The sequence below is a fragment of the Kitasatospora sp. NPDC001603 genome (assembly GCF_040298365.1).
GTDB lineage: Bacteria > Actinomycetota > Actinomycetes > Streptomycetales > Streptomycetaceae > Kitasatospora.
Genome location: NZ_JBEPAA010000037.1, coordinates 1 through 57,671 on the forward strand (window position 1 = coordinate 1; position 57,671 = coordinate 57,671).

The 57,671-nt window shown below is 73.6% G+C and carries 49 protein-coding genes and 1 pseudogene (1 of these 50 running past the window's edge); 39 read left to right on the top strand and 11 right to left on the bottom strand.

Going from position 1 to position 57,671, the window contains the following annotated elements; genetic code table 11:
- Positions 1-85: 85 nt before the first annotated feature.
- Entirely contained in the window at positions 86-670 is a 585-nt protein-coding gene (locus ABT263_RS22650; RefSeq protein WP_352292653.1) for a TetR/AcrR family transcriptional regulator, read from the bottom strand.
- 88 nt (positions 671-758) lie between these two features.
- Between ABT263_RS22650 and ABT263_RS22655 the strand changes: the two genes are divergently transcribed.
- Positions 759-1,970 carry an alpha/beta hydrolase family protein gene (locus ABT263_RS22655; RefSeq protein ID WP_352292655.1) on the top strand — a complete coding sequence of 404 codons (1,212 nt, stop codon included), beginning with the start codon at positions 759-761 and terminating at the stop codon, positions 1,968-1,970.
- A gap of 428 nt (positions 1,971-2,398) precedes the next feature.
- On the opposite strand, the gene ABT263_RS22660 is transcribed toward ABT263_RS22655, so the two are convergent.
- The gene (locus ABT263_RS22660) at positions 2,399-3,130 is read right to left on the bottom strand and encodes a DUF6215 domain-containing protein (RefSeq protein WP_352292787.1); all 732 of its coding nucleotides are present in this window, start codon (positions 3,128-3,130) and stop codon (positions 2,399-2,401) included.
- 161 nt (positions 3,131-3,291) lie between these two features.
- Positions 3,292-4,158, bottom strand: a complete 867-nt coding sequence (locus ABT263_RS22665; RefSeq protein WP_352292657.1) for a hypothetical protein — start codon at positions 4,156-4,158, stop codon at positions 3,292-3,294.
- Positions 4,159-4,869: 711 nt separating this feature from the next.
- Between ABT263_RS22665 and ABT263_RS22670 the strand changes: the two genes are divergently transcribed.
- The 6 genes from ABT263_RS22670 (at position 4,870) to ABT263_RS22695 (ending at position 9,069) form a co-directional block, all read left to right on the top strand.
- Positions 4,870-5,208, top strand: coding sequence for a DUF6247 family protein (locus ABT263_RS22670; RefSeq protein WP_352292659.1), 339 nt, complete (start codon positions 4,870-4,872; stop codon positions 5,206-5,208).
- Positions 5,205-5,465 carry a hypothetical protein gene (locus ABT263_RS22675; protein ID WP_352292661.1) on the top strand — a complete coding sequence of 87 codons (261 nt, stop codon included), beginning with the start codon at positions 5,205-5,207 and terminating at the stop codon, positions 5,463-5,465. The genes ABT263_RS22670 and ABT263_RS22675 overlap by 4 nt, the downstream gene beginning before the upstream one ends.
- A 404-nt stretch (positions 5,466-5,869) precedes the next feature.
- The gene (locus ABT263_RS22680; protein ID WP_352292663.1) at positions 5,870-6,367 is read left to right on the top strand and encodes a hypothetical protein; all 498 of its coding nucleotides are present in this window, start codon (positions 5,870-5,872) and stop codon (positions 6,365-6,367) included.
- Between the two features lie 491 nt (positions 6,368-6,858).
- Complete coding sequence (locus ABT263_RS22685) at positions 6,859-7,524, top strand: maleylpyruvate isomerase N-terminal domain-containing protein (RefSeq protein WP_352292665.1); 666 nt, start codon at positions 6,859-6,861, stop codon at positions 7,522-7,524.
- A gap of 137 nt (positions 7,525-7,661) precedes the next feature.
- Entirely contained in the window at positions 7,662-8,306 is a 645-nt protein-coding gene (locus tag ABT263_RS22690; RefSeq protein ID WP_329485314.1) for a dihydrofolate reductase family protein, read from the top strand.
- Positions 8,307-8,703: 397 nt separating this feature from the next.
- A complete protein-coding gene (locus tag ABT263_RS22695; RefSeq protein WP_352292667.1) occupies positions 8,704-9,069 on the top strand; it encodes a hypothetical protein in 366 nt (121 codons plus the stop codon).
- 157 nt (positions 9,070-9,226) lie between these two features.
- On the opposite strand, the gene ABT263_RS22700 is transcribed toward ABT263_RS22695, so the two are convergent.
- Positions 9,227-10,204, bottom strand: a complete 978-nt coding sequence (locus tag ABT263_RS22700) for a 2-hydroxyacid dehydrogenase (RefSeq protein WP_352292669.1) — start codon at positions 10,202-10,204, stop codon at positions 9,227-9,229.
- A 587-nt stretch (positions 10,205-10,791) separates the two neighbouring features.
- Entirely contained in the window at positions 10,792-13,203 is a 2,412-nt protein-coding gene (locus ABT263_RS22705; protein ID WP_352292671.1) for a glycoside hydrolase family 2 protein, read from the bottom strand.
- A 523-nt stretch (positions 13,204-13,726) separates the two neighbouring features.
- On the opposite strand from ABT263_RS22705, the gene ABT263_RS22710 reads away from it, so the two are divergent.
- The gene (locus ABT263_RS22710) at positions 13,727-14,782 is read left to right on the top strand and encodes a LacI family DNA-binding transcriptional regulator (RefSeq protein ID WP_502885850.1); all 1,056 of its coding nucleotides are present in this window, start codon (positions 13,727-13,729) and stop codon (positions 14,780-14,782) included.
- Between the two features lie 13 nt (positions 14,783-14,795).
- Here the strand turns inward: ABT263_RS22710 and ABT263_RS22715 are convergent, their stop codons facing one another.
- The gene (locus tag ABT263_RS22715; protein ID WP_502885847.1) at positions 14,796-15,824 is read right to left on the bottom strand and encodes a LacI family DNA-binding transcriptional regulator; all 1,029 of its coding nucleotides are present in this window, start codon (positions 15,822-15,824) and stop codon (positions 14,796-14,798) included.
- Positions 15,825-16,078: 254 nt separating this feature from the next.
- Positions 16,079-17,080 (bottom strand): ROK family protein, encoded by a 1,002-nt coding sequence (locus ABT263_RS22720; RefSeq protein WP_352292676.1) that lies wholly within the window; start codon positions 17,078-17,080, stop codon positions 16,079-16,081.
- 348 nt (positions 17,081-17,428) lie between these two features.
- On the opposite strand from ABT263_RS22720, the gene ABT263_RS22725 reads away from it, so the two are divergent.
- The 8 genes from ABT263_RS22725 (at position 17,429) to ABT263_RS22760 (ending at position 26,601) form a co-directional block, all read left to right on the top strand.
- Complete coding sequence (locus tag ABT263_RS22725) at positions 17,429-18,736, top strand: extracellular solute-binding protein (protein ID WP_352292678.1); 1,308 nt, start codon at positions 17,429-17,431, stop codon at positions 18,734-18,736.
- Positions 18,737-18,833: 97 nt separating this feature from the next.
- Positions 18,834-19,832, top strand: a complete 999-nt coding sequence (locus ABT263_RS22730; protein WP_352292680.1) for a carbohydrate ABC transporter permease — start codon at positions 18,834-18,836, stop codon at positions 19,830-19,832.
- A complete protein-coding gene (locus ABT263_RS22735) occupies positions 19,829-20,710 on the top strand; it encodes a carbohydrate ABC transporter permease (protein ID WP_502885848.1) in 882 nt (293 codons plus the stop codon). The genes ABT263_RS22730 and ABT263_RS22735 overlap by 4 nt, the downstream gene beginning before the upstream one ends.
- 97 nt (positions 20,711-20,807) lie before the next feature.
- A complete protein-coding gene (locus ABT263_RS22740) occupies positions 20,808-21,836 on the top strand; it encodes a LacI family DNA-binding transcriptional regulator (RefSeq protein ID WP_352292682.1) in 1,029 nt (342 codons plus the stop codon).
- A 94-nt stretch (positions 21,837-21,930) separates the two neighbouring features.
- The gene (gene manA, locus ABT263_RS22745; protein ID WP_352292684.1) at positions 21,931-23,124 is read left to right on the top strand and encodes a mannose-6-phosphate isomerase, class I; all 1,194 of its coding nucleotides are present in this window, start codon (positions 21,931-21,933) and stop codon (positions 23,122-23,124) included.
- Between the two features lie 58 nt (positions 23,125-23,182).
- Positions 23,183-24,490 (top strand): glycoside hydrolase 5 family protein, encoded by a 1,308-nt coding sequence (locus tag ABT263_RS22750; protein ID WP_352292686.1) that lies wholly within the window; start codon positions 23,183-23,185, stop codon positions 24,488-24,490.
- A 66-nt stretch (positions 24,491-24,556) separates the two neighbouring features.
- A complete protein-coding gene (locus ABT263_RS22755; protein WP_352292688.1) occupies positions 24,557-25,171 on the top strand; it encodes an SGNH/GDSL hydrolase family protein in 615 nt (204 codons plus the stop codon).
- A gap of 119 nt (positions 25,172-25,290) precedes the next feature.
- Positions 25,291-26,601: a cellulase family glycosylhydrolase gene (locus ABT263_RS22760; protein ID WP_352292690.1), complete on the top strand. Its 1,311-nt coding sequence runs from the start codon at positions 25,291-25,293 to the stop codon at positions 26,599-26,601.
- 99 nt (positions 26,602-26,700) lie between these two features.
- Here the strand turns inward: ABT263_RS22760 and ABT263_RS22765 are convergent, their stop codons facing one another.
- From ABT263_RS22765 to ABT263_RS22775, 3 genes are all read right to left on the bottom strand, one after another.
- Positions 26,701-27,099, bottom strand: a complete 399-nt coding sequence (locus ABT263_RS22765; protein ID WP_352292692.1) for a DUF2267 domain-containing protein — start codon at positions 27,097-27,099, stop codon at positions 26,701-26,703.
- 164 nt (positions 27,100-27,263) lie between these two features.
- Entirely contained in the window at positions 27,264-27,698 is a 435-nt protein-coding gene (locus ABT263_RS22770; protein WP_352292694.1) for an Hsp20/alpha crystallin family protein, read from the bottom strand.
- A 132-nt stretch (positions 27,699-27,830) separates the two neighbouring features.
- The gene (locus ABT263_RS22775; RefSeq protein ID WP_352292696.1) at positions 27,831-29,492 is read right to left on the bottom strand and encodes a glycoside hydrolase family 13 protein; all 1,662 of its coding nucleotides are present in this window, start codon (positions 29,490-29,492) and stop codon (positions 27,831-27,833) included.
- Between the two features lie 176 nt (positions 29,493-29,668).
- On the opposite strand from ABT263_RS22775, the gene ABT263_RS22780 reads away from it, so the two are divergent.
- The 19 genes and pseudogenes from ABT263_RS22780 to ABT263_RS22870 form a co-directional block, all read left to right on the top strand.
- Positions 29,669-30,889 carry a sedoheptulose 7-phosphate cyclase gene (locus ABT263_RS22780; RefSeq protein ID WP_352292698.1) on the top strand — a complete coding sequence of 407 codons (1,221 nt, stop codon included), beginning with the start codon at positions 29,669-29,671 and terminating at the stop codon, positions 30,887-30,889.
- 67 nt (positions 30,890-30,956) lie between these two features.
- Positions 30,957-31,364, top strand: a complete 408-nt coding sequence (locus tag ABT263_RS22785) for a cupin domain-containing protein (RefSeq protein ID WP_329485294.1) — start codon at positions 30,957-30,959, stop codon at positions 31,362-31,364.
- Positions 31,361-32,662 carry an aspartate aminotransferase family protein gene (locus ABT263_RS22790; protein ID WP_352292700.1) on the top strand — a complete coding sequence of 434 codons (1,302 nt, stop codon included), beginning with the start codon at positions 31,361-31,363 and terminating at the stop codon, positions 32,660-32,662. Before ABT263_RS22785 ends, ABT263_RS22790 begins: the two co-directional genes overlap by 4 nt.
- Positions 32,659-33,675 (top strand): ABC transporter ATP-binding protein, encoded by a 1,017-nt coding sequence (locus tag ABT263_RS22795; protein ID WP_352292702.1) that lies wholly within the window; start codon positions 32,659-32,661, stop codon positions 33,673-33,675. The genes ABT263_RS22790 and ABT263_RS22795 overlap by 4 nt, the downstream gene beginning before the upstream one ends.
- The gene (locus ABT263_RS22800; RefSeq protein ID WP_352292704.1) at positions 33,672-34,517 is read left to right on the top strand and encodes an ABC transporter permease; all 846 of its coding nucleotides are present in this window, start codon (positions 33,672-33,674) and stop codon (positions 34,515-34,517) included. The genes ABT263_RS22795 and ABT263_RS22800 overlap by 4 nt, the downstream gene beginning before the upstream one ends.
- Positions 34,514-35,320: an ABC transporter permease gene (locus ABT263_RS22805; RefSeq protein WP_352292706.1), complete on the top strand. Its 807-nt coding sequence runs from the start codon at positions 34,514-34,516 to the stop codon at positions 35,318-35,320. The genes ABT263_RS22800 and ABT263_RS22805 overlap by 4 nt, the downstream gene beginning before the upstream one ends.
- A 2-nt stretch (positions 35,321-35,322) precedes the next feature.
- On the top strand, positions 35,323-36,789 hold the full coding sequence (locus tag ABT263_RS22810; protein ID WP_352292708.1) for a hypothetical protein: 1,467 nt from the start codon (positions 35,323-35,325) through the stop codon (positions 36,787-36,789).
- A 5-nt stretch (positions 36,790-36,794) separates the two neighbouring features.
- On the top strand, positions 36,795-38,900 hold the full coding sequence (locus ABT263_RS22815; protein WP_329485288.1) for a glycosyltransferase: 2,106 nt from the start codon (positions 36,795-36,797) through the stop codon (positions 38,898-38,900).
- Positions 38,893-39,993: a sugar phosphate nucleotidyltransferase gene (locus tag ABT263_RS22820; RefSeq protein WP_352292710.1), complete on the top strand. Its 1,101-nt coding sequence runs from the start codon at positions 38,893-38,895 to the stop codon at positions 39,991-39,993. The genes ABT263_RS22815 and ABT263_RS22820 overlap by 8 nt, the downstream gene beginning before the upstream one ends.
- A complete protein-coding gene (locus tag ABT263_RS22825) occupies positions 39,986-41,014 on the top strand; it encodes an ROK family protein (protein ID WP_352292712.1) in 1,029 nt (342 codons plus the stop codon). Before ABT263_RS22820 ends, ABT263_RS22825 begins: the two co-directional genes overlap by 8 nt.
- Positions 41,011-41,898: a sugar nucleotide-binding protein gene (locus tag ABT263_RS22830; protein ID WP_352292714.1), complete on the top strand. Its 888-nt coding sequence runs from the start codon at positions 41,011-41,013 to the stop codon at positions 41,896-41,898. The genes ABT263_RS22825 and ABT263_RS22830 overlap by 4 nt, the downstream gene beginning before the upstream one ends.
- Positions 41,895-42,437: an NUDIX domain-containing protein gene (locus ABT263_RS22835; protein ID WP_352292716.1), complete on the top strand. Its 543-nt coding sequence runs from the start codon at positions 41,895-41,897 to the stop codon at positions 42,435-42,437. The genes ABT263_RS22830 and ABT263_RS22835 overlap by 4 nt, the downstream gene beginning before the upstream one ends.
- A gap of 38 nt (positions 42,438-42,475) precedes the next feature.
- Entirely contained in the window at positions 42,476-44,635 is a 2,160-nt protein-coding gene (locus ABT263_RS22840; protein WP_352292718.1) for a glycogen/starch synthase, read from the top strand.
- Positions 44,636-44,638: 3 nt separating this feature from the next.
- Positions 44,639-45,547 (top strand): HAD family hydrolase, encoded by a 909-nt coding sequence (locus ABT263_RS22845; protein WP_352292720.1) that lies wholly within the window; start codon positions 44,639-44,641, stop codon positions 45,545-45,547.
- Positions 45,531-47,639 carry a 4-alpha-glucanotransferase gene (gene malQ / locus ABT263_RS22850; protein ID WP_352292722.1) on the top strand — a complete coding sequence of 703 codons (2,109 nt, stop codon included), beginning with the start codon at positions 45,531-45,533 and terminating at the stop codon, positions 47,637-47,639. The genes ABT263_RS22845 and malQ overlap by 17 nt, the downstream gene beginning before the upstream one ends.
- Before the next feature lie 172 nt (positions 47,640-47,811).
- Complete coding sequence (locus ABT263_RS22855; RefSeq protein WP_352292724.1) at positions 47,812-48,738, top strand: adenosine kinase; 927 nt, start codon at positions 47,812-47,814, stop codon at positions 48,736-48,738.
- Positions 48,735-50,228: a GMC family oxidoreductase gene (locus ABT263_RS22860; protein WP_352292726.1), complete on the top strand. Its 1,494-nt coding sequence runs from the start codon at positions 48,735-48,737 to the stop codon at positions 50,226-50,228. The genes ABT263_RS22855 and ABT263_RS22860 overlap by 4 nt, the downstream gene beginning before the upstream one ends.
- Positions 50,225-51,160 (top strand): aldo/keto reductase, encoded by a 936-nt coding sequence (locus tag ABT263_RS22865; RefSeq protein WP_352292728.1) that lies wholly within the window; start codon positions 50,225-50,227, stop codon positions 51,158-51,160. Before ABT263_RS22860 ends, ABT263_RS22865 begins: the two co-directional genes overlap by 4 nt.
- A 188-nt stretch (positions 51,161-51,348) precedes the next feature.
- Positions 51,349-52,923, top strand: a pseudogene (locus ABT263_RS22870) (alpha-amylase family glycosyl hydrolase); the annotation flags it as partial.
- 295 nt (positions 52,924-53,218) lie between these two features.
- Here the strand turns inward: ABT263_RS22870 and ABT263_RS22875 are convergent.
- Complete coding sequence (locus ABT263_RS22875; RefSeq protein WP_352292730.1) at positions 53,219-53,692, bottom strand: hemerythrin domain-containing protein; 474 nt, start codon at positions 53,690-53,692, stop codon at positions 53,219-53,221.
- A 186-nt stretch (positions 53,693-53,878) separates the two neighbouring features.
- Here ABT263_RS22875 and ABT263_RS22880 point away from each other — a divergent pair, with 186 nt between their 5' ends.
- The 4 genes from ABT263_RS22880 to ABT263_RS22895 form a co-directional block, all read left to right on the top strand.
- A complete protein-coding gene (locus tag ABT263_RS22880) occupies positions 53,879-54,772 on the top strand; it encodes an SDR family oxidoreductase (protein ID WP_352292732.1) in 894 nt (297 codons plus the stop codon).
- Between the two features lie 276 nt (positions 54,773-55,048).
- Positions 55,049-55,405: an STAS domain-containing protein gene (locus tag ABT263_RS22885; RefSeq protein ID WP_352292734.1), complete on the top strand. Its 357-nt coding sequence runs from the start codon at positions 55,049-55,051 to the stop codon at positions 55,403-55,405.
- A 479-nt stretch (positions 55,406-55,884) separates the two neighbouring features.
- Positions 55,885-56,082 (top strand): LPXTG cell wall anchor domain-containing protein, encoded by a 198-nt coding sequence (locus tag ABT263_RS22890; protein WP_352292736.1) that lies wholly within the window; start codon positions 55,885-55,887, stop codon positions 56,080-56,082.
- A gap of 907 nt (positions 56,083-56,989) precedes the next feature.
- Positions 56,990-57,671 carry the 5' portion of an ATP-binding cassette domain-containing protein gene (locus tag ABT263_RS22895; RefSeq protein ID WP_352292738.1) on the top strand. It continues 98 nt past the right edge of the window, so the window shows 682 of its 780 coding nt (coding positions 1-682); the start codon lies at positions 56,990-56,992; its stop codon lies beyond the right edge, outside the window.

A 57,671-nucleotide genomic window follows, 5' to 3' on the forward strand; every position in this document is an offset into this window, starting at 1 on the left:
GGCCGGCCCGCCACCGCGCCGGGGGCCTTCTTCGCCGCCCCGGCCGGGGCCTTCTTCGCCGCCCCAGCCCCGGCCGCCGGTCGCGTCAGTCCGTCGCCGCCGCCGCCAGCGTCCTGACGACCAGGGAGTCCAGGTACGCCTCGTCGATCCCCCCGATCCGGAAGAGGACCCGCAGGTAGAGCGGTGCGACGATCCCGTCCAGGACGTCCAGCAGGTGCAGCTGCGGCTCCCCGCGTGCCACGGCCCGGTCGAGCATGTCCTGCAGGTCCCTGCCGCGCGGTGCGAGCACGGTCCTGGGGTCGAGGCCGGGGTCGGCACTCCCGGCGGGCAGGGCGACGAGCGCCTGTAGCAGTGCCAGGCCGTCCGGTCCCTCGATCGACGCCGCCGCCCCGTGGGCGTAGGCGACGAGGTCCCCGCGCAGTGTCCCGGTGTCGGGGATCACGGACGTGGCGGAGAGGCGCTCCACCGCGAGCTCCAGCACGATCGCGTCGGTCGACCGCCAGCGCCGGTAGATCGACGTCTGGTGGACGCCGGAGCGTTCGGCGATCTGGGCGATGGAGATCCGTGCGTGGCCGTGCTCGGCGATCAGCTCGGCCGTCGCGCCGAGCACCGCCTCCCGTACGCGGGCGCTTCGGCCGCCGGTCCTGCGCCGTACCTGGTCTTCGTTCACAGCCACAGGCTAACGCAAGAGAACTTGCGTCTATGGCTTCGGCTCACTACCGTAATTAACGCAACCAATCTTGCATTAGGAGAACGCCATGAAGCCCCTGCTCTTCGAGAACGACCCGCAGTTCTGGTACGAGACCCTCCGGGCGATCGGCCACGCGGCCTACGGAGGCTCCGACTTCGGCGAGGTGATCGCCACGGCCCAGAGGATCACCGCCGGTGACTACGACGGCTGGTACGAGGAGTGGTCCGCCACCGCCGAGCGCACCGCCGCCGAGGCCGCCACCGCCCTGGCCGGCGGCCACCGGATCAGCGCCCGGGACGCCTACCTGCGGGCGAGCAACTACTTCCGCTCCGCCGAGTTCTTCCTGCACGGCAACCCGAAGGACCCCCGCATCGCGTCCTCCTACGAGCGCGCGGTGGACGCCTTCCGCTCGGCGGCCGCCCTCTTCGAGCCCCGCATCGAACCCGTCGAGATCCCCTTCGAGGGCACCGTGCTCCACGGCTACTTCTACCGGGCCCCCGGCGACGCCCCCGCGCCCACGATCGTCATGCACAACGGCTTCGACGGGTCCGCCGAGGAGATGCACTTCTTCGGGGGAGCGGCCGGCCAGGAGCGCGGCTACCACGTGCTCACCTTCGACGGCCCGGGCCAGCCGGCCGCCCGCTTCCGTGACGGGCTGCCCTTCCGCCCGAACTGGGAGAGCGTCGTCACGCCGGTGGTCGACTGGCTGATCGCCGAGCGCCCCGAGGTCGACCCCGAGCGCATTGCCCTGCTCGGCCTCAGCATGGGCGGCCTGCTCGCGCCCAGGGCGGCCGCCTTCGAACACCGACTGGCCGCCGTGATCGCCGTCGACGGCGTGTACGACCTCGGCGAAGTCAGCGTGAAGAACCTGCCGATGCCGCGCCCCGAGGCCGAGGCCCTGCTGCGCGCCGAGCACGCCCCCGAGATCGACGCCTCCATCGAGGCGCTGATGAAGACCAACCCGACCGTGCGCTGGGCCATCACGCACGGCTCCTACGTCATGGACGTGGCGACCCCGCGCGCGTTCCTCGCCTCCTACCTCGACTACACGCTCGCCGACGGCATCGCCGAGCGGATCACCTGCCCCACCCTCGTCTGCGACGCCGAGGAGGACCTCTTCTTCGACGGCCAGGCCCAGCAGCTCTACGACCGCCTCACCTGCCCCAAGACCCTCGCCCGCTTCACCGTCGCCGAGGGTGCGGGCGCCCACTGCCACACCGGCGCCCAGCGCCTCGCCATGGGCCGGATCCTCGACTGGCTCGACACCGTCCTGCGGTGACGGAGGCCGTGGCCCCCGGTCCGGTGCGGAGCCGGACCGGGGCCGGCCGCCGAACCGACGGTTCCGGGGTGGCGGCTTCGCCCCGCCCCGACCCACCCCGGGGAACAGCGGGCCGCGTCCCCGCGGACCTGCCGCGGTTCGGTCGGGAGCCCGCCCACCCGAGCCGGCCGAGCCGCCTCCGCGACGGGCGGCCGGCCCGCGCCGACGGGCCTCGTGGCGCTAGGCCACGACGGACCGCGCAGGCAGGTCCCTGCTACGGGGCGCGAGGGCCAGGCCGATCAGGCAGCCCGCCAGCAGTGGACCAGGATCCGCAGCCCCGCGCCGACCACCACCGCCGCGCTCGCGTACAACCCGCTCTCATGCGGCGACATCGCCGACATAGCGGCGGGTCGGCCGGACGACGGCTGTCGTGGTCGCCGGCGGCGCGGTCAGTGGCCGGACGGTTCCGAGGGCGCCGTGACCCAGCCGGGGAGGGTGGGCATGACGGCCTCGGCGACCCGGTACAGGAGTGCGTCGTCGACGGGACGGCCGTCGTGGCGGAAGACGGCGACCTCGAAGGCCCGCCCCGGGGCGCCGGGGTCCTGCGCGACGACGAGGTTCCGGACAGGGGAGCCGACGCCGGTGGTGGCCTTCCCGTCCGTGCCGAAGCCGAGGCTCATGGCGTCGGTGTAGTACGTCATGGCGGGATGGCCGAGGACGGTGGCGGGCCGGGGGAGGAACCGCGGCATGTCGGCGATGTCCTCGACCGTGGTGGAGCAGTCCGTCAGGGCGACGGCACTCACCCCCAGCCGGACCTCCACCATGGCGTCCTTGCCCAGGCCGAACGGCGCCGGACCGGCCGTGGAGACCCGGTCCTGCGGCGTGCCCAGCAGGGCCGGCAGGTCGGGGCGGTTGAGGGCGGCGCAGGGCGCGGCATAGCCGGCCGGGTCCGTCGGCCGGGGTGCGGCACACGCGGCCGGGGGTTCGGCCCGCTCGGTGCGGGGGGCGACCATCGCCCACGCGCCGCCGCCGATTCCGACGGCGCGAGTGCCACCGCCGTCACCGTGGCCGCGGTGTTCCTGCCGGGCTTGACCGTCGCCGCCGATCGGGCTCCTTCGTCGTCGACGCGGCCCGTCCGCCGTGTCTCGGGGACCCGATGAGCAGGGACGGTCATAGGACAGAGCGCTGCGCGGGTGTCGCGGCCGTCCCCTCGGGCCCGCCGCACCGGTCCCTGCGTCCCGATGCCCTTACCCCGTCGGCCGGGGCGGGCCCGTCGCGGCCGGCGGACGTCATCGACGGGGGCCTGCACCGGAGTCGACCGGTGCACGCCCCCGTCCGGCGGTCAGGCCTTCGCCCCGGCGACGGCCGTGTAGAGGCCGCGCTCGGGCCGCTGCGCGCGGCCGGCCTTCGCGAGACGCTCCAGCCTGGTGCGGATCGTGTTGATGTTGCCCTCGTGCGTTTCCAGGCCCAGCAGTTCGGTGACCTCGCGGGCGCGCAGCGGGCCCTCGGCCTTCGCGAGCACCGCCACCACGCTGTCCGCGTCCGCCACCTGGCGCCGGCGGTCCGTCGACGCGGTCTTGCCCTCGGCGGCGGCCGCCGGAGCGGCTGCCGCCTTCTTGGCCGGGGCCGCCGCCGGTGCGGCCTTCTTGGCGGTGGTCGCCGGAGCCGGGGCCGCCTTCTTGGCAGGGGCCGCCGCCGGAGTCGACGTGGCCTTCTTGGCAGGTGTCCGCTTCGCCGTGGGCTTGGGCCCGCTGTCCTTGGCCGCCGCCTTCGTCGCGGTCCGCTTCTTGCCGGGGGCCGACGACGGCGCCGCCTGCTCCGCTTCGGACGCGGCGCTCTTCGCCGCCACCGTCTTCTTGGCGGCTGCCGGCTTCCTGCTCCGCGCCTTCGCCGTCGGAGCGGTGGACGCCTCCGGAGCGGCAGGCGTGGCCGGGGCAGCGGGCGCCTCCGCCGCAGCCGGTGCCGCCGGGGGCGGCTCCGTCGCCGCGGCCGCCTCCTGCGGCGCCTCGGCCGAAACCGGCTGCGCCTCGGGGGCGCCCGACTCGCCCCCGTCACCGAGCGACACGCCGGCGAGCCCCCGCAGGCCCGCCAGCGCCTTGGCCACCGCCTCCTCCTCGGCCCTGGCGGCGGCGAGTTCCTGCTCCGCCCGGGCGAGCCGGTCCCGCACTGCGGGCAGTCTCCCCTCCAACAGCGAAATCGTCGATCCCACACCGCTGTCCGTACCGAAAGTGTTCCCGTTTCCCACAACCACTCCTACGCGTAGTCCGTCACCAGTCGTGCAGTGAATGTACGGCTAGCCGGGCGGGGTGTACGGGGATTGCGGAATGTTCCATCGCACGGGGTGCCGACAGTGCGTGGCCCGACCTCGGTGGAACCCGGTGGGGAAGCGAACGCGCTGACGGCGGGCGGGTGTTGGCGGACGGAGGCCGACCAGGGTTCCCGGCACCCGACGCGGTGTTTGAACGGCACCCGTGTCCGCGCCCCATCTCCCTTTGCCCGGAAGGGTGTTGCTCGACGGAACGGTCGAGTGGCGACCGCTGCCGGAGGCATCCGACACGGTGGAGGGGCGTATGCCGCCGAAGAGTCGCCGCACACCCCGACGGTGCGGTCCGCCGCCCCTGCGGCGGTCCGGGCGGTGGCGGGTCCGAGGGGTGAGATTCGTGAGCGGCGGCAGCGGCACGGGGGTTGTCGCGTCCGCGGCGGGCCCGCGGGCGGCGGGGCAGGGGCCGGACTCGCGACCCGTACGGCGCGGGGCAACTCGACGCGGCGGCGCCCCCTCCGGGGCACCGGGGTGGACGAGCACGCCCCGGACCGCCGGACCCGGGGCAGGCCGGACCGACGGCTCGGGACGCACGCGAATCGGCCAACCAGGAGGGAATCCGGTAGCGGCCCCGCCCTCGCGCCCACCGATTGCCGTACCGTGACCGACGACGAAGTGGAGGACCTCTTGAGCGCCCAGCCCGACCACCTGCCCGCCCCGCCGTCGGCCCCGGCGCCTCGCGCCGCCGCCCAACTGCTCGTCCGCATCCACGCCGAGCCGCCCGAGCGGTCGGTCCGGTGGCTGCCGGCCTTCGAGCGGGACTGGGCGAAGGCGCTGGAGGACTCCCGCCAGACCTACGACCTCTCCCCGTTGCACGAGGTGGTCCGCACCTGGCGGTTCCGCCTGGACAGCGCACCGGCGGTCGACGCGTTCCTCGCCGCCGGAATGGACGACGAGGACGGGATCGACCTCGCCGAACTCACCGGGACGAACCCGTGACCGACCGGGTCTGGCCGGCCCGCCTGTCCCCGCAGGCGGCCAAGACCTTCGTCGACCTGCCCCGACACGCCCAGCTGACGGTCCGCGACCTGCTCGACATCGCCTCCTGCACCCCCTGGGGATGGCCGCAGTGGGACGCCACCGACCTCGAAGGCGAGGACCTGCGCTGCGCCTCCGTCGGCCAGCTCAGCCTGGTCTACTCCGTCAACCGCCTGGCCGAGCGCCTGTACGTCCTCGACATCGTCTGGCTCGGCTGACCTCTGGCTCGGCCGACCTCCACCGCGCCCACCGCCTGAACGGGCCGCCGTCACCGCACTGTTGGACGTCCGCGCGGGCCTGCGTCGAACGCTCAGCCGGCGCCCCGCCACCTCTCCCGCTCCGCGAGCGACGAGAACCCGCGGAAACCGGTGCGGGAGTCCGCAAGGATCGGTCGGCAGCCGGGAGCACGGAGGTCGCCGAGTCGGCGTCACCACCGTTGCCGGGCATCGGTTTCACTGTGGCACGCGCCCACCGGCTGCGGGTCGACCCCTTGCGGTGGGCCCGCGTCGACGAGCCTCCCGTGTGGGGAACTGCTCGGCCGTTCGCTCCGGGTCGGGCGCGCCCGTCCGGGGCCGGTCAACCGGTTGGACAGCCATCGCCGCAGGTGGCAGGCTCCGCCGTCGTGGAGATACTCGATGTCCTGACCGGCCTGGCGCGGACCGGGCATCTGGGGCCGGTCGCGAACGGGGTGTCCCTGGCCTCGGTGACCGCCGAGTTCGGCGAACCGTGGGTGGGTGCCGTCGGGCACCGTGACGAGTGGCCCCGACTGGTCGGCTACGGGGACCTGGAGCTGGCGGTGTGCCGCTGCGGAGCCGTCGTTCTCGTCTGCCTCCAGACCTGGCGAGAAGTCATCGACCTCCCACCCGCACTGGCCGGCCGACCCGCCCTTCCCGGACAGCCGTCCTACACCGACGTCATCGCCGCCCTGGACCGGGCCGGTTGTCCTTGGCGGCCGTACCCGGCACTCACCTTCGAGGGTCAGCGCTCGGTCGAGGCCGAACCCTCCGGCGCCGTCCTCACCTTCGAGATCGTGGACGACGAGGAGCCGGCCCTGAACGTCGTGTGCCTGCCACCCCATCACCACGACTGTCCCACGACCGCCGCACCGCCGGGGAGTTGACGCGGGTGCCGGCCATCCACCGGGACCACCCGCTCTCCCCGCAGGGAGGCTGAACCGTCAGGCTCCAGGCTCACGGTCCTGGGAATGAACGGTCGCTGTCTCCGGCCGAGCGCCGACCAGTCGCGGCGCGACCAGTCGCGGCGCGCGGCGGCCGAGCCGGACTGGGCGCGGGCACGGGTCGCCGAGCTCCGCGGGGTCGACCCGGCGGAACTCGCCGCCGCTGTCGCGCTGCCCGCCGGCTGGACGGAGGACGCGCCGCAGCTCGCCTCCGGCCACTACCGGGACCCTCGCCGACTTCCTCCGGACGGCGGCCCGCTACCGGCAGGCCGTGCTCGTCCGGACCGAGTAGGGCACCGACCGAGGAGGGCACCGCCGCCGCATTCCGCGCCGAGAAGGCTTCGCCGCGGGTGCGGGCAGGCGGTCGGCCCGCTCCCGCTCCACCCGCTCGCCGGTTCCGGCGGCCCGGGCGGGGGCGGTGGTAGCTTGCGGACGTGGATCTCTTCGGACGGTCATGGGCGGCGCTGCGGGCCGCGGTGGACGGGCTCGCGGAGGAGGACTTCGCCGAGCCGTCGGGTTGTGCCGGGTGGCTGGTGCGGGACTTGGTGTGCCACCTGGTGATCGACGCCCAGGACGTACTGATCACCCTGGTCACCCCGTCCCCCGCGGAGCCGACCCGGGACGCGGCGTCGTACTGGCAGGTGTGCGCCGAACCGCCCGACGGCCAGGACCCGTTGGACGCGCTGACCGTCCGGCCGGCCGCCGCCTACGGGGACCCGGGGCTGCTCCGCTTCCACCTCGACGACGTCGGCTCCGCGGCGGGGCGCGCCGCCGAACTCGCCGATCCGCGGCTGCGGGTGGCCACCCAGGGGCAGGTGCTGACCGCCGGTGACTATCTGGACGCCTACGTGCTGGAGTGGACGCTGCACCACCTCGATCTGGTCGCTCACCTGCCGCACCTGCCGGGCCCGCCCGCCGAGGGGCTGGCCGGGGCGCGTCGGTTGCTGGAGCGGATCGCCGGAGGAGCGTTCCCGGCCTCGTTCGCGGACGCGGACGCGCTGCTGGTCGGCACCGGGCGGCGGGCCGCGACCCCGGCCGAGCGGACGGCACTCGGGGCGCACGGGGCACCGGGGGCGAAGGTGCCGCTGGTCCTCGGGTGAGCCGGGCGACAGGGCCTGCCGCCGACCGGTGCGGTTCGGCCCGATTGTCGGTGGCGCCTGCAAGACTGCCGCCGTGTCTGTCCCGCGCCCGGGAGCCGCACCGTCGTCGTCCGGCAGGAACCACTGGAGGAACACACATGACGCAACTGCTGAGGGTCCAGAACTTCGTCGTCTCGAGTGACGGCGTTGCGGCCGGCGAGGACCAGAGCTTCGAGCGCCCGTTCGGCTTCGACCACCCCGAGCGGCTGTTCTCCTGGGCCGGCGCGACGGCGAGCTGGCCGATGCGCACCGACCCCGGGGGCAGCCGGGGTCTCGACGACTACTTCACCCGCGACTACCCTCGCAACATCGGGGCCGAGATCATGGGCCGCAACAAGTTCGGGCCCCAGCGCGGGCCCTGGCAGGACCACGAGTGGCGCGGCTGGTGGGGTGACGAGCCGCCGTTCCGCACCCCGGTGTTCGTCATGACCCACCACACGCGGCCGTCGTTCACGCTCTCCGACACCACGTTCCACTTCGTCGACGGCGACCCGGCCACGGTCCTGGAGCAGGCGCGGGAGGCGGCGCAGGGCAAGGACGTCCGGCTCGGCGGGGGAGTCACCACCGTCCGGGAGTTCCTCGACGCCGACCTCGTCGACACCCTGCACGTGGCGGTCTCGCCGCTGAAGCTCGGGTCCGGCCTGCGGCTCTGGGAGTCGCCCGACGAGCTGCTCGACCGCTTCCACCTGGACGTCGTGCCCAGCTCCAGCGGCGTGACGCACCACCTGTTCTGGCGGAAGTGACCCAGCCCCGGGGCGGCCCCGACCGGCCGCGGTGCCTCCCCGGAGCCGTCCGCCGAGCACGGTGACCACGGCGGGCGGGCCCGCTCGGGCGTCCTGCACCGGTACGACGGCGCCTGCCGCGCCGGCCGTCCCGCCCGCCCCGCCGCCGTCCCCCGTGGGCGAGCCTGGACCAGGACGGCGTCGTCGGCCCGCGGACCGGTGACGTCATGGTCTCGGCCACCGAGGACATGGTCCACTGCTACGCCTCGCTGCCCACGCTGAGGTGCCCACCGTCGCGGCCGCCTACCGTTGTTGGAGGGGAGGGGGCCCGGAGGTCTTGGCACGGGCGGCAGGTGTAGTTGAAGATGCAATGAGCTCGACCGCACCGTAGGAAGACCTTTCGAGGAGGAGTCCCGCGATGACCGTCCACCTGAAGCGCCTCACCGCCGTCGCCGCCACCGCGGCCGCCCTGCTGCTGGGCGGAGCTCTCGCCCAGCCCGCCGCCGCCGTCGAACTCCCGCACGCCCCGGTGGCCTACTTCGCCACCGGAGCCGACCTGACGGGCACCAGGTTCCCGGTCGACACCGGCAGCACCGGCTGCCGCGCGCTGCCGTCCGCCGCACTGTCCGCGGTGGACTTCACCGAGGTGAACATCAGGGTCTACTTCACCGCCGACTGCCGGACCGGCCTGCCCGGCAAGCCGAGCGACCTGTCCTACGTGCTGGGCAGCCTGCACTGGGCCGACTTCCCGTTCCCGGCGCTGAGCTACGAGGTCGTTCGCTAGGGGCCGGGGAGGAGTCCGCCGCGGTCCGGGCGTCGCCGTGAGCCGGCGGCCCGGTCCGCGGCGGGCGAGGGTGGACCATCACCGGGGCCGTCGAAGGCATCCCGCGCCCAGGACCGGCCACCTGCCCGCCGCGTCCCCGTCCGCACGGCGCGGCGTGCTACCCGGCCGTGACGGGGTAGGGGGGTTGGTCGCCCCGGGCGACGGAGAGCAGGTTCTCCGCGGCCATGTCGGCCATGCGCCGGACGGCCTGGGTGCTGAGGTAGGCGCAGTGGGGTGTGACCAGCAGCCGGTCCGGGACGAACTCCAGCAGTCCGTACGGGTCCTCGGCCGGGTGCGGCGTCGGTTCGGTGTAGTAGCCGTCGAAGGCCGCGCCGGCGATCAGGTCCGTGGCGAGTGCGGTGCGCAGGGCGTCGGGGTCGACGAGGGCGGCGCGGGCGGTGTTGATCAGGAAGCCCTCGGGGCCCAGCGCCGTCAACTGCCGTGCGCCGATGACACCGTCGTTGACGCCCGGCTGGTGGGGGAAGTGCAGGGTCACGACCTCGGCGGCCTCGAACAGGTCGTCCAGGGAGGCGACCGCGGTGTAGGGCAGCCCGTCGAGCTCCGGGCGGTGCGTGCGGTTCCAGTACAGGACCTCCATGCCGAACGCGGCGTGCGCCATCCGGGCCACCTCGCGGCCGATGTGGCCCAGGCCGGCCACCCCGAGTCGGGCGCCGACCAGCGAGGGCGTCGCGTCCTCGCTCCACAGCCCGGCCCGCACGCCCGTCACCCGGCGGGTCACCCCGCGGACCAGGTCGAGCATCTGAGCGACGGTGAACTCCGCGACGGCCACCGCGTTGGCGTGCGGGGTGTAGCAGAACCGGGTCGGCGAAGCGCCCTCGGGTACTTCCATGAAGGAGCCGTAGCCGGTGCCCATGAAGCAGGCCACCGCGAGGTCCGGCAGCCGGTCCCACGCGCGCGCGGACATCACCTCCGACCCGCCCAGTACGTAGCCCCAGGCGCCGTGCAGCGCCTGGACCACCTTGTCCTCGTCCAGGTCGCCGGGGAGCGACTCGACGGTGAACCCGCCGGCCTCCAGCTTCCGTACCACCTGGTCCGGGAAGGTCGCCCCGGTCACGACCACCCTGCGCCTGTCCATGCTCGGCTCCTCGGTCGACTCTGTGCGCGGCACGCTCCGCCCCCCGGCGGCGCCGCGGGCCTCAGCCTACGGGCGGCGGACCGGATGTTTCCGCCGGTCCGGAGGAACTCGTCCACCCGTCGCCGCCCCTCGGGGGCGGTCCGAGGCCGTGTCCGTTGCTCCGCAGGCCCCGACGAGGGCGCTGACGGCGACAGGCCCTACCGGGCGAGGGCGAGTACACCGACGATCGCGGCCGCGGCCACGCAGCCGAGTCCGCCCCGCCGGCGGAAACCGCCCCCGCCCCAGCCCCGTACGGCCGCCGCCCGGCGTGCGCGGCAGCGCCGGCCCGCCGGCCGATCAAGGCCGGTGCCCCTCGGCAGGGTCGGGGAGCGGTCGCGGCCCGCGAGTACGGCGGCCCGCGACCGCGTCGGGGACGGCGCGGGCCGGCGGCACCCGGGCGTGTGTGGGGCAGGGGCAGGTGACGCCGCTGCTCTGCCAGGTGGTGGCGTCGACCATGGTGGTGGCGGCGAAGCTCTTGGGGGCTCGCTGCTGCCGGCGGTGGGAGCCCGGCAGCAGCGAGCCGTCAGCGGCGCGTCAGGTGGACCTGGTCACGCGGGTTCCACGCAGTACAGGGCGGCGCGGGCGGTGTCGGCGTCGACGCCGGGCGCTCCGGTGATCCGGATCCGGGCCCGCTCGCCCGCGAGCAGGGTCAGGAGGCCTCGGTCGGCGACCGCGTCGGGTGCCAGCCGGTCCGCCTGCAGCAGCAGGTCGCGGACGAGGGTGTGGGCGGTGACCACGATGTCGAGGGCCGTGTCGTGGCCGGCCACCGGCTCCACGGTCACGTCGAACTCGGGCCGCGCGTAGTCGAAGTGCTTGTCCGGTACCGGGAAGTGCACCGCACGCAGGTCGTCGGCGTCGGCGGCCAGGAACTCCTTGGTCGAGCCGGCCGTCGGCGCCAGCGCGTTCGGCACCGGCAGGCGCAGTACCGAGCGGGCTTCGACGGTCACCGGCAGTTCGGTTGTCGTGGTGGTGGTGCCGTCGGCGGAGACCCTGCGCAGGGTGACGACGGTGTGCCAGGGCTGGGCTGCCTGGTTGGCCAGGGCGAGGGTCGGGGCGGCGTCACCGGTGGTCGGCTGGATGGTGATGAGTCGGTCGGCGAAGACGCGGCGCAGCTCGTACCAGAGCGGCTTGAGGCGGCCGTCGCCGTCGATGGCGGCCCAGGAGGAGACCGGCCAGCAGTCGTTGAGCTGCCAGACGACGGTCCCCGCACAGCGGGGCCAGTGGGAGCGCCAGTGCTCGATGCCGGCGGCGACGGCGCGGGCCTGGACGACCTGGGTGAGGTAGTGCCAGCGGTCGAAGTCGGCGGGGAGGTCGAAGTGGCGCTCGACGCCGCGGTCGAGCTTGCCGTTGCCGTCCTCGGCCTTCTGGTGGTGGAGCATGCCGGGGGAGCCGGCGGCCAGTTCTTCGGTGGGCAGGGCGCGGCGCAGGGTGGCGTGGGCGGGCGGGGCTTGCCAGCCGAACTCGGCGACGAAGCGGGGGATGGTGGCCCGGTACTCGGCGTAGTCCTGGCGGTTCCACACCTCCCAGGAGTGGTGGGTGCCGTGGTCGACGTCGTTGGGGTGGTGGTCCCAGCTGCCGGACCAGGGGCTGCCGGCCGTGTAGGGGCGGGTGGGGTCGAGTTCGGCGACGATGCGGGGCAGCACGCCGAGGTAGTAGCCCTCGCCCCAGGAGGCCGAGGCGAGTTCGGTCTCCCAGCCCCAGTCGCGGAAGCCCCAGAGGTTCTCGTTGTTGCCGTTCCACAGCACGAGTGAGGGGTGCGGCATGAGGCGGACGACGTTCTCGCGGGCCTCGGCCTCGATCTCGCCGCGCAGCGGCTGCTCCTCCGGGTAGGCGGCGCAGGCGAAGAGGAAGTCCTGCCAGACCATCAGGCCGAGTTCGTCGCAGGTGTCGTAGAAGGCCTCGTCCTCGTAGATGCCGCCGCCCCAGACCCGCACGAGGTCGACGTTGGCCTCGGCGGCGCGGGTGAGGCGCTCCCGGTAGCGTTCGGGCGTGACCCGGCTGACCAGGGTGTCGTCGGAGATCCAGTTGACGCCCCGGACGAACAGGCGGACGCCGTTGACCGCCAGGGTGAAGCCGCTGCCGTGTTCGTCGTCGGAGGTGTCGAGCTCGATGGTGCGGAAGCCGACGCGGCGGTGCCAGCTGTCGAGCGGCCCCTGTGCGTCGGCGAGCGTCACGTCGAGGTCGTACAGGGCCTGGTCGCCGTAGCCGCGCGGCCACCAGAGCGCGGGGTCGGGGACGTCCAGGACGATGACGGCGGTGTCCTGGCCGCCCGGGAGGGCGACCGTGGCGGTGTGGTCGCCGATGGTGGCGGTGGCCGTGAGCTCGCGGGCCGCGCCGGTGGTGGTGCGCTCCAGGTCGAGGTGGAGTTCGACGGTGCCGGTGGTGCCGTTGACGGTGGTGTGCGGGCGCACCCGGGCCAGTCGGGCGGTGGACCAGCGCTCGATCCGGGCCGGTCGCCAGATGCCGGCGCCGGGCAGGGTCGGGCCCCAGTCCCAACCGAAGCTCGCGGCCATCTTGCGGATGTACTGGAACGGCTCCGGATAGACGTTGGGGCGGTCGCCGACCAGGCCGCGCACCCGCTCGGCCTCCCGGTAGGCGCTGGTGAAGCGCACCGCCAACTCGCCGGTCAGGCCGGTGGCGTCGAAGCGGTAGCCGCGGTGCATGTTGCGGGTGGAGCCGAGTTCCGTGCCGCCGAGGGTGATGGTGGCGGCGGTGTCGAGCCCTTCGAAGACCAGGTCGGTGCGCTCGTGCCGGGTGCCGTGGTCCGGCAGCTCCAGGGTGTAGGTCCAGTCCTGGCGGCTGACCCAGGCGACGTCGGTCTCGTTGGCCTCCAGGAACGGGTCCGGGATCAGACCGGCGGCCAGCAGATCGGTGTGGACGCAGCCGGGCACGGCGGCGGGGAGCCGACTCCCCGCGTGGTGCAGGGCCCAGCCCTGGTCGAGCTGGGTGACGTCCTTCATCGTGCGGCTCCATTCGCTGTGGGGGTGGTTCCGAAGGCGGGTGGGAGCAACCGTAGCCCCTCCTACTGAACCTGTCCATAAACCGGTTAGGTGAGGTTTCTGGGCCCAGTCGAGCGATGAAGTCCCTGCTGGGGATAGCCATCGTGCCTACGAGGGCTCGCTGATCGTTGACGGTGAGCGTCGAGTTAAGTGCCGTTCCTTTACCGGTTCGCCAGCTGCGGTCGATCACTGGTGTGCGGCAGGCCGCCTGCTGAGCCGCACCGGTGCGCCACCTCCGACCGCGGGGGCGCGACCGGAGTCGGTGGCGGTCGCGCCGAGGCGGCCGCCGGCGCGTCCGGCTACGGCGCTCGTCGAGTTAACCGCTTCACTCTAAGGGCGCCATTGTTGGCACCTGCTCGCTGTCAACCGCTGGTTAACCGGTTGCCCCGAGCATCCCGGGGCGGCTTCTGCGGACGGCCGGGCCCGTAGTAGCTTGGGGGCGAAAGGTCTGCCCCAGCCGTTCAGAAGGGTCCTCGTGGATCAGGTGTCCCCGCAGCAGCGTCCGGCCGGGCGACGGCCGACGATCGCCGACATCGCCAAGATCGTCGGCGTGTCGAAGGTCTCCGTCTCGAACGCGCTCAACGGCCAGCCGGGCGTCTCGGAGGCGACCCGGGCCCGGATCGCGGAGGTCGCCGAGGAGATCGGGTTCGTGCGCAACAGCGCCGCCCGGGCGCTGAGCGGGGCGAAGTCATCGGCGGTGGGTCTGGCGCTGGCGCGGCCGGCCCGGATGCTGGGGACCGAGCCGTTCTTCATGGAGCTGATCGGTGGGATCGAGAACGTCCTGTCCGACGCCTCCTATTCGCTGGCGCTCCAGGTGGTCTCCGACCACGAACGCGGACTGGAGGCGTACCGGCGCTGGTGGGGCGAGCGGCAGATCGACGGTGCGATCCTGGTGGACCTGCGGGAGGACGACGCGCGGGTGCCGGCCCTGGAGGAGCTCGGCCTGCCGACGGTCGTCATCGGTCACCCGTCCGGCTCGGGTGGCCTGACCCCGGTGTGGTCCGACGACGCCGCGGCGATCCGCGAGACGCTGGAGTACCTCGCGGCGCTGGGTCATCACCGGGTCGGCCGGGTCGCCGGGCTCACCGGCCTGGTGCACACCTCACTGCGTGACGTGGCCTTCACCACCGTGTGCCAGGACTTGGGGCTGGAGGCCGCGCCGGTCGTCCACACCGACTACACCGGCGTGGAGGGTGCGCGGGCGACGCGGCGTCTGCTGCTCACCCCCGACCGGCCCACCGCGATCCTGTACGACAACGACATCATGGCCGTGGCCGGCCTGTCGGTCGCGCAGGAGATCGGACTCCAGGTGCCCGGGGACCTGTCGATCGTCGCCTGGGACGACTCCCCACTCGTCCAGGTGGTACGGCCCGCGCTGACCGCGTTGACCCGGGACATCCACGCCTACGGCGCGCACGCCGCCCGGACCCTGCTGGCGCTGATCTCGGGGCAGACGAGCGGCGGTTACGAAGACACCGCCCCGCAACTGACACCCCGCGGAAGCACTGCCGCACCACCGGTCCGAGCGGCCCGGCCCTGAGCACAGGCAGGGCTCACGACCAGCGCGGCGGCGGGCCGGTGGTACCGCGCGGGACCAGGACGGGCGTACCGGAAATGCGGGAACCGGCCCGTCCGGTGTCCAGCAGTTCGAGCAGGCACCGCGCGATCTCGGAGCCGAACGCGAACGGATCGTGGCTGAGGGCGGACAGTCCGGGTCTGGTGATCTGGCACAGGTCGGAGTCGTCCCAGGCGACGAGCGACACGTCCTCGGGGACCCGCAGGCCCAACTCGGCGGCGACCGACAGGCCGGCCACGGCCATGATGTCGTTGTCGTAGACGATCGCGGTCGGCGGCCGATCGGAGGCGAGCAGTTCCCGGGTGGCTCTGGCGCCCTGGTGCGCGGACAGGTCGGTGGGGACGTGGCGGTAGTCCTGGAGAGACAGTTCGACGGCGACGTCCTCGAACGCCCGCGAGCGGACCAGCGCGCTGCCGAGCCTGGCCGGGCCCGTGATGTGCGCGATCCGGCGGTGCCCCAGGATGGCGAGGTAGCGCACGGCCTCCGTGATCGCCGCCGCTTCGTCCATCCAGACCGCCGGGAAGGGCCCGCTGTGGTCGGGGTGGGTGACGGCGACCACCGGCATGCCCAGACGGTGGGTCGGCTCGATCCGGGGGTCGTCCGCGGTCACCCCGGTCAGCACCGCTCCGTTGACCTGGCCGGACTGCCACCACTGCTTGTAGAGGGCGATCTCCATCTCCCTGCTGGCGGTGAGGCGGAGCAGCAGGGAGCAGGGGCGTTCCGACAGGACGTTCTCGATGCCGCCGATGAGCGCCATGTGGAGGGCGTCGAGACCCTCGGCCACGGCTTCGCGGCTGATCGCCATGCCGATGGTGTGCACCCGGGGACCGCGGGCCAGTGAACGGGCGGCGAGATTGGGGGACCAGCCGAGTTCGCGGGCGGCTTCGGTGATGCGGCGGCGGGTCTCCTGCGAGACGCCGGGCCGGTCGTTGAGGGCGAGCGAGACGGCGCCGGCGGAGACCCCGGCGCGGGCGGCGACGTCTCGGATCGTCACCCGGTGCTGCATGCTGTTCCCCTCCGACGGCTGGTGGCCCGGCGACGCGCGTGCACGCGTTCCCGGTACATCCTGTCAGGTCGTCCGGCCGGCGGACCGCCGCGTGCCCGCGGCTCATCTCGCGGGCGGCGGGGCCGTCTCCGCCGATCCCCGGGCGGTCGGGCGGGTGGGGATCCGGGTTCGGAGGGCAGGGCCGGCGCGGGACGGCGCCGTCGTCCGGCGGGTCGGTGCCGTCGTCCGGCGGGACGCCGGGGAGGCCAAGGGCGTCAGCGGTGGGCGGGCAGGGCCGGGAGGGCGAGGGCGGCGGCGCCGACCAGGCCGGCGTCGGTGCCCAGGTGCGCGGGCACCAGGCTCAGTCCGCGGGCGAAGGACAGGGTGGCGTACGAGGCGAGGTGGCGGGTGAGCGGGTCGAAGAGGACGGAGCCGGCCCTGGCCACGCCGCCGCCGATCACCGCGGCCTCGATCTCGACGAGGGTGGCGGTGGCGGCGATCCCGGCAGCCAGCGCCCGGGCGGCGCGGTCGTAGGCGGTCAGGGCGAGCGGGTCGCCGGCCCGGGCTGCGACGGCGACCGCGCCCGCGGTGGCGACGCCGTCCGGGCCGGGCCGCCAGCCGAGTTCCGCGGCGGTGCGGGCGATGGCGGTGCCGGAGGCCAGTCCTTCGAGGCAGCCGCGGGAGCCGCAGGGGCAGGGGCGGCCCCGGTAGTCGACGCTGATGTGGCCGAGGTGCCCGGCGTTGCCGGTGGCGCCGGTGTGCAGGCGGCCGTCGAGCACCAGCCCGGCGCCCACGCCGGTGGAGACCACCAGGCACAGCGCGCTGCGGAAGGGGCGGGCGGCGCCGCGCCAGTGTTCGGCCGCGGTCATGGCGACGGCGTCGCCGCCGAGTACGACCGGAAGGCCGCGGACGGCTGGGTGCTCGGCGGCCTCGGAGCGCAGCGGGAAACCGCGCCAGCCGGGCAGGTTGACCGGGCTGACGGTGCCGGCGGCGATGTCGACGGGGCCGGCGCTGCCGATGCCGAGGGCCCGGACGTGCTGCCAGGCGGGGAGGCGGGCGAGGTCGTCGAGGACGTGGTCGACGGCGGCCATCAGCTCGTGCCGGTCACCGTCGGCCGGGGTGGGCACCTGGAGCTGGTGGAGCAGTGTGCCGTCGGTGTCGACCAGGCCGCCGGCGATCTTGGTGCCACCGATGTCGACAGCCGCGATCAGCGGTCCCGCGAGGGCGCCGCCCGGGGCCGGCCCAGCAGGTCCGGGTGTCGTTGCGGGAGCGGCCATGTCGTAACTCATTGTAACTTCTCCGCATGTGTGACAGGGGGCACCGCAGTGCTGGACGGGGCGCCGCAGGGGCGATCCCGGTGATTCTGATCCACCGCGACAACGTTGTCCAGCGCCCGCCGGTCGCGATCGGGCAGCAAAGACGATTCGATATCTTGTTAGGCAATGTTTTAGTAAAGAGCACCTTGATTGGACACAGAACTGGTGGATATCAATGTTGACCGCTCTATGGACATGACGGCGAAGTGACGTCTACGTTAAGCGTCCAGCAGCCAGGGAGACCGGCCAGGCCTGCTGGGTGTTGCCTCCCCCCGTGTCACAAGACGATCAGCACGAAGGATGAGCGAGATGCGAAGAGGATGGGTGGCCGTCGCGGCCGCGACCACGGTGGTGCTCACGGCGTGTAGCAGCAACGGCGGCGACGGCGCTTCCTCGGTCCCGACGGTCAACGCCGACCCGGCCAAGGTGTCGGGCTCGATCACGGTCCTGACGAACCGCACGGACCAGCTCGGCGGGGGCATCCTGGACAAGTACGCCGCCGAGTTCAAGAAGGTCTACCCGAACGTCAAGGTGAAGTTCGAGGGGATGAAGGACTACGAGGGCGAAGTCAAGATCCGCATGAACACCGAGAACTACGGTGACGTGCTGCCGATCCCCTCGGACCTGTCCATCGCCCAGTTCCCCCACTTCTTCTCGCCGTTGGGCGAGGCCGCCGAGCTGTCGGAGCAGTACCAGTGGACCGACTACTCGACGGTGGCCGGCAAGGTCTACGGCATCGCCAACTACGGCACGGTGACCGGCTTCGTCTACAACAAGAAGGTCTGGGCGGACGCCGGCGTCACCGAGTGGCCGAAGACGCCGGAGGAGTTCGTCACCGCGTTGAAGGCCCTCAAGGCCAAGGGCGCCGCCACCCCGTACTACACCAACTACCACGACGGCTGGCCGCTGCGGCAGTGGACCGACGCGGTCAGCTCCCCGAGCTGCGACCCCGGGGCCAAGGACGCCATGGCCACCACACCGCTGCCGTGGACCGGCGGCAACGACATCTTCACCATCGACAGCCTGCTGTACTCGGTCGTCCACGAGAAGCTCTCCGAGGAGGACCCGACCACCACCAACTGGGACAACTCGAAGGTCCTGCTGGCCACCGGCAAGGTGGGGTCGATGTACCTCGGCTCCTGGTCCATCGCGCAGGTGCGCGATGCCGCCTCCAAGGCCGGCGCGAACCCGGACGACATCGGCTACATGCCCTTCCCCTCGACGACCGGCACTCCGTGCACCGTCCTGCAGCCGGACTACAAGTACGCGATCAACAAGCACTCCAAGAACCAGGAAGCGGCCCGGGCCTGGATCGACTGGTTCGTCAACAAGTCCGGTGCCGCTCAGGACGAGCAGGGCATCTCCTCCGTCAAGGGCACCGAACTCCCCAGCGCGCTCAAGCCCTTCATCGAGAAGGGCGTGCGGATGATCAGCCAGGACCAGGAGAAGCTGGCCGCGGTCAAGAAGATCGACAAGGGCGCGGAGATCAACCTGGACGCCCCGGGCTACCGGCAGAAGCTGGTCGACATCGCCCGCGGCGCCGCCGCCGGCGACCAGAAGAGCTACTTCGCCGAGCTCAACAAGAAGTGGTCCGAGTCGCAGAAGACGGTCGGCTGACCCACGGGACCGAGCGGCGCGGCCCGGGCCCACCCGCTCTGACATCGGGGCCGGGCCGTGCCGCTCACCGGACGCCAGGACCTACGAAGGAACGAAGATGACTGCACTGCAGAGGGACCGGGGCACCGGAAAGCCCCCCGCGCGGACCACCCTCGCCGCCGCCCCGGCCGACCGGGGCCGCGTCGCCCGGCGCAAGGGTGTCCGGGACCGCGTCGCCCGGCGCGAGGGCGTCCGCAGGCACTGGTGGTTCACCCCGTGGCTCTACCTGCTGGTGCCGCTCGGGCTGCTGGTGACCTTCACCTACCTGCCGATCGGCGACATGATCGGCTACAGCTTCACCGACTGGGACGGCATCAGCCCGGAGAGGAACAACGTCGGGTTCGAGAACTACACCGACCTGTTCACCCGCCCCGAGCTGTTCAAGGTGTTCCTGGTCAGCGGCGTCTACCTGATCGCCGCGGTGGTGCAGATCTGCCTGGCGCTCTACTTCGCCACCGTGCTGAGCTTCGACACCAGGTTCCGGAACTTCTTCAAGGGCATCCTCTTCTTCCCGTACCTGATCAACGGCGTCGCGATCGGCTTCGTCTTCCTCTACTTCTTCCGGCCGCACGGCACCCTGGACTCCCTGCTCGCGCTCCTCGGTGTCCACGGCGAGCACCTCTGGATGGGTGACCCGGACCTGGTCAACACGTCGCTGGCCGGCGTGTCGGTGTGGCGCTACACCGGCCTGAACCTGGTGCTGTTCCTCGGCGCCATCCAGTCCATCCCGCCCCACCTCTACGAAGCGGCCGCGCTCGACGGCGCCAACCGCTGGCAGCAGTTCCGCCACATCATCGCGCCCAGCATCAAGCCCGTCATCAGTCTCAGCGCGATCCTCGCCGTCTCCGGCTCGCTGGCCGTCTTCGAGATCCCCTACATCATGACCGGCGGCGCCAACGGCTCGCAGACCTTCGTCATCCAGAGCATCAACATGGCCTTCAAGTTCGACAAGTACGGCCTCGCCTCGGCCAGCGCCGTCGTCCTGCTCGTCCTGATCCTGCTCGTCACCTGGATCCAGCGCCGCCTGGTGCCGGAGGAGAGGGTGGAACTGTCGTGACCACCGACCCCGTCACCCTCGCGCGGCACCCCCGCGCGGCGGGGAGGATCCACGCCCGGTCCGCCGCCGCCGGCGGCGCCAAGTACCTCTCCCTGGTCCTGGCCGGCGCCGTCGTGCTGATCCCGCTCGTGGTGATCATGTTCACCGCCCTGAAGACCCGTCAGGAGGCCCTCGACACCCGCCCGCTCGACCTGCCGGGCAACTGGCTCAACTTCGAGAACTTCCACATCGCCTTCACCCAGGGCAAGATGCTGCCCGCCTTCCTCAACACCACCTTCATCCTGCTGGTCTCGGTGACCGGCACGGTGGTCATCGGCTCGATGACCGCCTACGCCATCGACCGCTTCGACTTCCGGCTGAAGAAGCTCGTCATGGCGCTCTTCCTGCTGGCGAGCCTGGTGCCCAGCGTCACCACCCAAGTGGCGACCTTCCAGATCATCGACAACCTGGGCGCGTTCAACACCCGCTGGGCGCCGATCCTGCTCTACCTCGGCACCGACATCATCTCGATCTACATCTTCCTGCAGTTCATCCGCTCCATCCCGGTCTCCCTCGACGAAGCCGCCCGCCTCGACGGTGCCAACAGCTTCACGATCTACTGGCGGATCATCCTGCCGATGCTCAAGCCCGCCATCGCCACCGTGGTGATCGTCAAGGGCGTGACCGTCTACAACGACTTCTTCATCCCCTTCCTCTACATGCCCTCCAGCGACCTGGGCACCATCTCCACCTCACTGTTCCGCTTCCAGGGACCGTTCGGCGTCAACTGGGAGATCATCTCCGCCGGCACCATCCTGGTCATCCTGCCCACGCTGGTGGTCTTCCTCGCCCTCCAGCGCCTGATCTACGCCGGCTTCGCCGCCGGCTCCAGCAAGTGAACCGGCTCCCCTGGGCGACGGTCCGGCGGCACCGCACCCGCGCCGCGGTGCCGCCGGCCCGGAACGCGGCCCGGAGCACTGCCAGGAGGGCACGGCGATGAGCGTACGCGTCACCATCCGCGACGTCGCCGCCCGCGCGGGTGTCTCCGCCGGCGCCGTATCACTGGCCCTCAACGACAGGCCCGGGGTGTCCGCGCCCACCCGGCAGCGGATCCGGGCCGCCGCCGAGGAGCTCGGCTGGGTGCCCGACCGAGCCGCCCGCAGCCTGGCCCGGCGCGCCCCCGGCAGCGAGACCGTCGGACTGGTCCTCGCCCGTCCGGCGCACCAACTCGGCCTGGAACCCTTCTACATGGAGTTCATCTCCGGCATCGAGAGCGTCCTGGCGGAGCGCTCGGCGACCCTGCTGCTGCGCCTGGTGCGCGATCGCGAGCAGGAGATCGCCGTGCACCGCACCTGGTGGCGCGCCCGCCGCGTCGGCGGGGCCGTCCTGGTCGACCTCACCGAGGCCGACCCCCGTGTCCCGGCGGCAGCCGCGCTCGGCCTGCCCGCCGTGGCGGCCGGCCACCCGACGCTCGCCGGCGGGGCGCTGGCCGCCGTCTGGACCGACGACTGCGCCGCCGTCGAGGACGCTGTCCGCTACCTGGCGATGCTCGGCCACCGCCGGCTGGCCCGGGTCGGCGGCGACCCGGCACTCGGCCACACCGCCATTCGTACCCGGGCGCTGGAGGCCGTCGCCGAACAGCTCGGCCTGGAGCCGCCGCGCAGCCTGCCCACCGACTTCTCCGGCCGGGCCGGCGCCCGGGCCACCCGGATGCTGCTGGCCTCCGCCGACCGCCCCACCGCGATCATCTACGACAACGACATCATGGCCGTGGCCGGCATCGCCGTCGCCGCCGAACTCGGCCTCCGGGTACCCACCGACCTGTCGCTGATCGCCTGGGACGACTCCCAGCTGTGCCGGCTCACCCACCCCCCGCTGTCCGCGATGAGCCACGACGTGCACGGCTACGGAGCCCTTGTCGCCCGCACCCTGTTCGACGTCATCGAGCACCAGCGACCGCCCACCGGCCCGGCCTCCACCCCTGTCCTGGTGCCGCGCGGCAGCAGCGGACCACCGGCCCGCTGACTCTCTCCCACAGACTCCCGACCCGTCCCCGACTCCTCGTGAGGGTGAGGAGGCCCGGGGACGGGTCGGGGCCCACGCACACCGGAGCACCGACATGACCGCCGACCCGCTCACCACTCCCATCCGCCACTACACCTGGGGGTCCACCACCGCGCTCGCCGAACTGACGGGCCGCCGGCCCACCGGCGTACCCGAGGCCGAGCTGTGGATGGGCGCCCACCCCGGCGCTCCCGCCCGGATCGACCGCGGCCACGGCAGCGAAGGCCTGGACACCGTCATCGCCCGGGACCCGCAGCACGAGCTCGGCGGCCGGGTGGCCGGCCGCTTCGGACCCCGCCTGCCCTTCCTGCTGAAGCTCCTGGCCGCCGACCACGCCCTCTCCGTGCAGGTCCACCCGACGACCGCCCAGGCGAGGGCCGGGTACGACGGGGAGCAGGCCGCCGGCATCCCGCTGGACGCCCCGCACCGGATCTACCGCGACCGCCATCACAAGCCCGAACTGATCTGCGCACTGAGCGACTTCGAGGCACTCTGCGGCTTCCGCGACCCGCGGGTCACCGCCGCGCTCTGGGAGCGGCTGGCACTGCCGGTACTGGACCCCTGGATCCGGCAGCTGCGTACCGCCCCCGCTGACCAGGCACTGCGCACCGTGCTGACCGGCGCACTCGCCGAGGACCGGACCAGGGGAGAGCAGGCCGCCGCCGAACTCCCCTCCGCCCTGGCGGACCTGGCCTCCGGTGCCGACCCGGACGCGGCCACCTGGGCCGCCTACCGGGGCGCCGCCCTCGACCACCCCGGCGACCCGGGGATCCTCGCCGCGATGCTCCTCAACCACGTCCGGCTGGGCCCGGGCCAGGCCCTCTACCTGGACGCCGGTGTTCCGCACGCCTACCTGCACGGCCTCGGCGTCGAGATCATGGCCAACTCCGACAACGTGCTGCGCTGCGGCCTCACCCCCAAGCACGTCGACACCGCCGGGCTGGCCGCCGTGGTCGACTTCCGTCCCACCGCGCCGCAGCACGTCCCCGCCGTCCCCGTCGGGCCCGAAGAGCTCGAGTTCCTCACCCCCGCCGAGGAGTTCAGCCTCTCCCGGATCGAACTCGGAGCACCCCTGCGGATCGTGGACGACGGACCGCAGATCCTGCTCTGCGTCCGCGGCACCGCCCGGGTCGACGACGGGCCCGCCCTCGGACCCGGCCGGTCCGCCTACCTGCCCGCTGCCGGCGGACCCGTCCGGCTGGACGGTGACGCCACCCTGTTCCGCGCCAAGGTCCCGCGGGCCCGCTGACCGAACCCTTACGCCCCCCCAGGCACCATCCCACCCGCCGCTTGTCCGGAGGAGACCCGTGAACGACCAGCCCCGCACCACCGCCCGCCGCACCCTGCTCGGCGCCGTCGCCCTCGGCGTCGCCGCCACCCCGCTGCTCGGCGTCGCCGCCTCCGCCACCACTGGCGCCGGCCAGGACGACGAGCAGCGGCGGGGCCGCGGCAGCGAGGACGGCGCACGGCGCTCGTTCGTCACCGCCAGAAACGGTGAACTGCGCTTGAGCGGACGGAAGTTCCGCTTCGGCGGCACCAACTGCTACTACCTTCACCAGCAGTCCCACTACATGATCGACGCCGTGCTGAACGACGCCGCCGCGATGGGCCTGACCGTGATCCGCGCCTGGGCCTTCGCCGACGGCGACGGCCACTCCCACCGAGCCCTCCAGCCCAAGCCGTTCCAGTACGACGAGGCCGCCTTCGACAGCCTCGACTACGCCGTCCACAAGGCCGGCCGGCTCGGTCTCCGTCTGGTCCTCCCGCTGGTCAACAACTGGCCCGACTACGGCGGCATGCGCCAGTACGTCTCCTGGTTCCTCGACCTGCCCGACGACTCCTACGGCGACGGCACCCACCACGACCGCTTCTACACCGACGCCACCTGCAAGAAGGCCTACCGGGCCTGGGCCAAGCACGTCATCGGGCGCCGCAACCGCTACACCGGGCTGCGCTACGACGACGACCCCACCGTCATGGCCTGGGAGCTCGCCAACGAGCCGCGCTGCCGCAGTGACAAGTCCGGCGCCACGCTCCTCGGCTGGGCCCGCGAGATGAGCGACTACGTCAAGGCCCTGGCCCCCCGCCAGCTCCTCGCCGTCGGCGACGAGGGCTTCTACGGCGAGCCCGGCCACGCGGACTATCCCTACTCCGACTACGAGGGCAGCGACTGGCGCAAGCTCACCGCCCTGCCCGCCGTCGACTACGGGACCGTGCACGTCTACCCGCAGAACTGGGGGGAGACCAGCGGCTCCAAGCACGGCGCCAACGCCACCGAATGGGGCACCCGCTGGATCACCGACCATCTCGCCGACGGCCGCGAGCTCCGCAAACCCGTCGTCGTCGAGGAGTTCGGCCTGCAGATCGACCCGGCCCGCGACATCCCCGACGCCGCGACCCGCGACGCCGCCTATCGCGCCTGGACCGACGCCGCACTCGCGAACGGCGCGGCCGGCGACCAGTTCTGGCTGCTCACCTCCCGCGTCGACGACGGCTCCTTCTACCCCGACCACGACGGCCACCGGGTGATGTGGAACAACGACCCGGCCAACCCCACCCGTGCCGGCGCGCAGCTCTTCGCAGCCCATGCGAAGGCGATGGCCGCGGCGGGCTGACCCACTGACCGCCCGCCGCCCGGTGACCGTCAGCCCGGGCGGCGGGCCCTCCGGGAGGAGTCCCGCATGCACCCCCGCACCACCGTCCTCTTCCAGGGCGACAGCATCACCGAGGCCGGCCGCGACCGCGGCTGCCCCGGAGACCTCGGCCACGGCTACGCCGCGCTGGCCGCCGCCGGGCTCCCCGGTACCCCGGCGGTGCTCAACCGGGGCGTGGGCGGCGACCGCCTCGCGGACCTGCGCGCGCGCTGGCCGGCCGACACCCTCGCTCACCGGCCCGGGCTGGTCTCCGTCCTGATCGGCGTCAACGACACCTGGCGCCGCCACGACCGGGGCCTGCCGAGCCCGGTCGACCGGTGGGAGCGGGACTACCACCGGCTGCTCGGAGACCTGTCCGGGCACTGCGCTCCCCGACTGGTGCTGATCGAGCCGTTCCTGGTGCCCGTGCGGGAGGAGCAGTGGGGCTGGCGGGCCGACCTCGACGCCCGGATCCAGGCCGTCCGCCGCCTCGCCGCCGCGCACGACGCGGGCCTGCTGGCCGCCGACGGCTTGCTCAACCAGGCCGCCCGGACGGCGGGCGATCCCGCCCTGATCGCGGCCGACGGCGTGCACCCCACCCCACTCGGCCACCGCCTGCTGGCCGACGCGTGGCTCGCCCTGGTGAGCGCCCCGAAGGCCTGACGCCCCATCACCGGCAGGCCGTTCGAGAACGACTGGAGGGCGATGACGGCGTCGACGCGTACCCGCGCGTCGGTCGAGGCCATCGACTCCAGACCCCCACAAACGATTTGAGGAGAGCCATGGACAAGCCGCAGAGCCGCAGAGCGCTCACGACGGTCGGAGCGGCACTCGCGGCCGCCTTCGGGTTGCTGTTCGGGGTGTTCGGGTTCGCCCCGGGTGGTGCCCAGGCCGCCGGTACCGGCATCCACGTCAGTAACGGCCGCGTCTACGAGGCCAACGGGAGCCAGTTCGTGATGCGAGGGGTCAACCACGCGTACACCTGGTACCCCACCCGGACCACCGCCATCGCCGACATCGCGGGCAGGGGCGCCAACACCGTCCGTGTCGTGCTCAGCAACGGCGACCGCTGGACCCGCACCGGCTCCGCCGAGCTCGCCACCCTGATCGACCAGTGCAAGCGCGCCAAGGTGATCTGCGTGCTGGAGGTCCACGACGCCACCGGCTACGGCGAGGACGGCGCCGCCACCACGCTCGACCGGGCCGCCCAGTTCTGGGTGGACAACAAGAGCGTCCTCGCCGGCCAGGAGGCCTACGTCGTCGTCAACATCGCCAACGAACCCTGGGGCAACAGCGGTTACGCCGCCTGGACCGCCGCCACCAAGAGCGCGATCAGCAGGATCCGCGCCGCCGGCCTCCACCACGCCCTGATGGTCGACGGGCCGAACTGGGGCCAGGACTGGTCCCACACGATGCGCGACAACGCCGGCTCGGTCTTCCAGTCCGACCCCGACCGCAACACGATCTTCTCGATCCACATGTACGGCGTCTACGACACCGCCGCCGAGGTCCAGTCCTACCTCGGCGCCTACGTCAACGCCGGACTGCCCATCGTGGTCGGTGAGTTCGGCGCCAACCACAGCGACGGCAACCCCGACGAGGACGCCATCATGGCCACCGCCCAGTCCCTCTCGGTCGGCTACATCGGCTGGTCCTGGAGCGGCAACGGCGGCGGCGTCGAGTACCTCGACCTGGTCGACGGCTTCGACACGAACGCGCCGACCGCCTGGGGCAAGCGGTTCTTCGACGGAGCCAACGGCATCGCCGTCACCGCCCGCCCCGCCACGATCTACGACCGGCCCGGCCAGTCGCCCTCGCCGTCCCCGCTGCCGACCAGGGCGCCGAACGGCTACCCGTACTGCGTGAGCGCTTCCTCCGACCCCGACGGTGACGGGTGGGGCTGGGAGAACAGCGCCTCCTGCGTGGTCCCCGGCGGCCGGGCCGACACCGGCAGTACCCCGTCCCCGCTGCCGACCAGGGCGCCGAAGGGCTATCCGTACTGCGTGAGCGCTTCCTCCGACCCCGACGGTGACGGGTGGGGCTGGGAGAACAGTGCCTCCTGCGTGGTCCGCGGCGGCCGGGCCGACCTCTGACCGGCCGCCGTTGGTCCGCGCACGGCGACTCCGGGCGGCGGGTCGAGCTTCCGGAACGGGCGCCCGGTCGGGCGGGGACGCCTGGGCGCGCGGGGCCGCTCAGGCGGCGATCGTCAGGTCCGCGCGGCCGAACAGCAGTGCGTAGCCGCGGGGCAGGTGAGTGAGGAGGCGGTCGGTGAGCCGGTCGTCGGCGAGGTCGCCGAGGGCGGCCAGGACGGAGGAGGTGTCCCAGCGGGCGGCGGTGAGGCTGGTGCCCAGGTTGCGGGCGACGGCTTCGACGAAGGCGGGGGCGGTGACCGGTTCGGGAAGGGGGATCTGGGCGGCGAAGAGGGCGCGGGCCCGCTCGGGAAGCGCCGCGGCGAGGTCGCAGCGTTCCTCGCCGGTGAGCTGGGAGCCGAGGACGGTGAGGACCGCGGTGAGGACGCGCTCGGCTTCCTCGTCGGTGGGGTAGCGGCCCAGGGCGCGGACCTGCTGGATCAGGTGGCGGTGCCGGGTCATGACGGTGGCCTTCCGGGGGAGAGGGGCCCGCGCGGTGCGGGACGTGTCATCAGGGGCGGTGCCGTGGTGCGGGGCGGCCGAGGAGGAGGTCGTAGCGAGGTCGTCCGGGCCGCCCCGCGGGGGAGAGGTGGCGGGGCGGCCCGGAACGGCTCCGGGGGTGCGGGTCAGGCCTGGATCTGCTTCGGGGCGCCGCTGTGGCCGATGGCGATCTTGCGGGGCTTGGCCTTCTCGGCGACCGGGATCCTGAGGGTCAGCACGCCCGCGTCGTAGTCGGCGCTGATCCCGGCCGGGTCGAGGGTGTCCGAGAGCATCACCTGGCGGGAGAAGATCCCGAGCGGGCGCTCGGACAGCTCCCACTTCACGTCGTCGCCCTCGGGGCGGGGACGGCGCTCGGCCTTGACGGTGAGCATGTTCCGCTCGACGTCGATGTCGATCGCGTCCGGGCTCACACCCGGCAGGTCGAAGCACATCACGTACTCGTCGCCGGTGCGGTAGGCGTCCAGCGGCATCGGGGTCGGACGCGACCAGGTGCCGGTCGTGTTCAGGAACTGCTGGGTCAGACGGTCCAGTTCGCGGAACGGGTCGGTGCGCATCAGCATCGCGAAACACCTCCAGAAGGATCAGGGGGCCAGTGCGCTTCACCTGACACCTTTGTAGCGCGTCATCGATCCGATGACAAGCTCTGGCGTCGCCGATAGAGTGACGGTGGCGGGAAGCCCCGGGGCCGCTCGTCAGCCGGCCAGCCACCAGCCGGCGCTGTCGGCTGCCAGCAGCACCTCGCCGGGGTGCGCGGTGGCCGGTGGTTCGGCCGAGCAGAGCAGGAGGGCGCCGAGTCCGCCGTCGGTGACGCGGACCGGTGCGCCGGTGGTGTTGACGGCGCAGACCACGGCGCCCTGGTCGCTGTCGCGCCGGAACGCGAGCACCCCGGGTGCCAGGTCCAGCCATTCGACGGACCGGCCGGCGCCGAGCGCGGGATGGGTCCGGCGCAGGCGCAGCGCGCTGCGGTACAGCTCCAGGACGGATCGCGGATCGCCGGTCTGCGCCTCGACGCTGAGGTCGGCCCACTCGGGGGGCTGCGGCAGCCAGGAGGGGCCGCCGGGCACGGGCCCGAAGCCGTACGGGGCCCGGGTGCCGGACCAGGGGAGCGGGACCCGGCAGCCGTCGCGCATGCCGTGGCCGCCGTCGGCGCGGTGGAACGCCGGGTCCCGGCGGACCTCGTCGGGGATGTCGGTGACCTCGGGGAGTCCCAGCTCCTCACCCTGGTAGAGGTACGCGGAGCCGGGGAGCGCGAGCATCAGCAGCGCGGCGGCCCGGGCCCGGCGCAGGCCGCGGGCCGGGTCGCCCTCCGCGTACCGGGTGGCGTGCCGGATGACGTCGTGGTTCGAGAGCGTCCAGGTGGTGGGGGCGTCGACGGTGCCCATGGCGGCCAAGGACGTCGTGATCAGTTCGCGCAGCCGGACGTCGTCCCAGGGCGCGTTCATGAACTTGAAGTTGAAGGCCTGGTGGAGCTCGCCGGGGCGGACGTAGCGGGCGGTGCGGTCCAGGGTCCGGGTCCAGGCCTCCGCCACCGCGATCCGCTGGCCCGGGTACTCCTCCAGCAGGCCGCGCCAGGACCGGTAGATCTCGTGGACGCCGTCCTGGTCGAAGTACGGCACCGACGTTTCGCCGAGGAGCCCGAGCTGTTCGTAGCGTCCGAGGTCGGGCAGGCCCGGGGCCTTGACCAGGCCGTGCGCGACGTCGACCCGGAATCCGTCCACGCCGAGGTCCAGCCAGAACCGCAGGATGGACCGGAACTCGTCCTGGACGGCGGTGGAGTCCCAGTTGAGGTCGGGCTGTTGGGCGGCGAAGAGGTGCAGGTACCACTCGCCCGGGGTGCCGTCGGGTTCGGTGGTCCTCGTCCAGGCGGGGCCGCCGAACAGGGAGATCCAGTCGTTCGGCGGCTCCTCGCCGCCGGGGCCGCGGCCGGGGCGGAAGTGGAACCGGGACCGCAGCGGGGAGCCGGCGCCCTCGCGCAGTGCCTGCAGGAACCACGGGTGCTGGTCCGAGCAGTGGTTGGGGACCACGTCGACGATCACCCGCAGGCCGAGGGCGTGCGCGTCGGTGATCAGCGCGTCGGCGTCGCCGACCGTGCCGTACACCGGGTCGACGGCGCGGTAGTCCGCCACGTCGTAGCCGCCGTCGGCCTGCGGTGAGGTGTAGAACGGCGAGATCCAGAGCGCGTCGACACCCAGCTCCCGCAGGTGGCCCAGACGGTCGCGGATTCCGTTCAGGTCCCCGCAGCCGTCGCCGTCGCTGTCGGCGAAGCTGCGCGGATAGACCTGGTAGATGACGGCGTCCTCCCACCAGTCCGAACGTGTGCGTGCGGGGGCCGGCGCCGTCATGGGTGCGGTCATCTGAGGACTCCTCGGGTGGCGGAGCCTCGATGCTCGCACCGGCCCCAAGCCGCTGCAAGAGATTGCTGCAAGTTTCTGAAGATCCTTGCCATATCTGGCTATCAACTGTTTAACTCTGGCCCGTTACCGCAGTTGACGGCACGTCCGGTCAGGGACCGGCCGATCCGAGGAGCGTTGTGGCGGAGCAGACAGCATGGGCCGGGCACGGGGTGCGGGCCGACGACGGGGGCTTCGCGCTCCGTGCACCGGAGGGGACTTCGTACCGCGTCGACCTCACCGACGGCGTGTTCGCACCGGGGAACCCGCTGCTGGCCGAGTACTGCGAGGGGCGCCGGGTGATCGCCTTCCTCGGCCCGTCCGTGGACCGGCTCTACGGCGAACAGCTACGCCGCTACCTGGCCGAGCGTCTGGCGCCGGGCAGTTGGAGCGTGGTGGTGATCGGCGGCGGCGAGGCACAGAAGACCATGGACTCCGTCGAGCGGATCTGCGCGGAGGCCAAGGCCGCCGGGCTGGACCGGCGCGGCGTGATGATCGCCGTCGGCGGCGGCGTCACCTGCGACACGGTGGGGTTCGCGGCGGCCGTCTACTGCCGGGGCGTGCGCTACATCAAGGTCAACACCACCCTGGTGGGCCAGGTCGACGTCGGCGTCGGCGTCAAGACCGGGGTCAACGCCCTCGGCACCAAGAACATGCTCGGGTCGTACCACCCGGCGCACGCGTCGATCAACGATCCGGCCTTCCTCCGGACCCTGCCCGCGCGCCAGATCCGTTGCGGGCTGGGGGAGATCGCCAAAATGGCGATCATCAAGGACGCGCGGCTGTTCCGCGCCCTGGAGGAGTGCCCGGAGGTCTTCCGGCAGCCCTGCCCGCCCCCCTCGTGGCTGGCCGCCGACGGTGGGCGCGGCGTCGAGGACTACGTACTGCGCACCTCCATGGCGCTGATGATGGAGGAGCTCTGCCCGAACCTCCGCGAGCACGACCTGGCGCGGCTGGTCGACTTCGGGCACACCTTCGGGCCGGTGATCGAGACGGCCAGTGACTACCGGATCGCCCACGGCGAGTCGGTGGCCGTCGACATGGCGATCTCCAGCGAACTCGCCCGCGTGCTCGGCGTGATCGGCGCCGAGGACTGCGAGCGGATCGTCCGCCTGATCTCCCGCCTCGGCCTTCCGGTGCACGACCCGCGGACCTGCACGCCCGAGCTGATGCAGCGGGCCCTGAGAGCGTCCTGGGAGCGGCGCGGGCGCCGGCTGCACCTGGTGGTGCCCGACGGCATCGGCTCCGCGGTCTTCGTCGACGACCTGGAGGACATCCCGGCCGCCGCGCTGGAGGAGGCGCTGGACGCCCTGGCCGTCCGCCCGGGAACCCTCCCCGGTCCGCTCGCCGTCGCGCGCTGAACCCGGCCCGCCGACGGACGCCCCGTCCGCCCCGTCCGTCCCGTCCCCGACAGGAGCCCGCACCGAGATGAGTCCCGCCGAACCGCCGCCGGCCCGCGGTGTGACCCGCAGCCGGGTGTCCAACCTGCACGAGGGCCTGCTCCGAGGGGTGAACGCCGACCACGGGGGTGCCGGCACGATCCTCGCCCACCGGGCCTACCACGGCGAGAGCGCCCCGGCCCCCGTCGCCTTCATCGACCTGGTGGTGCTGCCGCCCCGCACCTCGATCGGCCTGCACCGCCACGCCGACGACGAGGAGACCTACGTGATCCTGTCCGGCCGGGGCCTGATGACCCTGGACGGCGAGGAGTTCGAGGTCCGGGCCGGGGACGTCGTCCCCAACCGCGCGTACGGCGAGCACGGCCTCGCCAACGCCTCGGACGAGGACCTCCAGCTGCTGGTCTTCGAGGTCGGCCCGATGGGCGGCGCCCGGTGACCGGCCCGCGCCAGAGCGAGCTGCTGGCCCGGGAGGCCGTCCGCCTCGCGCCGGGAGCCTCGGAGGAGTCCGCCCTCGGGCGCCGGGTGTTCGTCGAGGGCAGCGGCTCCGTCCTCACCGACCTCGACGGCGACCAGTACATCGACCTCGCCGCCGGAACCCTCACCCAGTCGCTCGGCCACTGCCACCCCGAGGTGGTCGCGGCGCTCACCGAGCAGGCCGGCCGGCTGTGGAACGTCCACGACTTCGCCACCGCCGACCGGGCCGAGCTGTGCGAGCTGCTCGCCCGCCTGCTGCCCGAACAGCTCGACACCTACGGCTTCTTCTCGACCGGGGCCGAGGTCGTCGAGGCCGCGCTGCGCGCCGTGCAGGCCGTCGCCGACCCCGGCCGCAACCGGATCGGCGCGCTGCGCCACGGCTTCCACGGCAAGACCCAGGGCGCCCGGATGCTGGTGCACTGGGACATCGGCAACCAGGCCCACGCCGGCAACAGCATCCTCGGCTACTCGCCGTACTGCTACCGCTGCCCGCTCGAACTGGAGTACCCCTCCTGCGGGGTGCGGTGCGCCTCGCTGGTCCGGCGGCACATCACCGAGAAGTCCAACGTGTCGGCGCTGGTCTTCGAGCCGGTGCTCGGCGCGGCCGGAGTCATCGTGCCGCCGCCCGGCTACTGGGAGCAGATCGCCGACAGCGCCCGGCAGAACGGGGTCATGCTGGTCGCCGACGAGGTCCTCACCGGCGGCGGTCGCACCGGCACCTTCCTGGCGAGCGAGCGCTTCGGCGTCCAGCCCGACCTGGTCGCCCTCTCCAAGGGCATGGCCTCGGGCTTCCCGTTCGCCGTCCTGGCCGGACGCGCGGAGGTGCTGCGCCACCCGCGGGCGGCCGGGGCCGGATCCACCGCCTCCACCTACGCCAACAACCCGCTGGGCATCGCCGCCGCGAAGGCCACACTGCAGGTCGTGGCCCGCGACACCCTGATCGAGAACGTCCGTACCCTCGGCGCGCTGCTCGACGACCGGCTGGCCGAACTCAAGTCCCGGTTCGAGGTCCTGGGCGACGTCCGGGGGCTCGGACTGCTGCACGGGCTGGAGTTCGTCCGCAGCCGGGAGAGCCGGGAGCCCGCGCCCGAGATCGCCCGCGCCGTCTACCTCGCCGCCCTCGACCTCGGACTGCGCACCTCGCTCGGCGGCCACATCATCCGGCTCGCCCCGCCGTTCACCATCGACCGGGCGCTCCTGGAGGAGGGCATCGCCCTGCTCGGGCGCGCCCTGGAGCAGGTCACGGAGGCCGGCCGGTGATCGTCGCGGAGAACCTGGTCAAGGAGTTCAAGGTCTACGAGCGCAGGCCCGGTCTGCTCGGCAGCCTCGGCACGCTGTTCAGCCGGGAGCACCGCCTGGTGCGCGCCGTCTCCGGGGTCTCCTTCGAGATCCCGGCCGGCGCCAGGGCCGCCTACATCGGCGCCAACGGCGCGGGCAAGTCCACCACCGTCAAGATGCTGACCGGGATCATGAACCCGACCTCCGGCCGCTGCCTGGTGGCCGGCCTGGAGCCGTACCGGGAGCGCCGCCGCAACGCCGCCAACATCGGCGTGGTGTTCGGCCAGCGGAGCCAGCTCTGGTGGGACCTCCCGGTCCCGGACTCCTTCCGGATCCTGCGCCGCATCCACGAGATCCCCGCCCCGGTCTACCGGCGCAACATGGCGCTCTACCGCGAGCTGCTCGACCTCGACGCCCTCGGCAGCACTCCCGTGCGGCAGCTGAGCCTCGGCCAGCGGATGCGCGCCGAGGTGGCCGCGAGCCTGCTGCACGATCCGGCCGTCGTGTTCCTCGACGAGCCGACCGTCGGTCTGGACCTGGTCCTGAAGGAGGCCGTGCGCGAACTGGTCAACCGGGTCAACGCCGAACTCGGCACGACCGTCATGCTCACCAGCCACGACATCGGCGACATCACCTCGATCTGCGACCAGGTCCTGGTCGTCAACCGGGGCGAGGTGGTGCACCAGGGCACCGTGCACGAGCTGTTGCGCGCCGCCGACACCCGGGCGGTCGTCTTCGAGCACCAGGGCTGGCCCGCGCCGGCCCAGGCGATCGCGATGATCGAGGACAGGCTGCCGGGCGTGACCGCCCGGCCGGTCGAGGGCGGACGGATCCGGGTCGAGTACCCGACCCGGCACTCGTCCGCCCGGGAGGTGATGGGCTTCCTGCTGGAGCACTTCGACGTCACCGACTGCGTCGCCCCCGAGCCCGACCTCGAAACGGTGCTCCGCCGGATCTACACCGGCCGGGCCGAGCCCCGGGAGGCGCTGCTGTGACGGCCGCCGCCACCTGGCACCGCCGCTCCCCGCTCGCCGTCACCTGGCGCCGCTACACCCCGTTCGCCGCCGCCGGCCTGCAGGGCCTGCTGCAGTACCGCTCGACCTTCGTGATCAACGCGGTCACCGCGACCACGGCCGTCGGCCTCCAGGTCTTCCTCTGGCGCGCGGTGTACGCGGGCCGCACCGGCGGCCTGCCCGGCGGGTACGACCTGTCCGAGCTGACCACGTACGTGCTGCTCGCCCAGATGCTGGCGCTGCTCCAGGCCAGCCGGGTGGACGAGGAGGTGGCCGGGGAGGTCCAGCGCGGCGACATCGCGGTCTCGCTGCTGCGCCCGGTCAGCTACCCGCTGGCGCGGTTCGCCGCCGGCCTGCCGGTCTCCCTGGTCAACGCCGGGACGGTCGCCGTCCCGGTGGTGCTGCTGTACGCGCTGCTGCTGCCGCTGTCCGCGCCGAGCTGGGCGGGCGGGCTGCTGTTCGCGCTGTCCGCCGGGCTCTCGCTGGTGATCGGGTTCGGGGTGAACCTGCTGGTCGGCCTGGCCGGCTTCGTCACCACCAACATCTGGGGCGTGCGGATCGTCAAGGACAGCGTGGTCGCGTTCTTCGCCGGCCAGGTCGTGCCGCTCGCCCTGATGCCGGGGCCGCTGGCCGCCGTCGCGCACCTGCTGCCGTTCCAGGCCCTGGTCGACGGACCGCTGCGGCTGCTGCTCGGCCACTACCGGGGGCCCGCCGAGGCCGCCGGGATCCTGGCCGGTCAGGCCGGCTGGGCCGTCGGCCTGACCGCCCTGGCCGCCCTCGCCTGGCGCGGGGCCGTCCGCAGGGTGGAGGTGCTGGGCGGATGAGCGCGTTCACCACCGCGGCCCGCTACACCCGGCTGACCTGGTACCTGAGCGCCGTCAGCCTGCACCGGCTGACCGAGTACCGGATGGACTTCGCCCTCGGGGCGGGCGGCCTGCTGCTCCGGGTGGGCGGCCAGCTCGCCGTGGTCGGGATGGTGTTCCGGCAGGTCCCGTTGATCGCGGGATGGAACTTCCACCAGGTGCTGTTCCTGCTGGGGTTCTCGCTCCTCCCGCGCGGCCTGGACCGGCTGTTCACCGACCAACTGTGGATCCTGGCACGGCGCCTGGTGCAGTCCGGCGAGTTCTACCGGTACCTGATCCGGCCGGTCCACCCGCTGTACGCGCTGCTGTCCGAACGCTTCCTCTACCCGGACGGCTTCGGAGAGCTGGTCACCGGCGTGGCCATCACCTGGTACGCGGCCGACCAGCTGGACCTCGGCCCGAGCGCCGGCCGGCTGCTGCTCGTCCCGCTGCTGGTGCTGTGCGGCGCCCTGATCCTCGCCTCGATCAAGACGGCGTTCGCCGCGCTGTCCTTCTGGACCACCAACAGCTTCCCGGCCCTGTACGCCGCCAACCAGCTGGGCGACTTCGCCGGCTACCCCCTCGACCTGTACCACCCCTCCCTGCGGTGGCTGCTCACCTGGCTGCTGCCCTACGCCTTCACCGCCTACGCCCCCGCGTCCTACCTGCTCTTCGGAGCGACGGACCTGCTGCGCTGGCTGCCGGTGGTGACCGCCGCCCTGGCGGCACTCGCCCTGCTGGTGTGGCACCGGGGCGTCGACCGCTACGAGATGACCGGGAGCTGAACATGGACACCCTGCTGCTCGGCAGCCTTCCGCCGGCCACGGTCGACCTCCTGCGCCGGGCCTCCTGGATCGACGAGACCGGCCGCCGCGCCGGGCGGTTCGAACTCCTGGACCAGGCCACGCTGGAGACCGTCCGCCTGCTGATCGTCGCCCCCGCCGGCGAGCGCACCGGCCGCTGGTTCGTGCCCGTCATGGACGACGACCCCGGCCGCGGCGCCGACCGCACCCCCGAGTACGACGAACTGGTCGTCCGGGCCCTGCGGGACGGCCTGCGGCTGCCCACCGCCCGGGGCAACCTGATCGAGTTCCGCGGCGACCCCGCCGAGTACCGCGGCCGGCTGCCGTTCGACCCGGGCTGGTCCTCCAACGCGCTCTCGCTGCTCGACCTCGGCGGCGCCGCGCACGCCCACAAGACGTACCGGCGGATCGGCGTCGGCACCCGCGAGGCCGAGTTGCTCCGCCTGATGGCGCCGGGCGGCCGGACCCAGCAGCCGGCCGGCGACTACGCCTACGTGGAGACCGCCACCGGCCGCCGGGAGCCGCTCGGCGTGCTCTACCGCTACGTCGACGGCGACGGCCTGAACGTTCCGCTGAGCGCCGCGATCCGCGCCATGTGGCCCCTCCTGCACGCCGGCGCCGACCCGGAGGACGCCGTCGCCGACTCCCAGCGCGCCCTGGCCGGGCCGCTGCGCGCGACCGGCCGGTTCCTGCACGAGTTCCACCGGGACCTGGCCGAACGGCTCGGCCCGCACCCGGAGTTCCCGGCGAGCGACTTCCTCGCCGAGACCGCCGGGCGGACCGCCGCGATGCGCCCGCTGATCCTCGACGACGACCGCTTCCCCGTCGCCGTCCGGCAGGCCGCCGCCGCCGGTCTCGACCGCGAGCTGGCGCGGATCGCCGCCCTGCCACCGCGGCCCTGGCCGGCCGGCCCCTGCCACGGCGACCTGCACCTGTCCCACCTGCTGCGCCGCGAGCGCGCGGACGGCAGCTGGGAGCTGTGCGTGATCGACCTCTCCACCCCGGAGGCCGACCCGGCCGACCCGTCCACCGCGCAGTCGCCCTGGCAGGACCTCGCCGCCCTGCAACGCGGCCTGGAGATCTTCACCGCCGACGAGCTGGCCGACCACGCGGCCCGGACGCTCCGCACGGACCCCGAGGACACCTGCCGGACGGCGCTGCTGCTCGCCGCCGGCGCGGCGCCGGACACCCCCGGCTGGACCCCCCGGCACGTCGCCGAGCTGGCCCGGCTCACGTCCGCCGCCCGGCTCTGGGCGGCCCGCACCGGCGACCTGCTGATCACCGACGGCCGGCCGCTGGCCGGCCACCCCGCCTGGCGGCTGCTGCGGCTGCGCCGCCTCGTCCACGAACTCGACTACGCGTACGCCCACGACCGCGCCTACCACGCGGCGATCAACCTGCGGCACGCCGTGGAGGCCGCCCGCCTCCCCGCCTCCGCGGCGAAGGACTGACACCCGTGCACATCATCGAGACCTACTTCGAGTGCGGCGGCTTCGACCACCGCCTCATCCAGGGCGGCACTTCCGTCTACCTCTGGAACCTCTCCAAGGCGCTGGCCGACCGCGGCCACCGCGTCTCCATCGTCACCCCGGCCCACGGCCGGCTGGACGACCTGCGGCGCCTCCACGACCTGGAGACCCTGGACTACCGGGACGAGTACGAGCTGCCCCTCGTCCTCGACCCGCAGACCTGGGGCGAGCGCTTCCCCGCCGAGGTGCGGATCCCGCTGACCACCACCGCGCACCTGCTGCGCCTGGACGGCGTCGACCTCTACTTCCTCTCCAACCGGCTGCTCGACGAACTGCCCGACCGGTTCTACCCGCCCTACCAGAGCAAGGGCCACGACCTGGTCTTCTTCAAACCGCTCGCCTACCAGGTGGACAGCATCCGCTTCGTGCGCGAGCGGTTCGCCGAGGAGAAGGCCGTCCTGCACGCCCACGAGCCGTACTACCACTACCTGATGCCCGCGGCGTTCCGCCACGACCCGGACAAGCTGGTGGTGGGCACCGTGCAGAGCAACATGCCGATCACCAAGAAGGTCTACCGCCCGAAGGTGGAACGGCTGCTGGAGTTCCTCGGCGCCGGGGTCGAGCTGCCCGCCGAGGACGCCGGACACCCGCTCACCGAGCACGAGCAGGTGATGAGCGGCTACCAGCAGCTCACGCACCTGCACTACGAGTACGGCCCGGGGCACGTCCGGGTGTACGACCTGGTGGCCGACCACGCCGACCTGGTCGACTTCCTCTCACCCGGCCACCTGGAGTTCTACACCGACTTCGCGGACACCCCCTTCGAACAGCTCTTCACCCGGCTGCCGATCCACGACACGGTGCGCCGCAACGCCCACAAGAGCTTCGTCGGCGGCTGCGCCGTCGGCGACACCTGGACCACCGGCGAGCCGCCCGCCGTCGACCGGGCCGCCGTGCTGGGCGGGCTCGGGCTCGACCCCGCCCGGCCGACCTTCTTCCACAACGCGCGCTACGCGGTGAACCACAAGGGGCAGGTCGAACTGTTCCGCGCCGTCGACCGGGTCCTGAACGAGGGCCTGGACGCCAACTTCGTGCTGCGCTGCATCAGCGACTCCGGGATCGACGACCCCTACGTCCACGACGTGGTGCGACGCCACGAGGGCCGCGTGCACCTGGAGTGGCAGCGCGTCGACGAGCGGCGGATCGTCGAGTACGCGGCGTCCTCGGACTTCTGCCTCTTCCCGTCCAAGTTCGAGATGGACACCTTCCTGATCGCCCAGGGCGAGGCGATGGCCGCGGGCGCGGTGCCGATCGCCACCGCCCAGCGCGGCATGGCGCACTTCGGACACGTCGCCGACCCGCTGGCCGGCCCCGAGGCCGAGCGGGCCACCGGCTTCGCCGTCAACCGCTCGTTCGCCGAGGACGACCCCCTGCTCGCCGACGCCCTCGCCCGGCGCATCCACCAGGCCGCGGCACTGCTGCGCGAGCGGCCGGAGGAGTACCGCCGGCTGCGCGCCAACGCGGTCGCCAACGCCCGGCGGTTCACCTGGAGTCACGCCGCCGACCTGCACGTGGCGGCCTTCACCCCGCTCTGGGAGGGACGCTCGCCGGAGCTGGGCCTGGACCGCGTGCTCCGGCACGGCTGGTTCGACCTGCTGCCGGACGAGGCGTACGAGAGCGACCGGGCCGCGGTGGCCGAGGCCGCCGCCCGGCTCGGCGACGCCGAGGCCCACCGGCGCTGCCAGCAACCGGACCCGGCGACCGACCGCGCCCTGTTCGAAGCGGCCTGGGCCCGCGCCGACTTCGTCCGCTGCGAGCCGACCGCGGACCGCGACCCGGCGCTGCGCGCCAGGCTGGACGGGCGCTGCACCGTCGAGGACGGCTCGATCGTCTACCGGCTGCCGCACGCCGAGCGGGTCGAACTGGTCCGGCTCGCCCCGCCGGGACCGGGCCGCCGGCAGGTGATCGTGCACCAGCTCGACCGCAGCGGCGACGTGTTCACCTGCCCGCTGCCGGCCCCCGGCGAGGACCTGCACTTCCTGCTCACCCTCACCACCGGCCGCGCGACCTGGGACGTGATCCGACATGGCTGACTCCGTGCGCACCGTCCTGCTGGCCGGCGGCGAGGGCCGCCGGATGGGCCGGCTCGGCCACGGCCGGCTCAAGCCGCTGGTGCCCTTCGGCGGCGCCTGCCGCCTGATCGACTTCTCGCTCGCCAACGCCGCCGCCTCCGGTCTGGGCGAGGTGCTGCTGCTCTCCCAGTACGAGGAGAAGCAGCTGATGGACGACCTGCACCGGACGTGGTGGCGCCCCGGCTTCCGGGTGCACTTCGGCCCCTACGACCGGGCGTACCGCGAGGGCGGGGCGAGCGCGCTCGTCCGCCCCGACGGGCCGCCGGAGCGGGGCACCGCGGACGCGCTGATCCGCAAGGCCCGCTACGTCTTCGGCCCCGGCACCAGCGAGGTGCTGGTGCTGCACGCGGACCACGTCTACCGCTTCGACTACCGCCCGCTGATCGAGCGGCACCGCCGCACCGGCGCCGCGCTCACCGTGGCCTACCAGCGGATCGAACGCCGCTTCGTCCACCTCTTCGGAATGGTCGAGTTCGACGCCGCCGGGCGGCTGACCGGCTTCGTGGAGAAGCCCGCCGAGCCGACCAGCGACCTGGTGTTCGCCGCCTTCTGCGTCTTCGACGCGACGGTGCTGCACCGCTACCTGGAACACCTCGACGGCACCGACTGGCAGCACGACATCAGCCGCGACGTCATCCCCGCCATGCTCGCCGGGGGCGAGCGGATCCTCGGTTACGAAGTCCCCGGGCACTGGGAGGACATCGGCACCGTCGAGCGCTACCACCGGGCCCACCTGGCCATGGTGGGGGACGGCCCGACCCTGCCCCTCGACCGGCTGCCGCTCACGGTCCGGCCCGCGACGGCGCGCGGCCTGGTCGTCCGCGCCCCGGGCGTCGAGCGCAGCGTGGTGCCCGCCGACCTGGCCAACCACGGCCGGATCGAGCACAGCGTCGCCTTCCCGGGCGTGCGGATCGGCGCCGGGGCGGTGGTGCGCCGCAGCGTCCTGCTGCCCGGCGCGAGCGTGCCCGCGGGAGCCGAGATCGACTCGGCGGTCGTCCTGGAGGACGGCTACGTGCAGCCCATGGAGTACGCCCGGGGAGGGGCCCGTGTCTGAGTCCGCCTTCACCGTCGCCGACCTCGGCGGAACCACCCTGCGGATCGCCCGCTACGACACCGCCACCGACGCGCTCACCGACATCCGCCGCACCCCCACCGAGGGCATGGACCGTCACCCCGGCGCGCCGGTGCCCGAACTGCAGGACCGGATCGTCGCGCAACTGTCCGAACTGGCCGGCCGGGCCGTGCGGCGCCACCGCAGCAGCGCCCTGGCGCTCGCCTTCGCGGGCCCCGTCACGGCCGACGGCCGCGTGATGACCGCACCCACCGTCTGGGGCGGCTGCGGCGAACCGCTGCCGCTGCGCCTGCTGCTGGAGGAGCGGCTCGGCCTCCCGGTCGTCGTCGTCAACGACCTGACGGCAGCCGTCTGGCGGTACGTCGCCACCGAGGGCCGGCAGCCGTTCTGCCTGATCACGGTGAGCTCCGGGATCGGCAGCAAGGTCTACCGCGCCGGGGAGGTGCTGCTCGACCCCGAGGGGCACGGCGGCGAGCTCGGCCACTGGACGAGCGACCCGTCCCCGCGGGCGCCGCGCTGCGACTGCGGCGGACGCGGCCACCTCGGCGCCATCGCCTCGGGCCGCGGCATGCAGGCCGCCGCCCGCCGCGCGGCCCTCGCCGACCCGGCCGGCTACGCCGGCTCCCGGCTCGCGCAGGACGCGCCCGACCCCGCGCGGCTCGACAACCGCGCCCTGGTCGCCGCCGTCCGCGCCGGCGACGCCTTCGCCACCGCCGTGCTGCGGGGCGGCCTCGCCCACCTCGCCTCTGCGATCACCTCCGTCTTCGCCTCGATCGGCGTACGGCGCTACGTCCTGATGGGCGGCTTCGCCCTGGCCGTCGGCCCGCGCTTCGTCGAACTGCTCACCGAGGAGCTCCGACGGCTCGGCTGCTTCGGCCTGAGCGCCGAGGAGATCGGCCGGATGGTCGTCCTCGGCGAGCCGGACGACGACCACGGGCTGATCGGCGCCGGCCGGCTGCTCACCGCCCGCGGCACCGCCCGGCAGGCGGTGGCCGCCCGGTGACCCGCACCCTGATCGTCGGCAGCGGCTTCGTCGGACGCGCCGTCGCCACCCGGCTGGCCACCTCCGGCGACCGCCCCGTGCTGGCCTCCCGGCACCCGCTCACCGCCCCGCCCGCCCCCTGGGTGGCGCTCGACGCGGCCGACGCCCGGTCCTGCGCCCGGGTGGTGGAGCAGGTCCGCCCGGACCGGCTGGTGCTCGTGCACGGCCCCTCCGACGTGACCTGGTGCGAGGCCAACCCCGAACGCGCCGCCGACCTGCACACGGCCGCGGCGGCCAACCTCACGGCCGCCGCACCCGGCTGCCGGACGGTGCTGATCTCCACCGACAACGTCTTCGACGGCAGCTCGCCGGCCAACGACGAGAAGACGCCCACCACCCCCGCGAACGCCTACGGCCGGGCCAAGCTGCGGGCCGAGCGGATCGTCGGACGCACACCCGGCGCCACCGTGCTGCGGGTCAGCCTGGTCTACGGCTGGGAGCCGGCCGACGCCGGGAAGTGGCTCAACTTCTTCTCGGCCTGCGCCCACGGCCTGCGCCGGGGCGAGCCGGTGGAGGCCCCGGACGACCAGTGGACGACACCCGTCCTGGTGGAGGACGTCGCCGCCGTCACCGCCGCCGCGCTGGCCGGCGCGGCGCCCCCGCTGCTGCACCTGGGCGGCCCCGACCGGATCTCCCGGGCGGCCTGGGCCGAGGCCGTCGCCGACGGCCTCGGCGTGCCCCGCTCGCTGGTCCGCAAGGTGCCCAAGGCCGCCGGCCGCTACGCCAGCCGCCCCACCAACACCTGCCTGACCAGCGACCGGCTGGCCGGCTTCCTGGCCGCCCACGGCCTGCGGGTGCGCGGAGTCGCCGAGGGCACCCGAGCCCTGCTGGAGGACAACCCGTGATCCGCACCGTCCGCTCCCGCGAGGTCTACCGCAATCCGTGGATGACCGTCCGCGAGGACGACATCGAACGGGCCGACGGCAGCGCCGGCCGGTACGGGGTGGTCGACAAACCCGACTACGCCCTGGTCGTCCCCCGCCAGGACGGCCGGGTGCACCTGGTGGAGCAGTACCGCTACCCGGCCGGCGGCCGGTACTGGGAGTTCCCGCAGGGCTCCTGGCCCGAGGGCCACCACGGCGAGGCCCCGCTCGACCTGGCCCGCGCCGAACTGCGCGAGGAGACCGGCCTGCGGGCCGCCCGGATGACCTACCTGGGCCGGCTGCACGTCGCCTACGGCTACTCCAGCCAGGGCTGCCACGTCTTCCTGGCGGAACAGCTGACGGCGGGGGAGCCGGAGCGGGAGGCCTCCGAGGCGGACATGGTCCAGCGCTGGGCCGATCCGGACGAATGGCGCGCCCTCGTCCGGTCCGGACGGATCACCGACGCCGCCACCCTGGCCGCGCACACCCTGCTCACGCTGCACGCCCCCGGCGAGGCCTGAGACAGCACGACCGACGCGACGACAGAGAGGACCCGGCGGTGCACATCGTCAAATTCGCCTTCGAGAGCGTGGGCTTCGACATCCGCCTCATGCGTGGCGGCCTCGCCTCACTGGTGTGGAACCTGGCCCGCGAGTTCGCCGACCAGGGCCACCGCGTCTCCGTGATCACCCCGGCGCACGGCTGCCTCGAACACCTCAGGGCCCACTACGAGCTGGAGGAACTGGACCACGTCGACCGGCACACCGTGCCGCTGGTACTCGACCGCGCCGTCTGGCCCGGCCACCCCGCCGAGCTCGAACTGCGGCTCACCACCCGCGCCCACCGGCTCCGGCACGAGGGCGTCGACATCTACTTCCTGTCCGACGAGTACCTCGACCTGCTGCCCGAGCGGATCTACCCGGCCCGCACCAGCGAGGGCCACGACCTGGCCTTCTTCAAGCCGCTCGTCTTCCAGGTCTCCGGCCTGCGCTTCCTGCGCGCCCACCTCGACCTGGGCGCGGAGCCCGCGGTGGTGCAGGCCTACGAGCCCTACTACCACTACCTGCTGCCGCCGGTGCTGCGCACCGACCCGCGCTTCCTGGTGGTCAGCACCCTGGCCAGCAACATGCCGATCAACCAGCAGGTCCACCGGCCGCAGCTGGAGCGGCTGCTGGAACTGTTCGACACCGACGCCGACCTGGACGCGCTCGCCGACCCGCCGGCCACCGGCGGGCTCGCCGCGGCGATGACCTCCCAGCTGCCGAGCACCCACCTGGCCGACCGCCCCACCGCCGACGGCATCGGCTACTACGCGCTCGTCGCCGCCAACTGCGACCTGCTGGACTTCCTCACCCCCGGTCAGCTGGACTTCTACTCCACCTTCCGGGACACGCCCTTCGAACGCGCCTTCCAGGACCTGACCGTGGCGCGGATCGTCCGGGAGTCGGCGGCCCGCCAGTTCGTCGGCGGCTGCGCCGTGCCCGACGGCTGGCTGGCCCGCGACCCGGCCGGGGCCGACCGCGCGCGGCTGCTCACCGCCCGCGGGCTGGACCCGGCCCTGCCGACCTTCTACCACGTGGCCCGCTTCTCCGTGCACCACAAGGGGCAGGTCGAACTGTTCCGGGCGGTCGACGCCGTGCTCGCCGTCGACCCGGACGTCAACTTCGTCGTCCGCTGCGCCGTCGCGGCCGGCGGGGACGGCGTGGTCAGCCCGGTCGGCGACCCCTTCTTCGAGGAGGTCGCGAACCGTCACCCCGGGCGGGTCCGGCTGGACTGGTCCATGGCCGGCGAGGACGTGCTCCACCGGGAGGCCGTGGCGGCCGACTTCTGCCTCTTCCCGTCCAAGTTCGAGCTGGACTCCTTCCTGATCGCCCAGGGACAGCTGATGGCCTGCGGCGCGGTGCCGATCGGCACCGCACAGGAGGTCACCACCCACTACCGGCACCAGCTGCCGCGCGAACACCCGGACGCCACCGGCTTCGCCGTCCCCCGCTCGTTCACCGAGGACGACCCGCTGCTCGCCGCCGCCCTGGCGGACCGGATCCTGGAGGCCGCCCGGATCCACCGCGAGGACCCGGCCGAGTACCGCCGCCTCTCCGACAACTCCCGTGCGCTCGCCCGCCGTTTCACCTGGCGCAAGGCCGCCACCACCCGACTGGCGACCTTCGCGGCCGCCGCCGCCGGAGTCCTGCCCGGACTGACGCCGGAGCGGGCCGCCGGGTACGGCTGGTTCGAGAGCCTGGCCGACACCGACTGGGTCACCCACCGGCGCGAGATCGCCGAATCGGCGCTCGGCCGCGGTGACCTGGCGAACTACCGCAGATGTGTGCCGGCGGTGGACCGGACCGCGCTGGAGCAGCTGTTCGCCGCCGCGTACGCCAGGGCCGACTTCGCCCGCTGCGCCGAACTCGCCGTCCTCCTGGACGACCCGGGCCGAACCGCCCTCGTGGACGGGCGCTGCCTGGTCGAGCCGGTCGCCGACGGCCTGCGGATCGACTACCGCCTGCCGCACGCCGAGAGCGTGCTGCTCGTACTGCCGACCGGCGAGCACCGGCTGGCCGGGGCCGAGGGGTACTTCACCACCGTGCTGCGGGAGCGGCCGCCGGGGCCGCTGGTCCTCCTGCTGCGGCTGCGCGACGGCCGCTCCGCCTGGGACGAGTGCCCGCTGGAAACCCCCCGGCGGGTCACGCCGGTCGGCGCCGGACTGGAGAGGGACTGACCCATGACCGCACCCACCCGCCGCCGTCCGCCGCCCTTCGGGGTGGTCGCCACCGACCTGGACGGGACCCTGCTGCGCGGCGACCTCAGCCTCTCCGCCCGGACGCGGGCCGCGCTCGCGCGGGCCGAGGCGTCCGGCGCCCTCCACCTGGTGGTCACCGGCCGGGCCGCGGCCGGCTGCCGGACCCTGCTGGAACGACTCGACTACCGGGGACTGGCGGTCTGCGGCCAGGGCGCCCAGCTCTACGACGTCGGCGCCGACCGGCTGCTGTCCTCGCAGGGCCTGCACGGTCCGACCGTGCGACCGCTGGTCGCGCGCATCGCCGAGCAGGCGGGGCCGCTGCGGCTCGCGGTGGTGACCGCCGGCCTGGCCGGGGACTTCCTGGTCACACCGGGGTTCGAGAGCCGTCTGCGGCACGGCTGGCGGCTGGCCGAGAGCCCGGACGACCTCTGGGCGCTGCCCGTGGACAAGGTGCTGATCCGGCACGACCACCTGGGCGACGACGAGCTCGCCGCGCTGGCCCGACGGGTCTGCGCGGACGAGGTCGCCGTCACCCACTCGGGCGAGGGGCTGGTGGAGCTGCTCCCCGCCGGAGTCAGCAAGGCGAGCGGACTGGCCGCCGCGGCCGCCCTGCTCGGCTTCACCCCCGCCGACACCATCGCGTTCGGCGACATGCCCAACGACATCCCGATGATCGAGTGGGCCGGATACGGAGTCGCCATGGGCAACGCCCACGCCGAACTCCGGCGCCGCGCGGACGAAACGGCCCCCAGCAACGAGGAGGACGGGGTCGCGGTGGTGCTCGAACGGTTCTTCCCGCCCGACGCCGGTCGATCCGCCGCCGACCGGCCCGCCGCCGCCCCATCCACCACCGACCGACGGGAGAGCCCGACCGATGTCGCCCACGCGTGAGCTGTCCGAACTGGCCGAACTGCACGGCGTCTCCACCCACTGGACCACCGACCTCGGCCGACGGATCGAGACCTCCCCGGACACGCTGCGGGCCGTGCTGGCCGCCCTGGGCGTCGACGCCGCCACCGGCGGCTCCGTCCGGGCGGCCCTGTCCGAGCGCCGGCGCGCCCTCGCCGAGCGCCTGCTCCCGCCCAGCGTCGTGCTCCGCTCCGGACGCCCGCGCGCCGACCTGCGGACACCGCCCCGCACCGACCTGCTGGTCGAGACCGAGGACGGCCGGACCAGGACCGTCCGCGGCCTCGGCACGGACCTCGCCGAACTCCCGGTCGGCCGCCACACCCTCCACGCCGAGCGGGCCGGCCGGCGGGAGGCCGCCCCGCTGCTGGTCGCGCCCACCCGGCTGGCCGGTCCCGCCGGGCGCGGCTGGGGATTCCTGGCCCAGCTCTACTCGGTGCTCTCCACACGCTCCTGGGGCATGGGCGACCTCGGCGACCTGGCCGACCTGGGCCGCTGGGCCGGCGCCCTCGGCGCCGACTTCGTCCAGCTCAACCCGCTCCACGCGTACGTGCCCGGCCCGCTGCCCGACCCGTCCCCGTACCGGCCCAGCAGCCGGCGCTACCCCGACCCGATGAACCTGCGCATCGAGGCGGTACCCGAGTACGCGGCCCTGTCACCCGCCGACCGGGCCGCCGTCGAGGAGCTGGCCGCGAGCGGGGGCCGACTGCGCGGGGCCGTCCTCACCGGCGCACTGATCGACCGGGCGGCCGTCCGCGACCTCAAGTTCCGCGCCCTGGAACTCCTCCACCGGGTACCGCTCGACGCGGCCCGGCAGGCCGCCTACCGGCGGTACACCGACACGGAGGGGCCGGGGCTGACCGACTTCGCGACCTGGTGCGCCCTCGCCGAGGTGCACGGCACCCGGTGGCGGTCCTGGCCCGCCGGGCTGCGCAGCCCCGACGGGCCCGACGTCGCCGCCGCCCGGCGCGAGCTGGCCGGCCGGATCGAGTTCCACCGCCGGGTCGCCTGGCTGGTCGACGAACAGCTCGGCGAGGCGCAGCGGGCCGCGACCGGGGCGGGCATGGCCATCGGGCTCATGCACGACCTGGCGGTCGGCGTCGATCCCGAGGGCGCGGACGCCTGGAGCCTGCGGCGCTACCTCGCCGAGGGCATGACGGTCGGCTGCCCGGCCGACGACTTCAACCCGCACGGCCAGGACTGGGGCCTGCCGCCCTGGCGGCCCGACACGCTCGCCGAGGCCGGGTACGCGCCGTTCGCCGAGGTGCTGCGCGGCACGCTGCACCGCTCCGGCGCACTGCGGCTGGACCACATCATGGGGCTGTTCCGGCTCTGGTGGGTACCCGCCGGGGCGCGGGCCGCCGAGGGCGCCTACGTCCGGTACGACCACGAGGCGATGCTGGGTGTACTCGCCCTGGAGGCGCACCGGGCCGGCAGCATGGTGATCGGCGAGGACCTGGGCACCGTCGAGCGGGGAGTCCGCGAGGAGCTGACGGACCGGGGGATCCTCGGTACGTCCGTGCTGCGCTTCGAGTACCTCGGGGGCTCGGAACAGCGCTCCGGTCCGCTCCCGCCCGAGGAGTGGCGCGACGGCTGCCTGGCCACCCTCACCACCCACGACCTGCCCAGCACCGCCGCCTGGCTGGACGGTGACCACGTCGGCCTGCACGAGAAGCTCGGCCTGCTCGCCGAACCGGTGGAGCAGGCCGCGGCCGCGGCGGCGGCCGAGAGCGCCGGCTGGCTCGCCGAGGCGGAGCGGGCCGGCGCACTCGGCGCACCCGGCGAACCCGGCCCGCCGACCGGGGAGGTGCCGACCGGGGAGGTGCCGAGCCGGGAGGTGCTCGGCCTGCACCGGTTCCTCGCGCTCACCCCGGCGAAGCTGCTGGGCGTCTGGCTGCCCGACACGGTGGGGGACCGCCGCCCGCAGAACCTGCCCGGCACGGTCGACGAGTACCCCAACTGGCGGCTGCCCGTGGCCGATCCGGCCGGCCGGCCGCTCACCCTGGAGGAGCTGGCCGCCCTGCCGGGCCCCCGTGCCGTCGCCGCGGTCTACCGGGACCTGCCGGCCGCCCCGTGACGTCCGGGGCGGCCCCGCGTTCGACCGGGTGACGGCTCACGCCGGAGCGGTCCGCGGGACCCTGCCCGTCCGCCGCACCGCCCCGCCGACCCGCCCGTCGGGGGAGCGGCCCACCACCGGGTCGGGGCCCACGGCCACCGCCACCCGGACCCTACGTCCGAGAGGAACACGCATGAGCACCGAGACAGACGTCCTCGTCCTGGGAGGCGCCGGTGTCGACACGATCGTGTACGTGCCCGAGCTGCCGCTCCCGTTCGCCGACAGCTACATGGTGCCCAGGATCGAGATGCGGGCAGGCCAGACCGGCGACTTCGTCGCCCTCGGCCTGAGCGCGCTGGGCCTGCGCACCCACCACCTCGACATGATCGGCGCCGACCACGCGGGCGACCTGATCCGGGCCCTGCACCGCGACCGGGGGATCCCGCTCACCGAGGTCCCGCTGCCGGGCGGCACCAAGCGCGCCGTCAACCTGGTCGGCCCCGACGGGCGGCGCCTGTCGCTCTACGACGACAGCCGCTCGCACGAGGCGGACCGGCTGCCCGAGGAGACCGTCCGGGCGCTGGCCGCGGTGAGCCGCCACGCGCACGTCTCGATCACCTATCCCTGCGCCTTCGCCCTGCCGCTGCTGCGCGAGGCCGGCCTGACCGTCTCCACCGACCTGCACAACTGGGACGGCACCAACCCCTACCACGAGCCGTTCGCCCACGAGGCCGACGTCGTGTTCGTGTCCACCACCGCCCTGGCGGACCCCGAGCGGACCATGCGGCAGATCGCCGAACGCGGCCGGGCCCGGGTGGTCGTCGCCACCGCCGGCGCCGAGGGCGCGTACCTGCTCGCCGACGGGGAGATCACCCACGTGCCGGTCGCCACCCCGCCCGCACCGGTGATCGACTCCAACGGCGCGGGCGACGCCTTCGCGTCGGGCTTCCTGCTCGGCTGGCTGTCCGGTGAGCCGGCGGCGCGCTGCGCCCGGTACGGCGCGATCGCCGGCGCCTACGCCTGCACCGTGCCGGCGACCGGCACCGACTCCATCGGCCGGGACGCACTCCTCGCCCGCCTCGCCGAACTCGACGCCGCGGCAGCGGGAGCGGGCGCGTGACCGGCACACCGGCCCGCTACGACGTGATCGTCCTCGGCGGGGGAGTGGCCGGCTGCGTGCTGGCGGCCCGTCTGAGCGAGGACCCGGACCGCACCGTCTGCCTGGTCGAGGCCGGTCCCGACTTCGGCCCCGACCGGCAGGACTGGCCGGCGAAGGTGCTGAACGCCCGCGCCCTGCCGCGCGAGGAGGTGTGGGAGCGGCACGCCCCGGCGCACCGCATCCGCGCCCGCGTCCTCGGCGGCTCCTCCTGCATCAACGGCTGTTGGAACACCTGGGGATCCGAGGCCGACCACGCCGAGTGGGCCCGGACCGGCGGTCCGCGCTGGACGGCCGCGGCGCTGGAGCCGTACCGCCTCGCGGCGGTCGAACAGATGGGCCTGCGCCGGGTACCGGAGCGCGAGTTCTCGCCGTGGAGCCGCGCCGCCCTGGCGGCGGCCGCGGAACTCGGCTTCCGGGAGGTGGACATGGGCACCCCGGGCGGGCCCGGCTACGGCACGCCCCTGCTCAACGCCTTCGACGGAGTGCGCCACAACGCCGCCTTCGCCTACCTGGACGCGGCACGCGCGAGGCCCAACCTGACCGTCCTCGCCGGAGCCGCGGTGGACCGGCTGGACATCGGCGCCGGCCGGGTCCGCGGCGTCCGCGTCGACATCGGCGGCCGGCACGAGACCCTCGTCGCCGACGCCTACCTGCTGGCCTGCGGGACCTTCGGCTCGCCCGCGGTGCTGATGCGCAGCGGGGTCGGCCCGGCGGACCACCTGCGGACGGTCGGCATCCGCCCCGAGATCGACCTCCCCGGGGTCGGATCGAACCTCACCGACCAGCCCGGCGTCTTCGTGCCGCTGGCCCCGACCGACGAGCTGAACGCGGCGCTCGCCGCGAAGGAGGCCGACGGCGACCTGTACGTCAGCCGGATGCTGGTCCGGGCGGCCGGCGAACTCTGTCCGGACGACTCCTGGGACCTCCACATCCTGCCCGTCGCCGGGCCGCCGCTGTTCGGCAAGCTCCCGCCGGGCCGGTACGAGGCGGGCATCTCCGCCTTCGTCATGAAACCGGCCTCGCGCGGCACCGTGCGGCTGGCGTCCGCCGACCCCGCCGCGGCCCCCGAGATCGACCCCGGCTTCCTCACCGACGAAGGCGGCCGCGACCTCGCCGTCCTGCGCTCGGGCCTGGAGATCGTCGAGCGGATGGCCGCGACGGCGGCCCTGAAGCCACTGGCCGGTCCGGTCCGGGGCCACCCCGCCCGGGACCTGTCCGACCAGGACCTGCGCGGCCGGCTCGGCACCTACTGGCATCCCGTCGGCACCTGCGCCATGGGAGCGCCGGACGACCCCCTGGCGGTGGTCGACGGCGAGGTCCGGGTGCGCGGCGTGGCGAACCTGCGGATCGTCGACGCCTCCGTCCTGCCGACCGTCCCGGCGGCGAACACCCAGCTTCCGGTGCTCGCCGTCGCGGAGATGCTGGCGGACCTGATCGGGGGAGCGGCATGACCGGGGCCACCGCCGACCGCGTCCTGTACGGGTGCATGGGCCTCGGCGGCAGCTGGGACGACAGCCCGTACACGGCGACGGACATCGACCACGCCGAGGCGGCGGTCGGGGCCGCGCTGGACGCCGGGATCACCGCCTTCGACCATGCCGACATCTACCGGTACGGCAAGTCCGAGGCGGTCTTCGGCGAGGTGCTCGCCCGCACCCCCGGCCTGCGGCAGCGCATCACCCTGCAGACCAAGTGCGGTATCAGGCTCCCCGAAGGCGGGCGGCCGGGCCACTACGACCTGCGGGGGCCGAGCATCCTCCGACGGGTGGAGGAGAGCCTGACCCGGCTGCGCACCGACAGCCTCGACGTGCTGCTGCTGCACCGGCCCGACCCGCTGGCCGGCCCGGAGGAGATCGCCGAAGCCCTCGGCTCGCTCCACCGGCAGGGCCTGGTACGGCGGTTCGGCGTGTCCAACATGAGCGCCGCGCAGATCGCCCGGCTCCAGTCGGTGCTCGACGTGCCCCTGGTCGTCAACCAGCTGGAGATGAGCCTGGACCGCCGGGACTGGGTCGAGGCCGGCGTCCTGGTCAATACCTCCGCCGCCGCCTCGAACGGCTTCCCGCACGGGACGGTCGAGTACTGCGCCGCCCACGGGATCCGGCTCCAGGCCTGGGGCGCCCTGGCCAGGGGCCGCTTCACCGGCAGCGAGCCGACGCCGGCCGGTGAACTCGTCGGCAGGCTCGCCGAGCGCAGGGGGACGACGCCGGAGACGATCGTGCTGTGGTGGCTCCAGCGCCACCCGGCCGGCATCGCGCCGGTCATCGGCACCGCCCGCCCCGAACGCATCGCGGCCTGCCGCGACGCCGTGCTGCGCGAGCCGGAGCTCAGCCACGAGGAGTGGTACGAGCTGTGGATCGCCGCCCGCGGCGCCCCGCTGCCCTGATCCGGCGCCGGTCCGGCCCCGCGCGGCCTGACACCGCAGGGCGGAACGAACCCCTTCCGGGACCCGAGTCCCGGGGGTTCGTCACGACGGTCGGCGATGGGGCGCCACCCGGCGGGAGGCTCCGCAGCCGGGGGCCGCCCGCCGGGTCAGGGCGTGCTGTAGCCGGGGAGGAGCTTCGCCGCCTCGGTCACCACAGCTCCCGCTGGGGCGCCAAGGGCCTGTTCGTGCCGACCGTCTACGGCGTCCGGGACTCCCAGTGGTCCTGGTACTACGACGAGAAGGAGGCCGGCTTCGAGTACGACGGCCTGACCATCGACCCGAAGACCGGCAAGTCGTACTACAACGGCGACCTCTGGTCCTCCACCCAGCCCGCCGGCCAGACCTGCGTCGGCTGGGGCACCCCGACGCAGTACAAGAGCCCCGAGGGCTACACCATCTACAACTGCCAGTGGCCGAAACCCACTTCGGGCATGTTCCCGTCCAAGTACTACCACCAGTGCTGGATCGGCAACTGGGAGGGCGAGGACTCGCGCTCCTGCTGGCTGGCGGACGACCTCGCGGACTTCAACACCGAGAACGCCGAGGTCCAGAACTACCTGATCGGCGCGTACAACAAGTACATCGACATGGGCGTCGACGGCTTCCGCGTCGACACCGCCGTGCACGTCCCGCGGGTCACCTGGAACCGGCGCTTCCTGCCGGCCATCCAGCAGCGCGTCACGCAGGACTGGGGGCCGGCCAAGGCGCAGAACTTCTTCGTCTTCGGCGAGGTCGCCGCGTTCGTCAACGACAAGTGGAACCGCGGCTCGGTCAACCACTCCGCGCAGTTCTACACCTGGAAGGAGCGCGAGGACTACACCAGCAACGACGTGCAGGCCGCCCTCGACCAGTACACCTACGAGGAGCAGCTCGGCACCGGCAACCAGCCGACGTCCACCAACGCCTTCCTGGACGGCAACACCTACCACGCGCCCGACCGCTCGAAGTTCTCCGGCATGAACATCATCGACATGCGGATGCACATGAACTTCGGTGACGCGCACAACGCCTTCGACAACGGCAAGGACTCCGACGACTCCACCAACGACGCGACCTACAACGTGGTGTACGTCGACAGCCACGACTACGGACCCAACAAGTCCAGCGTCCGGTACACCGGCGGCACCGACGCCTGGGCCGAGGACATGGCCCTGATGTGGACCTTCCGCGGCATCCCGACCCTGTACTACGGCTCCGAGATCGAGTTCCAGGCCGGCAAGCAGATCGACTGCGGCCCGTCCTGCCCGCTGGCCACCACCGGCCGGGCCTACTACGGCGACCACGTCGAGGGCAGCGTCACCGCCTCCGACTTCTCGGTGGTGTCGAGTGCGAGCGGGGCGGTGGCCACCACGCTGCAGCAGCCGCTGGTCAAGCAGGTCCAGCGGCTCAACCAGATCCGCCGGGCGGTCCCCGCCCTGCAGATGGGCCAGTACTCCACCGAGGGTGTCAACGGCGGCGGCATGTCCTTCAAGCGCCGCTACACCGACGCCACCAGCGGGGTCGACTCCTTCGCCCTGGTCTCCGTCACCGACGGCGCCACCTTCACCGGCATCCCCAACGGCACCTACAAGGACGCCGTCTCCGGCGACGTCAAGGTCGTCGCCGACGGCACCATGGCGATCGCCGCCCCCGGGAAGGGCAACCTGCGGGTCTACGTCCTCGACCGGGGCGGCAAGAACGCCGCCCCGGGCAAGATCGGCACCGACGGTCCCTACCTGAAGTAGGGGAGGGTCGAGGCAACGCTCCACCAGCTGTGGTCGCCGGATCTCCCGGCGGCCACAGCCTGCTTCGCGGCCCGGGGGCGCCCGGTGGGGGAGCGACGGGGCGACGTCGATGTTCTGGACACCGGCGCTGGCGCCGGCGGCGAAGGCCTCCTCGGCCGCTTTGACGCGGTCGGTGCAGACGGTGACGTCCTGCTTCCAGGCGGACGGCTCCAGTGGGGGACGCCCTGGCAGCAGAAGCGGCGGAACCTCTCACCGTCGACGGCGACGACACGCTCCCGTACCCCTCGCGCGCCCGTCACGCGGTGGCGCTGGGCACCTTGAGGGGGTCGCGGGTGGCGGACTTCTTCGCCTCCTCCAGCTGTTCGCCGAGTTCGGCCAGGCGGTTGCGGCCCATCGCCTTGCGGACCTCGGGGAACCACTCCTTCTCCTCCTCCTCGACATGGTGGCGGACGTTCTCCATCAGCACCGTCATCTTCGCGTCGAACCGCTCGTCCTCCGGGTCCATGCCGGCCAGCTCGGAGAGCATCCACACGACGACGTGGTGCTCCTCGACGCTCTCCAGCACGTGGTCCTTCGTGTCGGGCGCGGCCTCGCGGGCGGCCGGGTAGAAGACCTCCTCCTCGATGACGGCGTGGACCGTCAGCTCCTCGACCACCTGGTCGGCGATCCGGCGCTTCTCGGCGAAGGCCCGGTCGCCGGCCTTCTCGAAGGCCTTGAACAGGCTCTCGACGGTCTTGTGGTCTTCCTTCAGCAGCACGATCGCGTCCATGCGCGTTCCTTTCCGGGGTAGTCGGCCCGTGGTCGGGCGCACGTGTACCCCGTGCGCCGCCGCGGACACCCGGGCGGCGCACGGACCACCCGCACGGCCCGTCCCACCGCGCGAGCGGCCCCGCGCGGGGCCAGACTCGCCCCGAACCCGACGCACCCACTCCGAAGGAGCACCGGATCCGCCGTGATGAGCGACCAGCACACCCCTCAGGACCCCACCTCCCAGCAGCCGCAGCCGCCGTTCCCCGAGCAGTCCCAGCCCCACCCGGGCAGCGGTGAGACCATGCGCCCCAGCCCCGACCACGGGGAGGACAGCTACCGCGGCGCCGGCCGGCTGGCCGGCCGCGTCGCGCTGATCACCGGCGGCGACTCCGGCATCGGCCGCGCCGTCGCCCTCGCCTTCGCCCGCGAGGGCGCCGACGTCGCCTTCTGCCACCTCCCCGAGGAGGAGGCCGACGCGGCGGAGACCACCCGGCTGGTCGAGGACGCCGGGCGGCGCGCCCTCGCCGTCGCGGGCGACCTGCGCGACGAGGACTTCTGCGCCGAGCTGGTGGCCCGCTGCGTCGACGTGTTCGGCCGCCTCGACATCCTGGTCAACAACGCCGCCTACCAGATGTCCCAGCCCGACGGCCTCGCCGCGATCACCACCGACCAGTTCGACCGGGTGATGAGGACCAACCTGTACGGGATGTTCTGGATGACCCGGGCCGCCCTGCCCCACCTGCGCGAAGGCGCCTCGATCATCAACACCGCCTCCGTCCAGGCGTACAAGCCCAGCCCCCACCTCCTGGACTACGCCATGACCAAGGCCGCGATCGTCGCGTTCACCCAGGGCCTGGCCGGGCAGCTCGCGCCCGACGGCATCCGGGTGAACGCCGTCGCGCCCGGCCCGGTGTGGACGCCGCTGATCCCGGCGACGATGGACGAGGAGAAGGTCGCGCACTTCGGCGAGCAGTCCCCGCTCGGCCGCGCCGCCCAGCCCGCCGAGATGGCCCCCGCCTACGTCTTCCTCGCCTCCCAGGAGTCCTCGTACATCACCGCCGAGATCGTCAACGCCACCGGCGGCACGCCTCTGCCCTGACCATCGGGGCCCCGGCCTCCGGACGCCCGGGCTCGCGGAGGTCCGGACGGCGGACGGCCGCATCCGGTCGAGTCGGACGGGTGTGCGGCGGCGTGCCCGCGGGTAGACGGCAGGCCCGCCGCCACCGCCGCCGGCCCCGGCGGGGATCGCCCACTCCGCCCTCGATCACTGACGAGACGGGGCGGTGGACAGAGGCTTCGCCGGATCACCAGCGGCCGGACCCCCTCTAGGATCGTCGTGTCCATGCGATGCGAGACAGCGGAAAGAGGGGCCACCGTGAGCGATACCCCAGGGCGTGAGATCGCGGCCGTCGTCCGGGAGACCGGTACCGGGCCTGTGATCGAGGTCTCGGGGGACCTGGACATCGACCAAGTCGACGTCCTGCATGCCGTGTTCAACCGGGTCCTGCTACGCACCCCGGCCCCGTCCGTGGTGCTCGTCGACCTGTCGGCGGTCCCGTTCTGCGATTCCAGCGGCCTCAACGAGCTGCTCCGGGCCCGCCTGCAAGCCGAGCAGCGCGGGACTCTCCTGGCTCTCGCCCGCCCCTCGCACCAGGTGGTCCGGCTGCTCGACGTCACCGGCACGGACCAGGTGTTCGAGGTGACCGAGGGGCCGCCGGCGCGCAGCGCCTGAGAAGGGTCGGGACGGACAGGCGGCCTCGTCGCTGGGGACGGCGACCGGAGCGAGGGCTGACTCTCCCACGGTTCTCCTCGGAGTACCGAGCGAGAGCCCCGGCCCGCGGCTTGGCCGGTTCGTTGCCTCGGACGGTCCGACGGTCCGACGGGTCGGCGGTCAGCCGGCGGGCCGAAGGCCAGCGATAGCACGTGGGTAACGGGCCGGGACGGGGCGGCGACACGCCGGTCTCTTACCGGTAGTCGGCTCTCACCGCTCATGCCAGGCGCGTCCGGAGAGAGCCGGGTGCGGGGGTCCGCGTCACCCTCCCCGGCATGGGTCCCCGCACCGCATGCCGCAGGACTGGACGTCCTTCGACGCCCAGACCACCGTGTCCCAGTGGCACGGCGGGGAGGGCACACCCCCCGTCGGCCCGGACCCCGGCCGCCACGACCGGAGCGGCAGCACCCGGGACGGCGTTCCCCACCCCGTCCCCGACCGTGGACGACGCTCTCGCCCAGGCGGACACGGACACGGACAGGGACAACCACGACTACGTCCTGGCGCACACCGGCTCCTCCAGCCGTACCCCGCTGGTCGTGGCCGCCGGTAGCACCCTGCTCATCGCCGGACTCCTCCTCGCCTACCGGCTCCGGAGGAGGAGCGCCACCCGCCGGACCCACCGAAAGGCGCACTGACCACCGCCCGGAGGATCCGCCCTCGGCACGCGGAGCCCCCCGGGTCCTCTCCCGCCGGGTCAGGTGCGCGCCGGGCGGCCCCCTGCCGTACTGAAGGGCCCGTTCGAGCCGGCGCTCGATGCCGGGGGCCGCGGCGGGCGGCGGTTCGGCGGGGCCCGCCGCGGCTGGTGGGTGCCCTTCCCGGGGTGGGGCCCCGGACGCCACGGAGGGGAGGGGGTCATGGCACGGCCGACCGATCACTTCGTGCTGCTCGGACCTTGCGCCTCTGAGAGGGCGATCGGCGCTTGACGGCACCTCCACCGCCGCGTCCCTGCGGTGTCGACCGGTCGTGGTCCGGCGCCCGGGTCACCTCCCGCAGGACTGGCAGCAGCATCTGCTGGTACGCCGTCAGCGGCCGTGCGGCCAGGGTCCAGTTGACCGTCACCGTGCGGGCCTCAGGCGCAGGGCTGACGGCCAGTTCGGCCGGCACCCCGTGCCGGAGTTCGAGCCGGACCGACCGGCGCGGCACCAGCCCCACCCCGAGGCCGATCCGCACCCTCTCCTTGATGCCCTCGGTGCCCCATAGTGTCAAGGGTCGGTGCGCCGGCCAGCTCCCAGTCGACCGGGCACGGCTGACCGCCGGCCGACAGCCTCGCGCTCGCCGCGCCGCCCATGGCGCTACGGGGAGGCCGATGTGCTCCGACCGCGAGGTCGCCCAACTCCGCCGTGCCGTCGGCAGCTTGTGCACGGCCCGGCAGTCCGCCCTCCCGCCGCCCGGCCGGGAGGGGTGACCCGCGGTCCGCGGACGCGGGAGTGTGACCGGTCTGACAGACATGGCGCGGCACGGACGGGTTACCCACTGGGAGTGGAGATTGCCGGCATGGACGTGGTCGCGCGCGGAGCGAGCGTGCGAGGGCCCCGGGGAGCGGTGTTCGAGAATCTGGACCTGGGCGTGGAACCCGGCGGGCTGCTGGTGCTCCACGGGCCGGGCGGCTCGGGCCGGACGACGGCGTTGCTCGCGCTCGCGGGGCGGATGCGGCTGGACGGCGGAGCGGTTCGGGTGGGCGGGCACGTCCTGCCCCGCGACGGCCGTCGTGTCAGGGACCTGGTGGCGGTGGCCCGTGCGGAGCCCGCCCTCGGCCTGGACCCGGATCTGCGGGTGCGGGAACTGGTGGACGAGCGCCGCTGGTTGAGCCGCCGGCTGAGCAGAGCACAGCTCGGGGAGGCGTTCTCGGTCCTCGGTGTCGACGTGGACCACCGGACGCTGGTCCGGGACCTGCCGCCGGTGGAGGCACTGGGCGTGGCCCTCGCGCTCGCTCTGGCCACGCGCCCCGCCGTGATCGTCGCGGACGACGTGGACCGCGGGTGCCCGGCGGACGAGCGCGTCCGGGCCTGGCAGCTCGTGGGGCGGGTCTGCCGGGTGGGCTGCACGGTCGTGGCGGGCGCCCTCGACCCTCCCGCCTCCGGTGCCGGCCTCGACCCGGCGCCGGTGCTGGTGGCCCTGCCCCGCCGCAGCCACCTGCCCGAGCGGCCGGCGCCGGCCGCCGAGGAGGACGGGGCAGGCGAGCCGGCCGAGCCAGGCGGGGCAGACGGGGCAGCCGAGCCAGGCG

What these genes read in the sequence shown, in the direction of transcription:
- ABT263_RS22655 (WP_352292655.1), top strand. Translation starts at nt 759, where the DNA reads ATGAAGCCCCTGCTCTTCGAGAACGACCCGCAGTTCTGGTACGAGACC.
- ABT263_RS22690 (WP_329485314.1), top strand. Translation starts at nt 7,662, where the DNA reads ATGACGCAACTGCTGAGGGTCCAGAACTTCGTCGTCTCGAGTGACGGC.
- ABT263_RS22695 (WP_352292667.1), top strand. Translation starts at nt 8,704, where the DNA reads ATGACCGTCCACCTGAAGCGCCTCACCGCCGTCGCCGCCACCGCGGCC.
- ABT263_RS22700 (WP_352292669.1), bottom strand. Translation starts at nt 10,204, where the DNA reads ATGGACAGGCGCAGGGTGGTCGTGACCGGGGCGACCTTCCCGGACCAG.
- ABT263_RS22705 (WP_352292671.1), bottom strand. Translation starts at nt 13,203, where the DNA reads ATGAAGGACGTCACCCAGCTCGACCAGGGCTGGGCCCTGCACCACGCG.
- ABT263_RS22715 (WP_502885847.1), bottom strand. Translation starts at nt 15,824, where the DNA reads ATGCAGCACCGGGTGACGATCCGAGACGTCGCCGCCCGCGCCGGGGTC.
- ABT263_RS22720 (WP_352292676.1), bottom strand. Translation starts at nt 17,080, where the DNA reads ATGGCCGCTCCCGCAACGACACCCGGACCTGCTGGGCCGGCCCCGGGC.
- ABT263_RS22725 (WP_352292678.1), top strand. Translation starts at nt 17,429, where the DNA reads ATGCGAAGAGGATGGGTGGCCGTCGCGGCCGCGACCACGGTGGTGCTC.
- ABT263_RS22730 (WP_352292680.1), top strand. Translation starts at nt 18,834, where the DNA reads ATGACTGCACTGCAGAGGGACCGGGGCACCGGAAAGCCCCCCGCGCGG.
- ABT263_RS22740 (WP_352292682.1), top strand. Translation starts at nt 20,808, where the DNA reads ATGAGCGTACGCGTCACCATCCGCGACGTCGCCGCCCGCGCGGGTGTC.
- manA (WP_352292684.1), top strand. Translation starts at nt 21,931, where the DNA reads ATGACCGCCGACCCGCTCACCACTCCCATCCGCCACTACACCTGGGGG.
- ABT263_RS22755 (WP_352292688.1), top strand. Translation starts at nt 24,557, where the DNA reads ATGCACCCCCGCACCACCGTCCTCTTCCAGGGCGACAGCATCACCGAG.
- ABT263_RS22760 (WP_352292690.1), top strand. Translation starts at nt 25,291, where the DNA reads ATGGACAAGCCGCAGAGCCGCAGAGCGCTCACGACGGTCGGAGCGGCA.
- ABT263_RS22765 (WP_352292692.1), bottom strand. Translation starts at nt 27,099, where the DNA reads ATGACCCGGCACCGCCACCTGATCCAGCAGGTCCGCGCCCTGGGCCGC.
- ABT263_RS22770 (WP_352292694.1), bottom strand. Translation starts at nt 27,698, where the DNA reads ATGCTGATGCGCACCGACCCGTTCCGCGAACTGGACCGTCTGACCCAG.
- ABT263_RS22775 (WP_352292696.1), bottom strand. Translation starts at nt 29,492, where the DNA reads ATGACCGCACCCATGACGGCGCCGGCCCCCGCACGCACACGTTCGGAC.
- ABT263_RS22785 (WP_329485294.1), top strand. Translation starts at nt 30,957, where the DNA reads ATGAGTCCCGCCGAACCGCCGCCGGCCCGCGGTGTGACCCGCAGCCGG.
- ABT263_RS22805 (WP_352292706.1), top strand. Translation starts at nt 34,514, where the DNA reads ATGAGCGCGTTCACCACCGCGGCCCGCTACACCCGGCTGACCTGGTAC.
- ABT263_RS22810 (WP_352292708.1), top strand. Translation starts at nt 35,323, where the DNA reads ATGGACACCCTGCTGCTCGGCAGCCTTCCGCCGGCCACGGTCGACCTC.
- ABT263_RS22820 (WP_352292710.1), top strand. Translation starts at nt 38,893, where the DNA reads ATGGCTGACTCCGTGCGCACCGTCCTGCTGGCCGGCGGCGAGGGCCGC.
- ABT263_RS22845 (WP_352292720.1), top strand. Translation starts at nt 44,639, where the DNA reads ATGACCGCACCCACCCGCCGCCGTCCGCCGCCCTTCGGGGTGGTCGCC.
- malQ (WP_352292722.1), top strand. Translation starts at nt 45,531, where the DNA reads ATGTCGCCCACGCGTGAGCTGTCCGAACTGGCCGAACTGCACGGCGTC.
- ABT263_RS22855 (WP_352292724.1), top strand. Translation starts at nt 47,812, where the DNA reads ATGAGCACCGAGACAGACGTCCTCGTCCTGGGAGGCGCCGGTGTCGAC.
- ABT263_RS22865 (WP_352292728.1), top strand. Translation starts at nt 50,225, where the DNA reads ATGACCGGGGCCACCGCCGACCGCGTCCTGTACGGGTGCATGGGCCTC.
- ABT263_RS22875 (WP_352292730.1), bottom strand. Translation starts at nt 53,692, where the DNA reads ATGGACGCGATCGTGCTGCTGAAGGAAGACCACAAGACCGTCGAGAGC.
- ABT263_RS22880 (WP_352292732.1), top strand. Translation starts at nt 53,879, where the DNA reads ATGAGCGACCAGCACACCCCTCAGGACCCCACCTCCCAGCAGCCGCAG.